47 protein-coding genes (1 of these 47 running past the window's edge) are annotated in these 53476 nt (G+C 68.0%); 29 read left to right on the top strand and 18 right to left on the bottom strand.

Going from position 1 to position 53476, the window contains the following annotated elements:
* The first annotated feature begins 144 nt into the window (after positions 1 to 144).
* From IE191_RS07620 to IE191_RS07610, 3 genes are all read left to right on the top strand, one after another.
* Entirely contained in the window at positions 145 to 1218 is a 1074-nt protein-coding gene (locus tag IE191_RS07620) for a class 1 fructose-bisphosphatase (protein WP_191323766.1), read from the top strand.
* 16 nt (positions 1219 to 1234) lie between these two features.
* Positions 1235 to 2179, top strand: a complete 945-nt coding sequence (locus IE191_RS07615; protein WP_191323765.1) for a LysR family transcriptional regulator — start codon at positions 1235 to 1237, stop codon at positions 2177 to 2179.
* 136 nt (positions 2180 to 2315) lie between these two features.
* Positions 2316 to 3536, top strand: coding sequence for an MFS transporter (locus IE191_RS07610; RefSeq protein WP_308432887.1), 1221 nt, complete (start codon positions 2316 to 2318; stop codon positions 3534 to 3536).
* Between the two features lie 98 nt (positions 3537 to 3634).
* On the opposite strand, the gene purU is transcribed toward IE191_RS07610, so the two are convergent.
* Positions 3635 to 4522, bottom strand: a complete 888-nt coding sequence (gene purU, locus IE191_RS07605) for a formyltetrahydrofolate deformylase (RefSeq protein ID WP_229815175.1) — start codon at positions 4520 to 4522, stop codon at positions 3635 to 3637.
* A gap of 155 nt (positions 4523 to 4677) precedes the next feature.
* Here purU and IE191_RS07600 point away from each other — a divergent pair, with 155 nt between their 5' ends.
* From IE191_RS07600 to IE191_RS07580, 5 genes are all read left to right on the top strand, one after another.
* Positions 4678 to 5964 carry a sarcosine oxidase subunit beta family protein gene (locus tag IE191_RS07600; protein WP_191323764.1) on the top strand — a complete coding sequence of 429 codons (1287 nt, stop codon included), beginning with the start codon at positions 4678 to 4680 and terminating at the stop codon, positions 5962 to 5964.
* 15 nt (positions 5965 to 5979) lie between these two features.
* Positions 5980 to 6243, top strand: coding sequence for a sarcosine oxidase subunit delta (locus IE191_RS07595; RefSeq protein WP_191323763.1), 264 nt, complete (start codon positions 5980 to 5982; stop codon positions 6241 to 6243).
* Positions 6240 to 9131, top strand: a complete 2892-nt coding sequence (locus IE191_RS07590) for a 2Fe-2S iron-sulfur cluster-binding protein (RefSeq protein WP_191323762.1) — start codon at positions 6240 to 6242, stop codon at positions 9129 to 9131. The genes IE191_RS07595 and IE191_RS07590 overlap by 4 nt, the downstream gene beginning before the upstream one ends.
* Complete coding sequence (locus IE191_RS07585) at positions 9124 to 9606, top strand: sarcosine oxidase subunit gamma family protein (RefSeq protein ID WP_191323761.1); 483 nt, start codon at positions 9124 to 9126, stop codon at positions 9604 to 9606. Before IE191_RS07590 ends, IE191_RS07585 begins: the two co-directional genes overlap by 8 nt.
* 315 nt (positions 9607 to 9921) lie before the next feature.
* Entirely contained in the window at positions 9922 to 11256 is a 1335-nt protein-coding gene (locus tag IE191_RS07580) for a spinster family MFS transporter (protein ID WP_229815174.1), read from the top strand.
* A 21-nt stretch (positions 11257 to 11277) separates the two neighbouring features.
* On the opposite strand, the gene IE191_RS07575 is transcribed toward IE191_RS07580, so the two are convergent.
* A complete protein-coding gene (locus tag IE191_RS07575; protein WP_191323759.1) occupies positions 11278 to 12840 on the bottom strand; it encodes an AMP-binding protein in 1563 nt (520 codons plus the stop codon).
* A gap of 243 nt (positions 12841 to 13083) precedes the next feature.
* Between IE191_RS07575 and IE191_RS07570 the strand changes: the two genes are divergently transcribed.
* The 9 genes from IE191_RS07570 to IE191_RS07530 all read left to right on the top strand — a co-directional run bounded on the left by IE191_RS07570 (position 13084) and on the right by IE191_RS07530 (position 25158).
* Complete coding sequence (locus tag IE191_RS07570; protein WP_191323758.1) at positions 13084 to 15357, top strand: TonB-dependent receptor; 2274 nt, start codon at positions 13084 to 13086, stop codon at positions 15355 to 15357.
* A 17-nt stretch (positions 15358 to 15374) separates the two neighbouring features.
* Entirely contained in the window at positions 15375 to 16613 is a 1239-nt protein-coding gene (locus tag IE191_RS07565; protein WP_191323757.1) for a cytochrome P450, read from the top strand.
* 41 nt (positions 16614 to 16654) lie between these two features.
* Positions 16655 to 17530 carry a helix-turn-helix domain-containing protein gene (locus IE191_RS07560; protein WP_191323808.1) on the top strand — a complete coding sequence of 292 codons (876 nt, stop codon included), beginning with the start codon at positions 16655 to 16657 and terminating at the stop codon, positions 17528 to 17530.
* Between the two features lie 5 nt (positions 17531 to 17535).
* A complete protein-coding gene (locus tag IE191_RS07555) occupies positions 17536 to 19002 on the top strand; it encodes an aldehyde dehydrogenase family protein (protein ID WP_229815173.1) in 1467 nt (488 codons plus the stop codon).
* 24 nt (positions 19003 to 19026) lie between these two features.
* Positions 19027 to 20127, top strand: a complete 1101-nt coding sequence (locus tag IE191_RS07550; protein ID WP_191323756.1) for an NAD(P)-dependent alcohol dehydrogenase — start codon at positions 19027 to 19029, stop codon at positions 20125 to 20127.
* A 67-nt stretch (positions 20128 to 20194) separates the two neighbouring features.
* Positions 20195 to 21190 carry a magnesium chelatase ATPase subunit I gene (gene bchI / locus IE191_RS07545; protein ID WP_191323755.1) on the top strand — a complete coding sequence of 332 codons (996 nt, stop codon included), beginning with the start codon at positions 20195 to 20197 and terminating at the stop codon, positions 21188 to 21190.
* A 13-nt stretch (positions 21191 to 21203) separates the two neighbouring features.
* Entirely contained in the window at positions 21204 to 22874 is a 1671-nt protein-coding gene (locus tag IE191_RS07540; RefSeq protein WP_191323754.1) for a magnesium chelatase subunit D, read from the top strand.
* On the top strand, positions 22871 to 23764 hold the full coding sequence (gene bchO / locus IE191_RS07535; protein ID WP_191323753.1) for an alpha/beta fold hydrolase BchO: 894 nt from the start codon (positions 22871 to 22873) through the stop codon (positions 23762 to 23764). Before IE191_RS07540 ends, bchO begins: the two co-directional genes overlap by 4 nt.
* 599 nt (positions 23765 to 24363) lie before the next feature.
* Complete coding sequence (locus IE191_RS07530; RefSeq protein ID WP_191323752.1) at positions 24364 to 25158, top strand: hypothetical protein; 795 nt, start codon at positions 24364 to 24366, stop codon at positions 25156 to 25158.
* 191 nt (positions 25159 to 25349) lie between these two features.
* On the opposite strand, the gene IE191_RS07525 is transcribed toward IE191_RS07530, so the two are convergent.
* From IE191_RS07525 to crtD, 3 genes are all read right to left on the bottom strand, one after another.
* Positions 25350 to 25493, bottom strand: coding sequence for a hypothetical protein (locus IE191_RS07525; protein ID WP_191323751.1), 144 nt, complete (start codon positions 25491 to 25493; stop codon positions 25350 to 25352).
* A gap of 113 nt (positions 25494 to 25606) precedes the next feature.
* Positions 25607 to 26431: a carotenoid 1,2-hydratase family protein gene (locus tag IE191_RS07520; RefSeq protein WP_505834044.1), complete on the bottom strand. Its 825-nt coding sequence runs from the start codon at positions 26429 to 26431 to the stop codon at positions 25607 to 25609.
* A 14-nt stretch (positions 26432 to 26445) separates the two neighbouring features.
* Entirely contained in the window at positions 26446 to 28008 is a 1563-nt protein-coding gene (crtD, locus tag IE191_RS07515; protein WP_191323749.1) for a 1-hydroxycarotenoid 3,4-desaturase CrtD, read from the bottom strand.
* An 86-nt stretch (positions 28009 to 28094) separates the two neighbouring features.
* Between crtD and IE191_RS07510 the strand changes: the two genes are divergently transcribed.
* From IE191_RS07510 to IE191_RS07455, 12 genes are all read left to right on the top strand, one after another.
* Positions 28095 to 29231 (top strand): methyltransferase, encoded by a 1137-nt coding sequence (locus IE191_RS07510; protein WP_191323748.1) that lies wholly within the window; start codon positions 28095 to 28097, stop codon positions 29229 to 29231.
* 125 nt (positions 29232 to 29356) lie between these two features.
* Positions 29357 to 30325: a chlorophyll synthesis pathway protein BchC gene (bchC, locus tag IE191_RS07505; RefSeq protein ID WP_191323747.1), complete on the top strand. Its 969-nt coding sequence runs from the start codon at positions 29357 to 29359 to the stop codon at positions 30323 to 30325.
* Entirely contained in the window at positions 30322 to 31338 is a 1017-nt protein-coding gene (locus IE191_RS07500) for a chlorophyllide a reductase iron protein subunit X (RefSeq protein ID WP_191323746.1), read from the top strand. Before bchC ends, IE191_RS07500 begins: the two co-directional genes overlap by 4 nt.
* Positions 31325 to 32878, top strand: coding sequence for a chlorophyllide a reductase subunit Y (bchY, locus tag IE191_RS07495; RefSeq protein ID WP_191323745.1), 1554 nt, complete (start codon positions 31325 to 31327; stop codon positions 32876 to 32878). Before IE191_RS07500 ends, bchY begins: the two co-directional genes overlap by 14 nt.
* Positions 32875 to 34335 (top strand): chlorophyllide a reductase subunit Z, encoded by a 1461-nt coding sequence (gene bchZ / locus IE191_RS07490; RefSeq protein ID WP_191323744.1) that lies wholly within the window; start codon positions 32875 to 32877, stop codon positions 34333 to 34335. Before bchY ends, bchZ begins: the two co-directional genes overlap by 4 nt.
* On the top strand, positions 34332 to 34481 hold the full coding sequence (locus tag IE191_RS07485; RefSeq protein WP_191323743.1) for a hypothetical protein: 150 nt from the start codon (positions 34332 to 34334) through the stop codon (positions 34479 to 34481). The genes bchZ and IE191_RS07485 overlap by 4 nt, the downstream gene beginning before the upstream one ends.
* Positions 34474 to 34629 (top strand): light-harvesting antenna LH1, beta subunit, encoded by a 156-nt coding sequence (pufB, locus tag IE191_RS07480; RefSeq protein ID WP_191323742.1) that lies wholly within the window; start codon positions 34474 to 34476, stop codon positions 34627 to 34629. Before IE191_RS07485 ends, pufB begins: the two co-directional genes overlap by 8 nt.
* Before the next feature lie 80 nt (positions 34630 to 34709).
* Entirely contained in the window at positions 34710 to 34895 is a 186-nt protein-coding gene (gene pufA, locus IE191_RS07475; protein WP_191323741.1) for a light-harvesting antenna LH1, alpha subunit, read from the top strand.
* 101 nt (positions 34896 to 34996) lie between these two features.
* A complete protein-coding gene (pufL, locus tag IE191_RS07470; RefSeq protein WP_191323740.1) occupies positions 34997 to 35836 on the top strand; it encodes a photosynthetic reaction center subunit L in 840 nt (279 codons plus the stop codon).
* Positions 35837 to 35850: 14 nt separating this feature from the next.
* Positions 35851 to 36825: a photosynthetic reaction center subunit M gene (pufM, locus tag IE191_RS07465; protein WP_191323806.1), complete on the top strand. Its 975-nt coding sequence runs from the start codon at positions 35851 to 35853 to the stop codon at positions 36823 to 36825.
* Positions 36822 to 37925 carry a photosynthetic reaction center cytochrome PufC gene (gene pufC, locus IE191_RS07460; RefSeq protein WP_191323739.1) on the top strand — a complete coding sequence of 368 codons (1104 nt, stop codon included), beginning with the start codon at positions 36822 to 36824 and terminating at the stop codon, positions 37923 to 37925. The genes pufM and pufC overlap by 4 nt, the downstream gene beginning before the upstream one ends.
* 270 nt (positions 37926 to 38195) lie before the next feature.
* Positions 38196 to 38726, top strand: a complete 531-nt coding sequence (locus IE191_RS07455; RefSeq protein WP_191323738.1) for a c-type cytochrome — start codon at positions 38196 to 38198, stop codon at positions 38724 to 38726.
* 309 nt (positions 38727 to 39035) lie between these two features.
* Here the strand turns inward: IE191_RS07455 and hemA are convergent, their stop codons facing one another.
* The 13 genes in view from hemA to IE191_RS07390 are tightly spaced (at most 34 nt apart) and all read right to left on the bottom strand, a layout consistent with a single transcriptional unit that may run on beyond the window.
* On the bottom strand, positions 39036 to 40256 hold the full coding sequence (hemA, locus tag IE191_RS07450) for a 5-aminolevulinate synthase (protein WP_191323737.1): 1221 nt from the start codon (positions 40254 to 40256) through the stop codon (positions 39036 to 39038).
* A 34-nt stretch (positions 40257 to 40290) separates the two neighbouring features.
* The gene (gene puhE, locus IE191_RS07445) at positions 40291 to 41070 is read right to left on the bottom strand and encodes a putative photosynthetic complex assembly protein PuhE (protein WP_191323736.1); all 780 of its coding nucleotides are present in this window, start codon (positions 41068 to 41070) and stop codon (positions 40291 to 40293) included.
* The gene (gene acsF, locus IE191_RS07440; protein ID WP_191323735.1) at positions 41064 to 42119 is read right to left on the bottom strand and encodes a magnesium-protoporphyrin IX monomethyl ester (oxidative) cyclase; all 1056 of its coding nucleotides are present in this window, start codon (positions 42117 to 42119) and stop codon (positions 41064 to 41066) included. The genes puhE and acsF overlap by 7 nt, the downstream gene beginning before the upstream one ends.
* A complete protein-coding gene (locus tag IE191_RS07435; RefSeq protein WP_191323734.1) occupies positions 42116 to 42406 on the bottom strand; it encodes an O2-dependent cyclase accessory protein in 291 nt (96 codons plus the stop codon). Before IE191_RS07435 ends, acsF begins: the two co-directional genes overlap by 4 nt.
* Entirely contained in the window at positions 42403 to 42900 is a 498-nt protein-coding gene (gene puhC, locus IE191_RS07430; RefSeq protein ID WP_191323733.1) for a photosynthetic complex assembly protein PuhC, read from the bottom strand. Before puhC ends, IE191_RS07435 begins: the two co-directional genes overlap by 4 nt.
* Entirely contained in the window at positions 42897 to 43532 is a 636-nt protein-coding gene (gene puhB, locus IE191_RS07425; protein WP_191323732.1) for a photosynthetic complex putative assembly protein PuhB, read from the bottom strand. Before puhB ends, puhC begins: the two co-directional genes overlap by 4 nt.
* Positions 43529 to 44302, bottom strand: a complete 774-nt coding sequence (gene puhA, locus IE191_RS07420) for a photosynthetic reaction center subunit H (protein ID WP_191323731.1) — start codon at positions 44300 to 44302, stop codon at positions 43529 to 43531. The genes puhB and puhA overlap by 4 nt, the downstream gene beginning before the upstream one ends.
* A gap of 22 nt (positions 44303 to 44324) precedes the next feature.
* The gene (locus tag IE191_RS07415) at positions 44325 to 45764 is read right to left on the bottom strand and encodes a BCD family MFS transporter (protein ID WP_229815172.1); all 1440 of its coding nucleotides are present in this window, start codon (positions 45762 to 45764) and stop codon (positions 44325 to 44327) included.
* An 11-nt stretch (positions 45765 to 45775) separates the two neighbouring features.
* On the bottom strand, positions 45776 to 46492 hold the full coding sequence (gene bchM, locus IE191_RS07410; RefSeq protein WP_191323729.1) for a magnesium protoporphyrin IX methyltransferase: 717 nt from the start codon (positions 46490 to 46492) through the stop codon (positions 45776 to 45778).
* Positions 46492 to 47394, bottom strand: coding sequence for a ferredoxin:protochlorophyllide reductase (ATP-dependent) iron-sulfur ATP-binding protein (bchL, locus tag IE191_RS07405; protein WP_191323728.1), 903 nt, complete (start codon positions 47392 to 47394; stop codon positions 46492 to 46494). The genes bchM and bchL overlap by 1 nt, the downstream gene beginning before the upstream one ends.
* Before the next feature lie 10 nt (positions 47395 to 47404).
* Complete coding sequence (locus tag IE191_RS07400; protein WP_191323727.1) at positions 47405 to 51001, bottom strand: cobaltochelatase subunit CobN; 3597 nt, start codon at positions 50999 to 51001, stop codon at positions 47405 to 47407.
* The gene (gene bchB / locus IE191_RS07395) at positions 50991 to 52526 is read right to left on the bottom strand and encodes a ferredoxin:protochlorophyllide reductase (ATP-dependent) subunit B (protein ID WP_191323726.1); all 1536 of its coding nucleotides are present in this window, start codon (positions 52524 to 52526) and stop codon (positions 50991 to 50993) included. The genes IE191_RS07400 and bchB overlap by 11 nt, the downstream gene beginning before the upstream one ends.
* A gap of 4 nt (positions 52527 to 52530) precedes the next feature.
* Positions 52531 to 53476 carry the 3' portion of a ferredoxin:protochlorophyllide reductase (ATP-dependent) subunit N gene (locus IE191_RS07390; protein ID WP_191323725.1) on the bottom strand. 341 nt of this gene lie beyond the right edge of the window, so 946 of the gene's 1287 nt are visible here — the last part of the coding sequence; its start codon lies beyond the right edge, outside the window — the gene reads right to left on this strand; it ends in the stop codon at positions 52531 to 52533.

Genomic DNA, 53476 nt, shown 5'->3' with positions numbered 1-53476 from the left:
CCGCACGGAAAATGCGCCCGGCGCATTTTCCAACAACGCCTCCGAGCGCAAAAATCCCCTTTGGCCTTCGCATTTGCACAAAGCTTGGCTTAGAGAGGGCCGGACGCCCGGCCAGGCCGGGCCATGGCAGGAGAGATTCGCGCGATGACCACCCAGACCCCCGTGCTCGAAAGCGCGTCTGCACCCGCAAGCCCGGCACCCAATCCGCCCTCGGCGCAGCCGGTGACGCTCACCCGCTTTCTGATCGAGCAGCAGCGGCGGCCGGATTCGCCCTGCCCGCCGCAATTGCGCCTCCTGCTCGAAACCGTGGCGCGCGCGTGCAAGGCGATCAACTTCGCCATTTCCAAGGGCGCGCTGGGCGATGTGCTGGGCTCGCTGGGCAGCGAAAACGTGCAGGGCGAAGTCCAGAAGAAGCTGGACGTGATCGCCAACGACCTGCTGCTCGATGCCAACGAATGGGGCGGGCAACTGGCGGCCATGGCATCCGAGGAAATGGAGACGCTGCACCCCATTCCGGGCCGTTTCCCCAAGGGCGAGTACCTGCTGGTGTTCGATCCGATCGACGGATCGAGCAATATCGACGTGAACCTGTCGGTCGGCACGATCTTTTCGGTGCTGCGCGCACCCGAAGCCTGCGCCGGGCGCGACGTGACCGAGGCCGATTTCCTCCAGCCCGGCACCGAGCAGGTGGCCGCCGGCTATGCCATCTATGGCCCGCAGACGCTGCTGGTGCTGACCGTGGGCACCGGCGTCTATGAATTCACGCTGGACCGCGAAATCGGATCGTGGCGCCTGACCGACGGGCCGATCCAGATGCCGCACGGCAACCGTGAATTCGCCGTCAACATGGCGCGCCGGCGCCAGTGGTCGCCGCATGTGGCGCGCTATATCGAAGAGCGCATCCAGGGCACCGAAGGGCCGCTCGGCCTCGATTACAACATGCGCTGGCCTGCCTCGATGGTGGCCGACGTGCACCGCATCATCAAGCGCGGCGGGGTGTTCCTCTATCCGGCCGATCATCGCCCCGGCGGCAGCGCGCGGCTGCGCCTGCTCTATGAAGCCAATCCGATGAGCTTCCTGGTGGAACAGGCCGGGGGCGCGGCCAGCAATGGCCATGCGCGCATTCTCGATCTGGTGCCCGGCGGCCTGCACGAGCGCGTGGGCGTGATCCTGGGCGATCCGGCAGAAGTCGCCGCCGCCAGCCAGCCGCAAGGCTGATCGCAGGGCGCGGCGCATGGACATGTTCGCCGCGCTCCAGGCTTTCGTGGCGGTGGTGGACGAGGGCGGCTTTGCCCCGGCGGCGCGGCGCGCGGGCCAGGCGCCGTCTTCGTTCACCCGCCATGTCGACGCGCTGGAAGCGGCGCTCGGCACGCGGTTGCTGGCCCGTTCCACCCGCCAGGTCAGCCTGACCGAGGCGGGGGAAGCCTATTACCCGCAAGCGCGCGCGATCCTTGACCAGTTGGCCGAGGCCAACCGCGCCCTGCGCGAAGGGCCGGGCGCGGCGCGCGGACTGTTGCGCCTGAGCCTGCCGGTCACCTTCGCGCGGCTGCATGTCACGCCCTGGCTGCCCGCGTTCCTGGCCGCGCATCCGGACATCACGCTGGATGTGGTGGTGACCGACACGATGCTCGATCTGGCGGCGCAGCGCATCGACGTGGCGGTGCGGCTGGGCGCGCTCGATTCCTCCAGCCTGCTGGCGCGGCGCCTGGCGCCGCAGCGCCGCGTGGTCTGCGCCAGCCCGGCCTATCTGGCCGCGCGCGGCACGCCGCAGGTGCCGCAGGATCTGGCCAGCCACGCCTGCCTGACGTTTGCCTTTGCCGATGGCGAGCGGCGCTGGCGCCTGAGCCGCGATGGGCAGCACGAATGGGTGCGCGTGGCCGGGCCGCTGCGCACCAATCATGCCGACACGATCCGCGAGATGGCCCTGGCCGGGGCCGGCCTCGCCCTGCTGCCCACCTGGCTGGTGGGCGAAGACGTGGCGCAAGGGCGGCTGTGCCCGGTGCTGGACGGGTGGCAGGCCGACGTGGCCCGGCCCGGCGCATCCCCGCCGGGCGATGCCGGCATCCACGCGCTCTATCTGCCCGATCGGCGCGGCATGGGCAAAGTGCGCCTGCTGGTCGATTTCCTGGCAGAGCGGTTCGGGTCTCCGCCCTATTGGGACCGGGGCCTCAACGGCTGACTTTTGCGCAAATTGCAAAACTGCCTGCCAATCAGGGCAGATTATCATTTGCCGCTGCACGGTCCATAGGGCGGGCAACCAAGCCCGGCAGCAACCGTTTCCCTGCGGTAGCTGCTCCAGAGCAAAGAGCCCTGCCATGTCGGAAACCCTTTTGGCCGGCGCCGCCGCGCGCCCGGCAGCCGCTTCCTCTTCGCCCGCCCATTCTTCCCCCACCAAGCCCGAGCTGGGCACCGGTCTGATCCTGGCCATGGCCGCCACCACTGGCCTTGGCGTCGCCAATATCTATTACAACCAGCCGATGCTCGGCCTGATCGAGGCGAGCATGCCCGGCGGGCTGACCGCGCTGGTGCCCACCGTCACCCAGCTCGGCTATGCCCTGGGCCTGTTCCTGCTGGTGCCGCTGGGTGACCGGGTGGAGCGGCGGCGGCTGATCGTGGCGCAGTTCCTGTTGCTGTCGGTGGCGCTGGTGCTGGCGGCGGTGGCGCCTTCGCCGGCCCTGCTGCTGGGCGCTTCGCTGATCCTGGGCGCGCTGGCGACGGTAGCGCAGCAGATCGTGCCCTTTGCCGCGCACCTGGCCCCGCCCGAGCGCAGCGGCGCGGTGATCGGCAAAGTCATGGCCGGGCTGCTCTGCGGCATTCTGCTCAGCCGCACCCTGGCCGGGTTCGTGGCCCAGCAGGTCGGCTGGCGCGCGATGTTCTGGCTGGGCGTGCCGCTGGCGCTGCTCGCCGCCGCGATCCTGCGCGCCATGCTGCCGACGTCGGCCACCGCGCAGGGGCCGCGCTATCCGCAACTGCTCGCCTCGCTGTGGCACTTGTGGCGCCGCCACCGCGCCCTGCGCCTGGCAACGATCACGCAGGGCCTGCTGTTTGCCGCGTTCAGCGCCTTCTGGAGCATCCTGGCGCTGCGCCTGGCGCAAGTGGGCGAGGGGCCGAGCGTGGCCGGCCTGTTCGGCGTGATCGGTGCAGTGGGCATTCTCGCCGCGCCGATGGCCGGGCACCTGGCCGACCGGCGCGGCCCCCACGCCACGATCGTGGCCGGGGTGGCGCTGATGGTGGTGGCCTGGGCGATCGCGATGACCTGGTCGGGCGTGGTCGGGCTGGCGCTGGCCTGCGTGGTGCTGGACCTGGCGGTGCAGAGCGCGCTGATCTCGCACCAGCATATCGTCTATGCCCTGGACCACGGCGCGCGGGCGCGGCTCAACACGCTGTTCATGGGCGGCATGTTCCTGCTCGGCGCGGCCGGGTCTGCCCTGGCGGCGCTGGCCTGGCATGGCGCCGGCTGGAGCGGGGTAAGCAGCCTCGGCCTGGCGCTGGGCCTGGGCGCCGGGGTGGCCAACTGGCTCGCGCGGCGCGGGTAAAAGTTATATCTGGCAATAGGATAGCATATTTCCCCGGGGAAACCTCGCGGTTCTCCGGGGATTTTCATGCAAAATGCTGCACTGCACAATAACCTGGGTCAACCAAACACGATGGTCTTGTTGCCGTTGACCATCACCCGTCGCTCGATGTGCCACGACACCGCGCGGGCGAGCACCTGGCACTCCACGTCGCGGCCCAGCGCGACGAGCGTTTCGGGCGCGTGGACGTGGGTGACGCGGCGCACGTCCTGCTCGATGATCGGGCCTTCGTCGAGATCGGTGGTGACGTAGTGCGCGGTGGCGCCGATGATCTTCACCCCGCGATCGTGCGCCTGGTGATAGGGCTTGGCCCCCTTGAAGCTGGGCAGGAAGCTGTGGTGGATGTTGATGCAGCGGCCGGCCACCTTTTCGCACAGCATGGGCGAGAGGATCTGCATGTAGCGCGCCAGGACCACGAGATCGGGATCGGTCTCGTCGATCAGCGCGGCAAAGCGGGCTTCCTGCACCGCTTTGCCTTCAGGCTTCATCGGCAGGTGGTGATAGGGCAATCCGCTCCATTCCACGAAGCTGCGCATGTCGTCATGGTTGGACACCACGCCGACAATGTCCACCGGCAGCAGCCCGGCGCGCCAGCGGTGCAGCAGATCGAACAGGCAGTGCCCGAACTTGGAGACGGCGAGCAGCAGGCGCGGGCGGCGCGCCATGTCGTGCAGCGACCAGTCCATCGCAAAGCGATCGGCAATCGGGGCAAAGCGCTGGCGCAGGATTTCGACATCGGGCAGCGGCGCGCCATCGCCGGCAAAGGCGGTGCGCATGGCAAACAGGCCCGAAGTGCCATCGTTGAAATGGTTGGACTCGGTGATCGTCGCGCCTTGCTCCGCCAGGAAGCTGGCGACGGCGGCAACGATGCCGCGCTGGTCCGCGCAGCGCAGCAGGAGCACCTGGCCTGCCATGGCCCCGGCCCCCGGTTCGACAATTCCGGTCATGCTTCGTGTTTCCCCTGGTGCGCCGGCCACGGGAGCCTGCGCTTTCGCCGTGCAAAGACCGGTTGCGGCGCGATTTTGGCAAATCACATTTTCGGCCATGGGGATGACATTTTTAGACGCGACGTCCTCGCCCCGTCGCACTTACCCATGACGCTGTGACAAGCACCACATCAACTCGCTGGACCAGGGGCCGCTATTCCGCGCTGGCATTGCTGCGCGGGGCGCTGGGCGGGCATCGCCATTGGGGCCGGGCCTGGCGCGCGGCAGAGCCCAGGGCCGCCTATGACATCGTGATCATCGGCGGTGGCGCGCATGGCCTGGCGACCGCCTATTACCTGGCGAGCCAGCACGGCATCCGCAACGTGGCCGTGGTGGAAAAGGGCTGGATCGGCGGCGGCAACACCGGCCGCAACACCACGATCGTGCGCTCGAACTATCGCCAGGCGCCGTTGCAGCGGCTGCTCGAACATTCGCTCAAGCTGTGGGAAGGGCTGTCGGACGAGCTCAACTACAACGTGATGTTCTCGCCGCGCGGCGCGCTGTTCCTGGGCCATTCGGATGCGGACATGACGCGGCTGGCCGAGCGCGGGGACAGTTTGCGCGCGATGGGCATCGATGCCGAGCTGATGGACGTGGACGCGGTGCGCCGCCTGGTGCCGCTGCTCGATTTCTCGCGGGCCGCGCGCTGGCCGATCCAGGGCGGGCTGATCCAGCAGCGCGGCGGCACGGCGCGGCACGATGCGGTGGCCTGGGGCTATGCCCGCGCTGCGGACAATCTTGGCGTGGACATCATCGAGAATTGCGAAGTGACCGGCTTCACCCGCCAGGGCGATACGGTCACCGGCATCGAGACGACGCGCGGGCCCATCGCGGCGGGGAAAGTGGCGATCTGCGTGGCCGGGAACAGCGGCCACGTTGCGGGCCTGGCTGGCCTGCGCCTGCCGATCGAGAGCCACACGCTGCAAGCCTATGTAACCGAGCCGGTCAAGCCGATGATCGACACCGTGATCATGTCGCAATCGCTGCATTGCTATATCTCGCAATCCGACAAGGGCGGGATCGTGGCGGGCGGCGATCCCGATGGCTTTCCCAGCTATGCCCAGCGCGGCCAGCCGGTGCGGCTGGAAGACGCCATTGCCCAGGCGATCGCGCTGGTGCCCGCGCTCAGCCGCCTGCGCATGGTGCGCTGCTGGTCGGGCGTGACGGATATGAGCTTTGACGGATCGCCGATCATCGGCGACCTGCCGCTGCGCAACCTGCATCTCAACGGCGGCTGGTGCTATGGCGGGTTCAAGGCGACGCCGGGATCGGGGCATCTCTATGCCCACCACCTCGCCACCGGGCAGCCGCACCCGATCGCCGCGCCGTTTGACCTGGCGCGGTTCGCTGCCGGGCGCACGATCGACGAAGCGGGCGTGGGCCCGATGCCGCAACATCGATAAGGGGAGGCACGGGCGATGATGCTGATCGAATGCCCCCATTGCGGGCCACGCGCGCAGGAAGAGTTCACCTATGAGCGCACCCGCGACAGCGTGGTGCAGCTTGACGACGCGCCCGAGGTGGCGATGGCCACGCTCTATGCCCGCACCAATCCGCGCGGGGAGGAAAACGAGATCTGGCGCCACACCCTGGGCTGCCGGGGCTGGCTGGAACTGCGCCGCGACCGCATGAGCCATGCCATCGTGGCGGTGCGCGCGCTGGGCCGGGCGGTGCTGCCATGAGCGGGGAAACCGCGCGCTTCACGTTCGACGGCAAGAGCTATACCGCGCAGGCGGGGCAGACCCTGGCCGCTGCGCTACTGGCCAATGGCGTGGCCGTGGTCGCGCGCAGCTTCAAGTATCACCGCCCGCGCGGGATCATGGCGGCGGGGGTGGAAGAACCCTCCGCGCTGGTGACCGTGGGCGAGGGGGGCCGCGCCGAACCCAATACCCGCGCCACCGACGTGTTCGTCTATGATGGCCTGGTCGCGCGCAGCCAGAACGCCTGGCCCAGCCTGGCGTTCGACGTGGGGGCGGTGAACGGCCTGGCCGCGCGGCTGATCCCGGCGGGCTTTTACTACAAGACCTTTTTCGGGCCGCCGCGGCGCTGGATGGTCTATGAACGGTTCATCCGCAAGGCGGCCGGGCTTGGCCCCGCGCCACAAGAGGCAGACCCCGATGCCTTTGACCACCGCGCCGCGTTTTGCGACGTGCTGGTGGTGGGGGCCGGGCCGGCCGGGCTCGCCGCCGCGCTGGCGGCGACGCAGGCGGGGCAGCGGGTGGTGCTGGTGGAGCAGGACAGCCTGCCCGGCGGCGCATTGCTGCGCGAGGATGCGCGGATCGACGGACAGGACGGGGCGGACTGGGCGCAGGGCACGGTGGCGGCGATCCGTGCTGGCGGCGGCCGCGTGCTGTTGCGCGCCACCGCGACCGGATACTGGGACGGCAACCTGGTCAGCGTGGTGGAGCGCCTGGCCGAGCCGGGCCAGGTGCCGGCACCCGGCACGCCGGTGCAGCGCCTGTGGAAAGTGCGCTGTGGCAAGGTTTTGCTGGCAACTGGGGCGATCGAGCGGCCGCTGGCGTTTGGTGGCAATGACCGGCCCGGCGTGATGCTGGCGCAGGCGGTGCGCCACTATGTGCGGCGCCATGGCGTGGTGCCCGGGCGCCGCGCGGTGGTGGCGACGAGCAACGACGATGGCTATCGCACGGCCTTTGCCCTTGCCGATGCCGGGGCGCAGGTGCTGGCCGTGCTCGATAGCCGCACCGTGCTGGCCGGACCCCTGGTGGAGCGGGCGAGGGCGCGCTTTGCCGTGCTCGCCGATGCGCGGCCGATCGACACCCGCGTGGCGGGCAGGCGGCTTTCGCGCGTGATCGCGCAAGTGGGCGGCGCCGAAACCACTTTTGCCGCCGATCTGCTGGCGATGTCGGGCGGGTTCACGCCGGTGGTGCACCTGCACAAGCAGGCGGGCGGTGACCTGGCGTGGGACGCGGCCGCGCAGGCCTTCCTGCCCGGCACGGCGCGGCAGGCGCAGGCAAGCATCGGTGCGGCAGCGGGCGGCCATGCGCTCGATGCCATCCTGGCGCAGGGCTGGGCGGCGGGCGGCGGCGGGGCGCGCGCCTTTGCGGTGGACGATCCGCTGGGCCTGGGCACCCCGGCCATGGCGGCGGCCATTCCTCAGGCAGTGCGCGGCAAGGCCTTCGTCGATTTCCAGAACGACGTGTCCTTGGGCGATGTCGACCTGGCCTGGCGCGAAGGCTATCGCTCGGTCGAGCATCTCAAGCGCTATACCACGCTGGGCATGGGCACGGACCAGGGCAAGACCGGCAACATGGCCGCGCTGGCCCGGCTGGCGCAGGCGCAAGGGGTGGAGATTCCGCAAGCCGGGCTGACCACGTTCCGCCCGCCCTATACGCCGACCACGCTGGGCGCCTTTGCCGGGGCAGCGGTGGGCGATCATGCCGGGCCGGTGCGCCGCCTGCGCCTGCACGCGGCGCACGAGGCGCTGGGCGCGGTGTGGCAGCCGGTGGGCTATTGGTTCCGCCCGCGCGGCTATCCGCGCAATGGCGAGAGCCTGGGCGCGGCATCGCTGCGCGAGGCGCGGATGGTGCGGGAAAGCGTTGGCATGGTGGATGTTTCCACGCTGGCAACGTTCGAGATCGCCGGGCCGGATGCCGCCGCATTGCTGGAAATGGCCTGCGCCACCACGATCGGGCGGCTGGCCCTGGGGCGCGGCCGCTATACCGTGATGCTGCGCGAAGACGGCATGGTGATGGACGATGGCACCGCCTGGCGGCTGGAAGAGCAGCGCTATCTGCTGACCAGCTCGACCGGCGGGGCGGATCGCATGGCGCAGCATCTGTCCTGGCTGCGCAATGTCGTGGCGCCCGATCTGAAAGCCAGCGTGGTCAACGTGCAGGAGCATCTGGGCGCCGTGGCTCTGGCCGGGCCGCGCGCGGCGGCGGTGCTGGCCGAGCTGATCGGCGCGGCGGTGCCGGCGCACATGCGCTGCGCCCGCGCCATGCTGGCGGGGATCGAAGTGCTGGTGCTGGCCGCCAGCTATAGCGGGGAGCGCGCTTTCGAAATCTATGCCCCCGGCCATGACATGGCCGTGGTCTGGCAGGCCCTGCACGAAGCCGTGGTGGCTGCCGGCGGTGGCGCCTATGGCCTTGATGCCATGGACCATCTGCGCGTGGAAAAGGGCCATGTGGTGATCGGCGCCGAAGTGGATGGCCGGGTGACCCCTGCCGACATCGGCCTGGGCGGCATGCTGCGCAAGCAGGGTGGTTTCGTCGGCTGGCAGGGGCTGCAACGCCCGGCGCTGGCCGATCCGGCGGGGCGGCGCCACCTGGTGGGCGTGGCGGCGGTGGACGGCCAGGCCCTGCCCGAAGGCGCGATGCTGGTGGCCCGCGAAGGGGACGTGCCGCTGGGCCATGTTACCACGGCCTCGCCGCGCGTGGCGCCGGACCCGGAGGGCCTGACCGGTGGCATCGGCCTGGCGCTGCTGACCGACGGGGCGAGCCGGCAGGGCGAGGAACTGCTCGCCTGGTCTGCCACGCGCGGGCAGACCGTGCGGGTGCGGGTGTGCGAGCCGGTGTTCTATGACCGCGAAGGAGCCCGTTACCGTGATTGAGCTGACCGATCACGATGCCGGTGATGTGCTGGCGCTGGAACTGTGGGATGCGGCCGGGGCCGCGCCGGTGGCGCAGGCGCTGGGCTTTGCCCTGCCGCCCGTCGGAGCCAGCGCGGGCGACGATCGCTGCCGCGCGATGCGGTTCGAGCCCAATGTCTGGCTGGTGGAAGGCAGCGGCGTGGACCGCGCGGCCCTGGCCGGGGCCGTGGGCGCGCATGGCGCGGTGACGCCGATCGGTGGCGGGCTGGTGCGGGTGATCCTGCGCGGGGCGGGCTGGCGTACGCTGTTGATGCACGACGGGGTGTTCGACGCTGAAAACCCCGCCTTTGCGCCGGGCTGCACGGCGGCCACGGTGATCGCCCATGTGGCCGTGCGGCTCAACGTGGTGAGCGAGAAGCGCTGCGACGCGCTGGTGCCGGCGAGCCTGGCGGAAGGATTGATCGGGCGGTGGCGGCAGGTGGCTGCGGGGCTGTGATTCGGTTGCGCCTGGCTGCCGGGGGCTTCGACAAGCTCAGCCCGAACGGGTTTGGGTGTTGATTCTTACAGTCCGTTCGCCCTGAGCTTGTCGAAGGGCGGGTGGCGCGATGCTGTCGGGCAAGGGGCTGTGAGAAGCTCGGCCCGATCGGGGGATTTGAAGGCTGGGCGTTTTTGCCCCTCCTCTTTAGAGGAGGGGTTGGGGGTGGTGCGGAGCCTTGCACCAGATTTCCACCACCCCCCGACCCCCTCCTCTGAAGAGGAGGGGGAGTACGTAACTGCACTGGACAAAACGGGCCGCCGGGGAGAAATGAGCATGCGCGAAGGTGAAGCAGTCCTGGCCCCGCCGCCGCTGATCGGCACGGGCGTGCGGCAATGGTATGTGCTGGTGCTGCTGTCGCTGGTCTATGCGATGAACATCGCCGATCGCTATGTCATCACCACGGTGATGGAATCGATCCGGCTGGACCTGAAGCTGACGGATTCCGGCGTTGCCCTGCTGACCGGCGTGGCGCTGGCGCTGTTCTATGTCACGATCGGCATTCCGGTTTCGGCGCTGGCCGATCGGTTCAGCCGGCGCAACATCATTTCGGGCGCGCTGCTGCTGTGGTCCGGGCTGACCATCCTGACCGGCCTGTCGTCCACCTTTGGCCAGATGCTGCTGGCGCGGATCGGCGTGGGCATTGGCGAGAGCGGGGGAACGCCGCCGTCCACCTCGATGCTGGCGGATTATTTTCGCCCGGCGCAGCGGCCGGCGGCACTGACGGTCTATGCCCTGGGATCGTGCCTGGGCGCCTGGATCGGGGCGGACGTCGCCGGGCGGGTGGCCGATCTCTATGGCTGGCGCCATGCCTTCCTGGCGCTGGGCGTGCCGGGCGTGGTGCTGGCGGCGCTCATCTTCCTGACGGTGCGCGAGCCGCGCCGGGGCATGATGGACGCACCGCGCGCCGCGCCTGCCGCGCCCGAGGCGCCGCGCCTGCCGCTGTGGCGCGCGCTGGCCTTCCTGCTGCGCCAGCGCGCCACGATGCACCTGATGATGGGCGGCGCGGTGACGGCGCTGTGGGGCTGGGGCCTGATGTGGTGGACGCCGACCTATCTTCAGCGCGCCTATGGGCTGAGCGCGGGGCAGGCCGGGGAAATCCTGGGGCCGATGCACCTGATCGCGGGCAGCCTGGCGACAGTGGCCACTGCCGTGCTGATGACCAGCCGGTTCATGGCCGATCCGCGCAGGGTGCTGATCCTGATGGCAGGGGTGGTGGCGGTGATCACCGTGCCTTCGTTCTTCATCTATTGGACGCACGATCTGGCCGTGGCCAAGCTGTGCCTGTGGCTGTTCGTGCCGGCGATGTATTTCTACATCGGCCCGTCGTTCGGCCTGTTGCAGAACGTGGTGCCGGCGCAGATGCGCGCCACCGCCTGCGCGCTGACCCTGCTGATGGCCAATATCGCCAACCTGGTGATCGCGCCGCAGTTCGTGGGCCTGGTCAGCGACCATGTGGCCGCTGGCCATGGCGCCGATGCCGCCTCGTTGCGCGTGGCGCTGCTGATCCTGGCGCCGACCGGGCTGTGGGCGGCCTGGCATTACTGGGCGGCGACGCGCAATATCCTGGCCGAACAGGAGCGCGCCATCTCTGGCGAGATCATCGCCTGATTCCCGCGCTGCGGGGTTGCTTCAACCGACTGGCGCCGCCTCGCGCAGTTCGGCGATCAGGCTGGCCTTGAGCAGCTTGCCCGTGGGCTCGCGCGGCAGGGCGGAACGGAACAGCACGCGCTTGGGCGTCTTGATCGGGCCGAGGGCGGCGCGGGTTTCGGCGATGAGGCGGGCGGCGAGCGCCTCGTCTGCCGCCACGCCGGGCGCGGGCTGGATCACCGCCACGGCCACTTCGCCCAGATCGGCATCGGGCGCGCCGACCACCGCGACGTCGGCCACGGCGGGGTGGGTGATGAGGTGGTTCTCGATTTCCTGGGGGTAGATGTTGACCCCGCCCGAGATGATCATGAAGTGCTTGCGATCAGTGAGATAGAGAAAGCCTTCGGCATCGAGATAGCCGATGTCGCCCAGCGTGGCCCAGCCCTGGGGTGAGAGGGCGGCGGCGGTCTTGGCCGGATCGTTGTGATAGGCAAAGGCCGGTCCATTGGCGAAATGGACGTTGCCGGGCGTGCCGGTGGGCAGTTCCTCGCCGTTGTCATCGAGGATGTGGACATCGCCCAGCACGGCGCGGCCGACCGAGCCGGGATGGGCCAGCCATTCGTGGGCGCTAAGCGCGGTGATGCCGCACATTTCCGTGCCGGAATAGTATTCGTGGACGATCGGCCCCCACCAGTCGATCATCGCCTGCTTGACCGCCACCGGGCAGGGCGCGCCGGCGTGGATCGCGGCGCGCATGGACGACAGGTCGTGCGCCGCGCGCTGGTCGGGATCGAGCTTGAGCAGGCGCACGAAATGGGTGGGCACCCAGGTACCGTGAGTGACGCGCCAGCGCGCGACGAGGGCAAGCGCGCTCTGGGCATCGAACTTGTCCATCACCACCACCGTGCCGCCCAGACGCTGGATGGTCATCGCCCAGCGCAGCGGGGCCGCGTGATAGAGCGGTGAGGTGGAAAGGTAGACCGTGTCACCGTCCATGCCATAGAGCGCCTGGCCCATGCGCAGCAGCGGCGTGGGATCGCCCAGCGCGCCGGTGGGCAGCGCGGGCTTGACGCCCTTGGGCCGCCCGGTGGTGCCCGAGGAATAGAGCATGTCGGTGCCCGGGCTTTCATCGGCGATCGGCGCATCGGGCATGGCCGCGACCAGCGGCGCCCAGCCGGGCAGGCCGGCTTCGCCGGCGCCGGCGAGCATCACCGTGGCCCCGGTGTGGCCCTGCGCGGCCAGCGCCTGCGCGATTCGGCTGGCGAGCGGGGCGAGGCGATCGGATACCACGAGCACCCGCGCGCCGCTGTCGGCAACGATATAGGCCGCGTCCGCCGGGCTCAGCCGGGTGGAAATGCTGGTGCAGTACAGCCCGGCCCGCTCGGCCGCCCAGCCGATGGTGAAGACCTCTGCGGTGTTGTCGAGCATCAGGGCCATGCCCTCGCCGCGCGCCAGGCCAAGGCGCCGCAGCGCCTGGGCTCCGCGATTGGCGGCGCTTTCCAGCGCGGCATAGTTCAGCACGGGAGCCTGCCCGGCGGTGGCATCGGCGAACACGCAGGCGGCCTTTTCCGGCGTGGCCTGGGCATGGGCGCGGGGGTGGAACACGGGCGCTTCCTCTCCATCGTTGGCGCCGGGGTTCGCTGCCCCCGGCCATGCGCCCGACAAGCCGCGCGGCGCACGATCAGGCAAGCGCAGAGCAGGAAATGCACAAAACGGCGACAACCACGACTAAAGCCAGCCCCGCCGCGCCCGGCTAGAAAAGCAGCGTGAGAGCGGTGCATCCCAAGCGCCGACGCACGCCAACAACAAGAAAGGCCCGGCTGCACAAGCAGCGGGAGGAGAGGAATCATGAAGGCATCTGTCCGCGCGCCGTTTCACGGATTGGCCAGCCTGGCGGCGCTGGCCACGGCCACGATGGTGGCAAACCCGGCTCTGGCCGACGATGCCCCTGCGGCCCAGGATCCGGCCGCGGCACCGACATCGGCACCGGCCGTGGGTGAAATCGTGGTGACCGCGCAGCGCCGCGCGCAATCGGTGATGGATGTGCCGCTGGCGATCTCGGCGGTTTCGGCCCAGGGTCTGGCGGCCAAGGGCGTGACCAATTCGGCCAACCTGGCGCAGGCGGTGCCCAACCTTCAGGTCAGCACCAATTTCGGCGCGGCGCAGCCCAATTTCTCGATGCGCGGCATTTCCGTCGCCAACGAGTACAATTCCAACCAGGTTTCGCCGGTGGGCGTCTATATGGACGACGTCTATCTGGCCGCGCGCGCCAGCCATGGCATGGGCCTGTTCGACCTGGACCGCGTGGAAGTGCTGCGCGGGCCGCAGGGCACGCTGTTTGGCCGCAACACCACCGGCGGGGCGATCAACTTCATCACCCGCGCGCCTTCGCTTTCGGGTAGCAACGGCTATGCCGAAGTGGGCTATGGCAACTTCAACACCTTCACCGCGCAGGCGGCGGCGGAAACCACGCTGGCCGATGACCAGGTGGGGCTGCGCGCGGCGGTCAACTATGTGAAGGGCGACGGGCAGATCCACAACGTCTATCCCGGCGGGCGCGATGCGATGAGCCAGGACACGCTGCAAGGCCGCGTGGCGCTGCGCATCAAGCCGACCGGCTCGGGCCTCGACATCAAGATCCGCGCCTATGCCGGGCGGGACAATCCCACCGGGGCGGGCACGATCGGCCTGCAATCGGCGCGGGCGGGGCTGGGCTTCTTTGACATCAACGAAAAGAACCTGGGCCAATTTCGCACCCGCGCCTGGGGCGTGGCGGCCAATGTTTCCTATGAACTTTCGCCGGCGGTGACGCTGACCTCGATCACGTCGTACGACGGCGGCAGCCTGGACATGGGGCAGAACGCCGACGGCGCCCCGGCAGACATTCTCTACATCAACTGGAAATCGAACTTCCGTCAGTTTGCCGAGGAAGCGCGCGTCAACTATTCCTCTGACAAGCTCAAGCTGGTGGCGGGCGTGTTCTATGGCTGGGACCGCACGATCACCGACAACGATTTCAACATCGGCAGCGCGCTGGGCGCGGGCGTGAACGGCGGGTTTTTCCAGCACTTCCGCCAGAGCCGCTTTTCCATCGCCGGGTTCACGCAAGGGGATTACAGCCTGACGCGCAACCTGACGCTGACCCTGGGCGGGCGCTATACCTCTGACAAGGCGCGCTATCGCGATGGCTATGCCTATCTCTTTGCCGGCGGGTTCGGCGCGGGCGAGACGCCGCTGGCCACCACCGTGCCGTGTGTCACGGCAGCGGGCACTTGCGCCTATGATCCCACCGCGCGCTATAACCTGGATGGCAACAACAACGCTTTCACCGGGCGCGCTGCGCTGAGCTACAAGTGGGATAGCGGCATGCTGGCCTATGTCAGCTACAACCGCGGCTATCGCTCGGGCGCGTTCAACGGCGGTTCCTACACCTCTTCGGCCGGGATCAACTTCGTCAAGCCGGAAACGGTCAATGCCTATGAAGTGGGGCTGAAGGGCCGGGCGCTGGACCGCACGCTCTCTTTCTCCACCGCTGCGTTCTATTACGATTATTCCAACCAGCAGTTGCAGGACACGCGGCCCGGCCCGGTTTCGATCCTGGTCAATGCGCCGAAATCGGAAATCTATGGCGCGGAAGGGGAATTCACCTGGACGCCGAGCAACCGCTTTTCGATCAACGGCTCGATCGGCCTGCTGCATGCCAAGTACAAGGAACTGACGCTCCAGGGCACGAACCTGGCCGGCAACGACCTGCCGTTCGCGCCCCATGTCACGGCGCAGATCGGCGCGGACGTGGTGCTGCTCGACAGCGGCGTGGATCGCGTGACGCTGTCGCCCAACGTGGCGTATGCCGGGCACCAGTATTTCACGCCGTTCAACCTGACCAACGCGGCCGGCACGGCGCAGAACAATGCCGAGTTGCAGCAGGACGCCAATGCCAAGGTGAACGGGCAGATCACCTGGCAGCACGCCAACCTGCAACTGCGCGCGTGGATCAAGAATGCCTTCAATGCCCGCACTTATGCCTATGGGCTGGATCTGCGCGGGGCGGGCTTCCCCTACAACTTCCTGGTGCAATCGGCACCGCGCACGTTTGGCGCGAGTGCCAAGGTCACGTTCTGATGCAGGATACTCCGGTCATGGCCACGTCAACCGCAACCCGGCCCGATTTCAAGAATCCCGATCTCTACGTGCAAGGCGTGCCGCACGACCTGTTTGCCCAGGTGCGCGCGACGGAGCCGGTCTATTGGAACCCGGAAAGCGACGGGCCGGGCTTCTGGGCGGTGCTGCGCTATGCCGACATTGTCGAGGTGTCGCGCCAGCCGCTGCTGTTCTCGTCTGCCCATGCCAATGGCGGGCACCGGATTTTCAACGAGAACGAAGTGGGCCTGACCGGGGCGGGGGAAAGCGCGATCGGCATTCCGTTCATCTCGGTCGATCCGCCGGTGCACACCCAGTATCGCAAGATCATGATGCCGGCGGTGGCGCCGGGCCGGCTCGCCGGGATCGAGGAGCGCATCACGCAGCGCTGCCGGGCGCTGCTCGATGCCATCCCGGCGGGAGAGCCGGTTGACCTGGTCCAGGCGCTGTCGGCGCCGCTGCCGCTGATGACGCTGTGCGAGCTGTTCGACCTGCCGCCCGAGATCAGCTGGCACGATCTCTATGACTGGACCAATGCCTTTGTCGGCGAGGACGACCCGGAATTCCGCCAGAGCCCGGAGCAGATGGCGCAGGTGCTGGGCAGCTTCTTTGCCCTGATGCAGAGCCTGTTCGAGACGCGGCGCGACCAGCCCGGCGCGGACCTGGCAACGCTGTTGGCCAATGCGCAGATCGATGGCCGCCCGCCGCAGTTCCGCGATTTCGTGGGCAACATGATCCTGGCGCTGGTGGGCGCGAACGAGACCACGCGCAATTCGCTGAGCCACAGCGTGGTCAATTTCGCCCGCGCGCCCGAACAGTGGCAGATGGTGCGCGACGATCCCGCGATCCTGACCGCCGCCGTGCGCGAGATGGTGCGCCACGCCAGCCCGGTGATGCACATGCGCCGCACCGCCACCGCCGACACCGAACTGGGCGGCCAGCGCATTGCCAAGGGCGACAAGGTGGTGCTGTGGTACACCGCCGCCAATCGCGATCCGGCGGCTTTTGCCGATCCCGATGCCTTTGACATCACGCGGGGAAACATCCAGCATCTGGGGTTCGGGAGCGGCCAGCACGTGTGCATCGGTTCGCGCCTGGCGGAAATGCAGTTGCGGGTGGCGTTTCGCCTGCTGGCGGAACGGGTCAAGGGGTTCGAGCTGGTCTCCACCCCGCGCCGGTTCCGGTCCAACTTCATCAACGGGCTCAAGAACCTGGATGTGAAGCTGGTGGCAGGATGAACCAGGCCACACCGCGCGGTGGGAGAAACGGGATGCAGGAAATGCCGCGGTTCAACCCGGCCGGGACCAGCGAGGCGATCATCGCCGATGCGCTGGGGCGCGGGCCGGACATGCAACTGGGTTCGCGTGCGGATGGCTGGCAACTGTGCCGCTGGCGGCAGTTCGTGGGATCGTACACCGTGCCCGCGTTGCCCGAGCCGCTCTATACCATGCATATCGCCGGGCAGCAGCACAACCGCACCTGGCTGAACGGCGGGTGGAGCGAGCACGCCTCGATGCCCGGCTGCGCCACGATCGTGCCTTCGGGGCAGCAGACCGGCTGGCTGGTGGATGGCGAGCTGGACGTGGTGACGCTGAGCGTCTCGTCGCAGCAATTGCAGCAGGCGCCGGCGGCCGACCAGTTCCGCACCATGCGCTTTGCCTTTTCCGATCCCCTGGGTGCGGCGCTGACGCGGCAGGTGCTTTCCGAACTCTATGCCCCGCAAAGCCCGGAGCGCGAGGTCTATATCGGTGCGCTGGTCAATGCGCTGAAGGCGCATATCCTGCGCGGGGCCAATTCGGTGACGGCGCAGGACATCCCGATTTCCTCGTTCTCGTCCTATCGCATCCATCACGTGATGAATGCGATCCTGCAAAAGCCCGAAGCGCAGCATTCGCTGGAGGAAATGTCGGCCGTGGCGGGGCTGACGCCGTCGCACTTCTGCCGGGTGTTCCGCAAGGCCACCGGCCTTACGCCGCACCAATATGTGATGAAGACCCGCCTGGATAAGGCGCAGCAGATGCTGCACCAGAGCGACCTGTCCATCGCGGCGATTTCCGAAAGCCTGGGCTTTACCAGCCAGAGCCATTTCACCCGCGCCTTTCGCCAGTTCACCGGCGAGGCGCCCAGCGATTTTCGCAAACGCACCAGGAATTGAACGCGATGACCATGCAGCCCGGCTTTGCCGACCTTGCCCTGCCGGACTTGCGCCTGCGGGTGGGGGATGATGCCTTGCCCGAAAACGGCGCGGTGGATGTGGAAGACCCGTGCACCGGCGCGGTCTTTGCCCAGGTGCCGGTGGCGGGCGAAGCGGCGGTGGACGCGGCCGTGGCCGCCGCGCGCGCCGCGCTGGTGGCGCCGGCCTGGCGCGATCTTGCCCCGCTGGCCCGTGAGCGCCTGCTGCATCGCCTGGCCGACGCGATGGAGGCCGATCTGCCGCGCCTGGCCGCGCTGGAATCGCTCGACACCGGCAAGCCGGTGACGATGACTGAGACGGTCGACATCCCTTCCGCCATTGCCTGGCTGCGCGTCTATGCCGGATGGCCTTCCAAGCTGGCCGGCCGGGCCGGCACGCTGAGCGTCACGCCGGGCAACTGGCACGTGTACACCCGGCGCGAGCCGGTGGGCGTGGTGGCGGCGATCACGCCGTGGAATTTCCCGCTGGTGCTGGCGATGTGGAAGATCGCCCCGGCGCTGGCGGCGGGGTGCACGCTGATCCTGAAGCCGGCAGCGGAAACCCCGCTTTCGGCGTTGCGCCTGGCCGAACTGGCGCGCAGCGTGGGCTTTCCGCCCGGCGTGTTTACCGTGCTGACCGGCGATGGCGCCACCGGCGCGGCGCTGTCGCGCCATCCCGATGTGGCCAAGGTGGCGTTCACCGGATCGACCGCCACGGGCGGCGCGATCCTGGCCGCCAGCGTGCCCGATTTCAAGCGCGTGACGCTGGAACTGGGCGGCAAGTCTCCCTCGATCGTCTGCGCCGATGCCGATCTGGCCCAGGCGATCCCGCAAGTGGCGATGGGCTGTTTCTTCAACAGCGGGCAGATCTGCTATGCCGGGTCGCGCGCCTATGTGCATCGCTCGGTCCATGAGCAGGTGCTGAGCGGCCTGGCCGACGTGGGCGCCGCGCTGCGCCTGGGGATGAGCGGCGACCGGGCCAGCCAGCTCGGGCCGCTGGTGAGCGCCCGGCAGCATGCGCGCGTGGCGGGGTTCGTGGCGCGGGCGCGAAACGCGGGCATTGTCGCCGTGGAGCGCGCCGTCGCTCTGCCCGAGCAGGGCCATTTCCTGGCGCCGACCGTGCTGCGCGACGTGCCGCCCGATGCCGAAGTGGCGCGCGAGGAAGTGTTCGGCCCGGTTCTGGCGGTGACCGCGTTCGACGAGTTGGACGAGGCGATCGCGCTGGCCAACGACAGCGCCTATGGCCTGGCGGCGCACGTGTGGACGCGCGATCATGCCACCGCGCACCATGCCGCCGCGCGGCTGGAGGCCGGCACGGTCTTTGCCAATTGCATCCTGGTGGCCGATCCGGCCTTTCCCTTTGGCGGGATGAAAGCCTCTGGCCTGGGCCGGGAAAACGGCAGCGAAGTGCTGGACGCCTATCTCGAACCCAAATCCGTGATCATGGCGCTGTAACGCGCGCAAGAAGGACAAGACCGCATGAAGATCACCGCTGCCCTGGCCGTGGCGCCGCACAGCGATTTCAGCGTGGAAACGGTGGACCTGGGCGCGCCCCAGCCCCACGAAGTGCTGGTGCGCATTGCCGGCGTGGGGCTGTGCCACACCGACCTGGTGTTTCGCGACCAGTTCGCGCCGCTGCCCTTGCCCGCCGTGCTGGGCCACGAAGGCGCCGGGGTGGTGGAAGCGGTGGGCAGCGCGGTGACCGATCTGGCGCCGGGCGACACGGTGGTGCTGGGCTTTTCCAGTTGTGGGCACTGCCCGCGCTGCGACGAGCACCTGCCCAGCTATTGCCGCGAATTCGTGCCGCGCAACTACGCCGGAACGCGCCTGGATGGAACCAGCCCGATCAGCCGCGACGGCGCGCCGGTGACGGCGGTGTTCTTCGGCCAGTCTTCGTTCGCCAGCCATGCCATTGCCGATCGGCGCAACGTGGTGAAAGTGGATGCCGGGGACGACCTGGCGATCATGGGACCGCTGGGCTGCGGGCTTCAGACCGGGGCTGGGGCGATCCTGCGTTCGCTCGATTGCCCGGCGGGCAGCACGCTAGCGGTGTTCGGCGGCGGGCCGGTGGGGCTGGCGGCGGTGATGGCCGCGCGCCATCGCGGGTGCAGCCGCATCGTGCTGGTGGAACCGATCGCGGCGCGGCGCGAACTGGGCCTGAGCCTGGGCGCGACCGACGCGATCGATCCGGCCGATGGCGATGTGGCCGCCGCGATCCGTGCCTTGCTGCCCGATGGCGTGGACTTTGCCCTGGAAAGCAGCGGCCGCGTGGGCGTGATGGAAACCGCGCTGGCCAGCCTGGCCAGCCGGGGCGCGCTGGGCCTGGTTGGCGTGCCGCCGCGCGCCGATGATGCGCTGTCGATCAACATTGCCGGGATGATCACCTTTGGCCACCGCATCATGGGCATCATCGAGGGGGACAGCGACCTTCAGGGCTTCATCCCCGAACTCGTCGCGCTCTATCGCGCCGGGCAGTTTCCGTTCGACCGGCTGGTCAAGACCTATCCCTTGGCAGACATCAACGCGGCAGTGGCGGCGCAGCATCGCGGCGAATGCGTGAAGGCGGTGCTGATCCCCTGAGGACAAGCGCCAGGATGATGCGATTTCTCTTGTCCTGACACCCATTCCTGTCCAGAGTGTTGGACATATGGCGCGCTTTCCCTTCTCCGCGATCGTCGGCCAGGACGAGATGAAGCTCGCGCTGCTGATCGCGGCGGTCGATCCGCTGATCGGCGGGGTCATGGTGTTCGGGGATCGCGGCACGGGCAAGTCCACCGCCGCCCGCGCGCTGGCTGCGCTCTTACCGCCGATCGCGGTGGTGGAAGGGTGCCGGTTCGGCTGCGAACAGCCGGGCCAGTGCCCCGGCCCGTGCACCGGCAGCAAAGCGGTCAGGCAGCCGGTGCCGTTCGTCGATCTGCCGCTGGGCGCCACGGAAGACCGCCTGCTCGGCGCGCTCGACCTGGAGCGCGCGCTGCGCACCGGGGAGCGGGTCTATGAACCGGGCCTGCTCGCCCGCGCGCATCGCGGCTTTCTCTATATCGACGAAATCAACCTGCTGGAGGATCACCTGGTCGATCTGCTGCTGGACGTGGCGGCATCGGGCCAGAACGTGGTGGAGCGCGAAGGGCTTTCGGTGCGGCATGCGGCGCGCTTCGTGCTGATCGGCAGCGGCAATCCCGAAGAGGGCGAGTTGCGCCCGCAATTGCTCGATCGCTTTGGCCTGTCGGTGGACGTGCGCACACCGCGCGAGATTGCCGATAGGGTGGAAATCATGCGCCGCTGCGCCGCGCACGATGCCGATCCGGCCAGCTTTGCCGCCGCCTGGGCGGACGAGGACGGCAAAGTGCTGCAACAGATCGCGCGCGGGCAGCGCAAGCTGGCGAAGATCGAGGTGCCTGAGGCGGTGATGGTCGATGCCGCGCGGCTGTGCAGCGCGGTGGGCGTGGATGGCTTGCGCGGGGAATTGACGCTGATGCGCGCGGGCCGCGCCTATGCCGCGCTGAAAGGCGCCAAAGCGGTGCGGCGCGAGCATCTGGTGCGCGTGGCGCCGCTGGCGCTGCGCCATCGCCTGCGCCGCGATGTGCTGGATGAAAGCGGATCGGGCGCGCGGATCGAGCGGGCGCTGGACGAGCTGTTTGCATGAACCGGATTCTGCCATGAGCGGGGGGCTGGCAGATGCGCTGATCGCGGCGCGCCTGCTGGCCCGATTGCCGGGGCCATTGGGCGGGATCTGCCTGCGCGGCAGTGGCCCGGCGGTGGACCGCGTGCTCGACGCGCTGGCCATGCTGCTGCCGCCCGGCACCCCGCTGCGCCGCCTGCCCGGCCATATCGACGAGGAGCGGCTGTGCGGCGGCACCGATATCGCCGCGAGCCTGGCCGGCGGCATGCTGGTGCGGCAACGCGGCTTGCTGGAGGAAGCGCGCGGCGGCGTGCTGGTGGTGCCGATGGCGCAGCGCCTGCGCCGTGACGTGGCCGGGCGCGTGGCGCAAGCGATGGATGGCGGGCACGCCTTTGCGCTGGTGCTGCTCGACGATGGCGCGCCCGGTGACGAACGCCCGCCGCCCGTGCTGATGGAGCGTGTGGCGTTCGACCTGTCCTTGGCCAATGTTGCGCTGGCAGATCTGGCGCTGCCTTTGCCCGAACGCGCGACGGAGCGAGCGCCGCTGCCGATGCTGGACGCAGCGGAGCGCGAGGCACTGGCCGGGGCGACGCAGGCGCTGGGCATTGCCTCGCTGCGCCCGCTGCTGCAGGCCGAGGCGGCGGCGCAGGCGCTCGCTGCGCTCGACGGAGCCGAAGCGGTGCGGCGCAGCGACGTGGAGCAGGCGGCGCGGCTGGTGCTGGCGCCGCGCGCCACGCAGGTTCCCGCCGAGCCGCCCTCTTCGTCGCCTCCGCCGCCCGAAGGCGGGGAGAGCGCGCCGGGCGAGGCCGAGCAGGATGGCGCGCACAGCGATGCGCCCGAAACGCTGCTGGTGGAGGCGGTGCGCGCGGCGATTCCGCCCGACGTGCTCGATCGCATTGCTGCCGGAACACTGGGGCGGGCCAAGAGCGGCGCGGGCGGCGGGGCGGGGCAGCGCGTGCGCTCGGCCCGGCGGGGGCGGCCGCTGGCGGCGCGGCCCGGCCTTCCCGGTGGCGGGGTGCGGCTGGCGCTGGTCGACAGCCTGCGCGCGGCGATCCCGTGGCAGCCGCTGCGCCAGCGCGATCCCGCGCCCGAGGGGGCCGGGCCGATCCGCTTTCGCCGCGACGACTTGCGCGTGCGTCGCTTCGAGGAGCGGCGCAGCAGCGTGACGGTGTTCTGCGTCGATGCCTCCGGCTCCACCGCGGTGTCGCGCCTGGCCGAGGCCAAGGGCGCGGCGGAACTGATCCTGGCGCAGACCTATGTGAAGCGGGCAGACGTGGCCGTGGTGGCGTTTCGTGGCGAAGGGGCGGACGTGCTGCTGCCGCCGACGCGCTCGCTTACCCGCGCCAAGCGGGCGCTGGCCGCCTTGCCCGGCGGTGGCGGCACGCCTTTGGCCAGCGGACTGGCGCTGGCGCGGCAACTGGGTGAAGCGGTGGCGGCGCGGGGCAGCACGCCGGTGCTGGTGTTTCTGACCGATGGCAGCGCCAATATCGCGCTGGACGGCACACGCGGTCGCGCCCGCGCGCAGGAGGATGCGCTGCTCGCCGCGCGGGCGATTGCCGGGGCGGGCCACGATGCGGTGGTGATCGACATTTCGCCGCGCCCCCGGCCAGAGGCGGCGCGCCTGGCCGAGGCGATGCGCGCGCGCTACCTGCCCTTGCCCTGTGCCGATGCCCACGCGCTGCACGCCGCCGTGGCGCAAGTGGCATGAGCACGGCGCCGCGCTGGGAAGTGGAAGGCCGCCATTGGCCGCACCGCGCGGCCAGCCGCTTTGTCGAAACGCCGGGCCTTGCCTGGCATGTGCAGGTGATGGGCCGGGGGCCGGTGGTGCTGCTGCTGCACGGCACGGGCGCGGCGACGCACAGTTGGCGCGATGTGATGCCCCTGCTGGCGCGGGATTTTACCGTGGTGGCGCCCGATCTGCCCGGCCATGGCTTTACGCGCGGGCGGCCGGCGGGGGGCCTGACGCTGCCCGCCATGGCCCGCGCGCTGGCCGATCTGCTGCGCGCGCTGGGGATGGTGCCCGCCTTGGTGGTGGGCCATTCGGCTGGGGCGGCGATTGCTCTGCAACTGGTGCAGGATGGCGGCGCGGATCATGGTGGAGCGGGGGTGCCGGTGATCGGCTTTAACCCCGCGCTGATGCCGTTTCCGGGACTGGCGGCGCAACTCTTTCCCTCGCTGGCGCGGCTGCTGTTCGTCAACCCGCTGGTGCCGCGCATGCTGGCCCGCATCGCGCGCCTGCCGGGGGAACCGGAACGCTTCCTCAAGCGCGCCACGGGATCGACCATCGATGCGCCGGGCCTGGCCTGCTACCGCGCGCTGCTGGGCTGCCCGGCGCATTGCGCCGGGGCGATGGAAATGATGGCCAGTTGGGACCTGGACGCGCTGCGCCGCCGGTTGCCGACCATGGCCATGCCGGTTCACCTCGTCCACGCGCGCGCAGACGCCGCCGTGCCGCTCCACACCGTGGAAGCCGCCGCCCGCCTTCTGCCCCACGCCCACCTCACCGTGCTGCCCCACCTGGGGCACCTCGCCCACGAAGAACGCCCCGACCTGGCGGCCGCCGTCATCGCCGGGCAGATGCAGGAGAGCGCCGCATGAACGGCTGGATCGAAATCGTCTTCACCGCCGCCGTGGCGATCGGTTTTGGCGTGTATCAGTTGTGGTCGGTGAACCGGGAGATACGGCGGGACCGGGAGAAGCGGGAGCGGGAGTAGGAGGCGTATTCTTCCTTTTCCTTCCTTTGTGTCTTCGTGGCTTCGTGGCTTCGTGTGAAAATAATCGGGCACAGCGTGAATATGCCGTGACGTGTCGATGATCGGAATTTCACACAAAGACACAAAGACACGAAGAAGCAAAGCACCGGGTGGTGTTTGGTGAATTCTTCCATTCATCCGGTTGCATGCGGAGGTTTTTTGGCACCCGGAGACACGGGGTCGCCGGAAACGGGGATTGCGAGGTTTGCGCTCACATCAGCGGCCTGAACCAAGGAAAAAATGGGAATTTCGCGCAGAGGCGCCGAGGCGCAGAGGAAAACCAATCTCTGCGCCTCCGCGCCTCTGCGCGAAATCAATATTGTAGCGCGACGCCATGCGGGGATTGAGTACAGCGTTCCCGGAATTCTCGAAATTATGCTGGAATTAGTGCCAAGATTTCTCTAATAGTTACTGCTTATGTGGCTTCGCGTGAGGAATTTCACTGTGAGCAAATATATTTGCATATTCTGTGGATCATCGGAGAAGCTCTCAAGAGAGCATATATGGGCTGACTGGCTCAGAAATTACCTGCCTCGCACTGAAGCGCGAGCAACACATTACGTGGCAGGTTCAAATACTGGCGGCAATATAATGCGTGGTAAACTCAATAGGCCGGGAGACCTGCACGCACAGCGCCTTCAGGTGGTGTGCAAGCAATGCAACAACGTATGGATGGGGAATCTTCAAGAATTGGCGAAACCTCATATCATCGCACTGCTTAGCGATTGGGTGACTTTGTCGGTGGAAGCTTCAGCCGTACTGGCTGCCTGGGCAACCATGTTCACAATGGTGAACGAGTTTGCCGATCCAGACACAGCAAAAATTTCGCAACAGCAAAGAAATTACTTTATGCAAAATCGCGCTACACCCCCAGGATGGACTGTCTGGATAGGAAGGGTGGATTTACAAGCGAAACATCCTGCTATCGCAAATCATCATGGCGCTACCATCGTATTTCAGGATAAACTTGGAATAAATAGAAAGGTTAACTTCCAGTCTACAGGATTTTCTGTGGGGAATATACTTTTTCAAACACTGATGCTAGATGATCTTGGGATCAATATAGAGGCGCGCACAATCGCTGATCAATTCGGCCTGAGGATTTTACATCCTTTTCATGGGGACGTCCAAGGCGACGAGCCTCCGAAAATTCTCGACCGATCAGCGTTCTTCAGGCTCTCCAATGGCTTTGCAAGCACCTTCGGTCTGCCGGCGTTCGCTACCGGGCCAACGGTGTGAGCGCCCATTCAACTCCTTCTGGCGCCCCAGGGGCGCTATATAGGGCGTATAGTATCATCGGGGCGTGGAGTTCCGGGGCCAGTATCCCTAATTACAGATCGCGATGCGTAGCTTCACAAGCTGGCTGCCTCTCTATCGCTGCATGGTGTCCGTTCTGGCGCACGCCTTCGTAAGTCACCGGATGGGTGCGCTCAAGCGGCCTTGGGCAAAGGCGCGACGTTGATCTCGTTCTCGTGCGCCCGTGGCTGGGCAAGGTCATGGGCGCCCTGCATGCGCAACAGCGTGTCGATAATCCGTTCGGGTTCGATCACACCCTTGGAGTTGCCCTGCTCCACCAGTTTGCGCAGCGCCTTGTGCCGGATGCTTTCGATCTCCGCGTGTCAAGAGATGGGCGACGCGCACGAGCGTGCCAACCATCACGCGACAAGGCCCCGCGCCGACACCCCACTCACCCCACGCGCGGAATCCGGTAGGGCAGCATGAACTGCACCACGGGCGAGGCGAAGCGGGTGAGGTCCAGGCTTTCCTGCACGGAGACGACCGGTTCGCCATAGAGCGTGGAGCGCAGGGTGGAGCGGGCGTAGAAGGGGGCGTCTTCCCAGGTGCGGGTGACGGTGGCGTGGCCGCGGTCGGCGCGGGTCTTGCGTTCCATTTGCCACAGGGTGTTGGGCAGGGGCGCGACGGGGGGCAGGGTTTCTTCCTCGTGCACCGTGCCGTCGGGGGCGAAGCGCAGGGCGCTGGCGAAGGGTTGGCCGCTCTGGCGGATGCCTTCGTAGGTGACGAAGGCGCCTTTGCGGCTGTGCGCGCGGGACCAGTGCCAGACGCGGAAGCCTTCCTCCAGGGACTCGCTGCCGAAGTTGGAATCGAGGTAGGCGCTGCCCTGCCATGACAGGGCGGGGGCCTGCATCGCCACTTCGATCCGCGCGCGCGGGGCAAGGCAGTGCCAGTGGTGCCGCCCCTGCGGATCGAGCGCGAAGGCGCGGGGGTTGAGCGTTTCGGGGATGACGCGCACGCGGCCCGCCACGCGGCGTTGCCAGGGCACGCCCACGCGCTTGTCCAGTTCCTCGATCACGATTTCCAGGGCATTGCCGGTCCAGTGCACGCTGCTGGGGCCGATCAGCAGGGTATCGGCATTGCGCTGCACCGCGCCGCGCGCGCGCTCGGTCATCGTCCAGCGCGCGCCGGGTCCATAGAGCGCGACGTTGAGCGCGCAGTGATCGAGCGGATCGCCCCGGCCGCTTTTCTTGTAATAGGGGGAGAATACGCTGCCGATGAAGGCGATGATGGTCAGCCCGTGGCGCCCGCACTGGCTGATCGCGTCGACATACCACCAGCCATAGCCACCGGGTGGAACCGCCGCGTCGAAGCGAGGTCTTGCATCACCGCCTGGCTGGCCAGCCGCCCCGACAAGGCGGCCATCGGCACCCCGGCTCCGGGGTGGGTGCTTCCACCCGCGCAATAGAGCCCAGGGATCCGCGTCCGCGTGCCCTGGCGCAGGAAGGACGCCGCCCAGCCGTGCGAGGCCCGTCCATAGATCGCTCCGCCGGTCGAGGGCAAAAAGGTCTCGAACTCGTTCGGCGTCAGCAACGCGCGGGGCCAGTCCGTTTCCAGCTCCAGCCCGCAGCGGCGCAGGGCCTGGCTCATGGCCAAAGTGCATTGGTCCCTCTCCTTTTCGGTATAGGCGTGGCTGTCGCCATTGGCCGGGGCGTTGACGATGATCTGCAAGCGTTCGCGCGCGCCGGGCGGCGGCGGGGTGGCACTGCCGTCGCGGTCTTGCGCGCAGACATAGACGCTGGGATCGCCGGGCGGGCGGCCTGCCGCGATATCCGCGAACTCGCGCGGGTAATCGGGGGAGAACAGCACGTTGTGGCGTTGCAGCGGGAAGCCGCCGGTGCGCGCATGGGCAAGCCAGACGAGCGCGGAGAGCGAGCGGTTGCGCGCGCCGTGGCTGGTGACGCCCATGGCCGCGAGCGGGCCGAGGCGCCCGGCAGCGAGCGCTTCGGGATCGGCATTGGCAATCACCGCGTCGGCCGCGACCCGCTCGCCATTGGCCATGACCACGCCCGAGACGCGGCCCTGCGCGGTTTCCAGCAGGGCCGCCCCGGTGCCGAAGCGGAACTGCGCGCCGTGTGCCCGCGCCAGGTCCATTAGCGCCCGCGCCAGCGCCGCCATCCCGCCTTCGATCAGCCAGACGCCCTGCGCCTCGACATGGGCGATCAGCATCAGCGTGGCCGGCGTGGCGAACGGGGACGAGCCGCAATAGGTGGCATAGCGGGCGAAAAGCTGGCGCAGGCGCGGATCGGCAAAGTGCTGGCCCAGCACGCGCCACAGGCTTTCGTAAGGGCGGATCGCCAGAAGATCGCTCACCCGCCACAGGCCGATGCGCCACATCAGCGAGGGTGGCCAGGCCAGCTTGGACCCGCGCAGCATCGGCGCATCGAGAATGCCGTGGATGCGCGCGGCCTCGGCGCGGAAGCTGCGGAAGCCAGCGGCGGCGGCGGCGCCGGCGAAATCGCCGATCGCTTCCTCGCTGCGCGCGGGATCGGCATGGAGATCGAGCTGGCCGCGATTGTCCCAGGCATGGCGGGCGAGCACACCGGCGCGGCGGATGGCAACGTGGTCGGTCAATTCCCGGCCGCATTCGCGAAAGATGTCCTCGAACACGTCGCGCAGGGTGAACACGGTGGGGCCGGCATCGATGGCCACGCCATCGACCGCGATCTGCCGCGCCTTGCCGCCAGGGTGCGCTGCCTTTTCCACCACGGTGACGGCAAGGCCCCGCGCGGCGAGCAGCGCGGCGGCCGCCAGGCCACCGATTCCGGCGCCGATGATCGCCACCCGTGCTGTCATGCGCGTGCCCTTCGTGGAGCGAGGAATCCTCCCCGAATGGAATTGATCTTTACGCGGCTTATGTCAAATTAAATGGACATATGGATATGTCCATCAATCATGAGCGCGGTTTCGGCACGTCGCAGGTTCCGGCCTGGCGCCGGCGCTGGGTGGCGTGGCGCAATGGCGTGATGGCGAGTGCGGGGTTCCAGGCCTGGGCGGCGCGGCTGCCGCTGGTTTCGTGGATCGCGCGGCGCCGCGCCGGGGAGGCGTTCGATCTGGTCGCCGGGTTCTGTTATTCGCAGGTCTTGCTGGCGGCGGTGCAGGTGGGGTTGCTCGATCGCCTGCGCGAGGGGCCGTGCGATGCGGCCGGCCTGGCGCTGCTCAGTGGGCTGTCGGAAGCGGCCTCGCTGCGCCTGCTGCGCGCGGCAGCAGCGCTCGATCTGGCCGAAGCGGTGGCGCCGGGCTGGTGGATGCTGGGGCAGCGCGGGGCCGCGTTGCAGGCCAATCTCGGCGCGCTGGCCATGGTGCGGCACCACACCCTGCTCTATGCCGATCTGGCCGATCCGGTGGCGCTGTTGTGCCGCGACCGGGCCGAGCCTACCGCGCTTTCGGCGTTCTGGCACTATGCCGCCGATGCCCCGGCGCCGGAAGCGAGCGCCTATTCCGCGCTGATGGCTTCGTCCCAGGCGATGGTCGCGCAGCAGGCGCTGGGGGCCTATCGCTTTGCCCGGCATCGCCGCCTGCTGGACGTGGGCGGTGGGCATGGCGCGTTCGTGAGCGCGGTGCGGGCGGCCTGTCCGGCGCTGGACCTGGGCGTGTTCGATCTGCCACCGGTGATCGCTGGTGCGGCGGCGCGACTCGGTGGTGCAGGGGGGGATGCGATGGCCTTGCATCCCGGCGACTTTTTCCACGATGCGCTGCCGCAAGGCTATGATTGCATCACGCTGGTGCGGGTGCTGCACGATCATGATGATGCGGCCTGCCTGTCGCTGTTGCAGGCGGTGCGCCGCGCCTTGCCGCCAGGCGGGCGACTCGTGATTGCCGAGCCGATGGCAGGCACGCCCGGCGCACGGGCGATGGGTGATGCCTATTTCGGGTTCTACCTCTGGGCGATGAACGCCGGCCGCCCGCGCACGGCGGCCGAGTATGGCGCCATGCTGAAAACTGCCGGATTTGCGGGGTGGCGGCGCAAGGCGACTGCCTATCCGGTCGTGGCCAGTGTGGTTGTTACGCATACCTGACACTATACTATGTCAAGTATGATTGACGTTTGGCACAGTTGGCGTATGGTGCTCCTTGCCGGAACCCACCCGCTTTCGGGTGCAGGCGACGGGGTCTGACCGACCCCAGGGAGAAGGACCGGGGCATGGATGCACTGGCCGTCATACTGGAGGCACCACGGTGCATCGCGCTGGACAAGCTGACGCTGGCCGGATCGGTGAGCGAGGCGGCTGCGGCCGCGCCACTGCTCGGCCCGTCCGACGTGCTGGTCGACGTGCGCTGGAGCGGGATCAGCACCGGCACCGAAAAGCTGCTGTGGACCGGCGAGATGCCGGTGTTCCCCGGCATGGGCTATCCGCTGGTGCCCGGCTATGAATCGCTGGGTCGGATCGTGGATGCCGGAGCCGAGGCGTGGGGCCGCATCGGCGACTGGGTCTTCGTGCCGGGCGCGGCCTGCTATCCCGAGGCGCGCGCGCTGTTCGGCGGCACGGCGCAGCGGGTGATCCTGCCTTCGGCGCGGGCCTTTCCGGTGAGCGAGTCGCTGGGCGCCGATGGCGTGCTGTTCGCCCTGGCGGCGACCGCGCGCCATGCCCTGGCCGGTGGCGCCGCGCCCGACCTGATCATCGGCCATGGCACGCTGGGGCGCCTGCTCGCCCGGCTGACCATCGCGATGGGCGCGCCTGCCCCCACGGTGTGGGAGCGCAACCCGCTGCGGCGCCAGGGCGAGCATGGCTATCCGGTGATCGCGCCCAAGGACGATGATCGCCACGATTACGGCGCGATCTATGACGCCAGTGGCAATGCCGATTGCCTGGACCTGTTGATCCCGCGCCTGCGCCATGGCGGGGAAGTGGTGATGGCGGGCTTCTATGCCAATCGGCCCAGCTTTGCCTTTGCCCCGGCCTTCATGCGCGAGGCGCGCTTTCGCATCGCCGCCGAATGGAAGCCGCAAGACCTGATCGCCACGCGCGCGCTGGTGGAAGGCGGGGCGCTGAGCCTGGCCGGCCTGATCAGCGACCGGCGCCCGGCCCAGCAGGCGCGCGACGCCTATCCCGAGACGTTCCTCTCGGCCGAATGCCTCAAGATGGTTCTGGACTGGAGCGACTGCGCATGACCTTGTTGAACACGGCCCATTCCGATCATGCCGCAACGGACCAGATCCGGGCCCTGCGCGAGGAAGCGGCGATTGCGCCCGACGCGCCCCACACCGGCGAAGTGACCAAGCAGACCCAGGTGATCGCGATCTATGGCAAGGGCGGATCGGGCAAGAGCTTTGCCTTGTCAAACCTGAGCTACATGATGGCCCAGCAGGGCAAGCGCGTGCTGCTGATCGGATGCGATCCCAAGTCCGACACCACCAGTCTGCTGTTTGGCGGGCGCAGTTGCCCCACGATCATCGAAACCTCTGCCGCCAAGAAGCTGGCCGGCGAGGAAGTGCGGATCGAGGATGTCTGCTTTCAGCGCGACGGGGTTTTCGCGATGGAACTGGGCGGGCCGGAAGTGGGCCGGGGCTGTGGCGGGCGCGGCATCATCCACGGGTTCGAGCTGCTGGAAAAGCTGGGCTTCCACGACTGGGGCTTTGACTATGTGCTGCTCGATTTCCTGGGCGACGTGGTCTGCGGCGGGTTCGGCCTGCCGATTGCGCGCGACATGTGCCAGAAGGTGATCGTCGTCGGCTCCAACGACCTGCAATCGCTCTACGTTGCCAACAACGTGTGCAAGGCGGTGGAATACTTCCGCAAGATGGGCGGCAACGTGGGCGTTGCCGGCATGATCGTGAACAAGGACGATGGCACCGGCGAAGCGGGCGCCTTTGCCGCCGCGGTGGACATCCCGGTGCTCTGCGCGATCCCGGCGGACGAGGACATTCGCCGCAAATCGGCCAATTACCAGATCATCGGACGGCCCGATGGCCCCTGGGGCAGCCTGTTTGCCGATCTGGCGCGCAATGTGGCCGAGGCGCCGGCTCGGCAGCCGCGCCCGCTGGACCAGGACGGGCTTCTCGGCCTGTTCTCGCCAGAGGACGTGGGCGGCGGCGTGACTCTGACGCCCGCGACGCAGGCCGACATGCGCGGCGCGGCCTTTGTCCAGAAGCCGTCGCTGGAGGTGGTCTATGACGCCGTCTGACGTGGCGGCGCCGGCCCGCCAGCCGGATCGGATCGCGCTGGATGCTCCGGCAGCCGATAGGCCTCCGGCAGCGGGCGGCGGCTGCCACGCCGATGCCGGCGTGCTGCGCGCGGCAACCGATAAGGCGCAGGGCAGCGAACTGCTGCAACGCTATGCCGCCGATTACCCGGTGGGGCCGCACGACCAGCCGCAGAGCATGTGCCCGGCATTCGGCTCGCTGCGCGTGGGGCTGCGCATGCGGCGCACCGCCACGGTGCTCTCGGGCTCGGCCTGCTGCGTCTATGGCCTCACGTTCACGTCGCACTTCTATGGCGCGCGGCGGACGGTGGGCTATGTGCCGTTCAATTCCGAAACCCTGGTCACCGGCAAGCTGTTCGAGGACATCAAGGACGCGGTGGAGGGGCTGGCCGATCCGGCGCTCTATGACGCGATCGTGGTGACCAACTTGTGCGTGCCCACGGCCAGCGGCGTGCCGCTGCGCCTGCTGAAAAAGCAGATCAACGGCGTGCGGATCATCGGCATCGACGTGCCCGGCTTTGGCATTCCCACCCACGCCGAAGCCAAGGACGTGCTGGCCGGCGCGATGCTGGCCTATGCCCGCGGCGAGGCCGAGCAGGGCCCCGTGGCCGCCCCGCGCGCCCGGCCCGATCGCCCGACCGTGACGCTGCTGGGCGAGATGTTCCCGGCCGATCCGGTGGGCATCGGCATGATGCTGGAGCCGCTGGGCCTGGCCGCCGGGCCGGTTGTGCCGACGCGCGAATGGCGCGAGCTCTATGCCGCGCTCGATTGCGCGGTGGTGGGCGCGATCCACCCGTTCTACACCGCGTCGATGCGCGAATTCGAGGCTGCCGGGCGCGGCATCGTCGGTTCCGCGCCAGTGGGCGCCGAGGGCACGGCCGCCTGGCTCGATGCGATCGGCGCGGCCTGCGGCGTGGCGCAGGATCGCATCGATGCTGCCAAGAACCGCTTTCTGCCCGCCATCCGTGGCGCGCTGGCGGCAAACCCGATCAAGGGGCGGATCACCGTGACCGGCTATGAAGGCTCGGAACTGCTGGTGGCACGCCTGTTGATTGAAAGCGGGGCGGACGTGCCCTATGTCGGCACGGCCTGTCCGGCCACGGCAGCGGGTGCGGCCGATCGCGCCTGGCTGGAAGCGCGCGGGGTGCGCGTGCAGTTCCGCGCCAGTCTGGAGCAGGACATTGCCGCCGTCGAGGAATTCGGGCCGGACCTGGCGATCGGCACCACGCCGGTGGTGCAGCATGCCAAGCAGAAGGCGATCCCGGCGCTCTATTTCACCAACCTGATTTCGGCCCGGCCGCTGATGGGCGTGGCCGGGGCGGGCAGCCTGGCGCAGGTGGTCAATGCCGCCATGGCCAACAAGCCGCGCTTTGATCGCATGCGCGCGTTCTTCGATGGCGTGGGCAGCGGGCCAGCCGCGGGCGTGTGGGAAGACACCCCGCAGGACCGGCCGCAGTTCAAGAAGAAGTATGCCGCCCTGAACGAGGCCGCGCGCAAGGCGGCCGAGGCGGTGGGATCATGACTCTGGTGCTCGATCACGATCGCGCCGGCGGCTATTGGGGGGCGGTCTACGTCTTTACCGCCGTCAAGGGCTTGCAGGTGATCATCGACGGGCCGGTGGGGTGCGAAAACCTGCCGGTGACATCGGTGTTGCACTATACTGACGGGTTGCCGCCGCACGAATTGCCCATCGTGGTCACCGGGCTGGGCGAGGAGGAACTGGGCAAGACCGGCACCGAAGGCGCGATGAAGCGGGCGTGGAAGACGCTCGATCCCGATCTGCCGGCCGTGGTCGTCACCGGCTCGATTGCCGAGATGATCGGTGGCGGGGTGACGCCGGAAGGCACCAATATCAAGCGCTTCCTGCCGCGCACGATCGACGAGGACCAGTGGCAGAGCGCCGACCGCGCGCTGGGCTGGCTGTGGCGCGAATTCGGGCCGAAGGTGGTGCCGGCGGTGCGCCCGGTGCGCGAGGGGGAAAAGCCCCGCGTCAACATCATCGGCCCATCCTATGGCATGTTCAACATGGCGAGCGACCTGCACGAGGTGCGCCGCCTGATCGAAGGCATGGGCGCGGAAGTCAACGTGGTGTTCCCGCTCGGGTGCCACCTCGCTGATATCCGCAAGCTGGCCGATGCCCATGCCAACGTGTGCCTTTATCGCGAGTTTGGCCGGGGCCTGTGCGAGACGCTGGAGCGGCCCTATTTCCAGGCGCCGATCGGGCTGGAAAGCACCACGCTGTTCCTGCGCGCGCTGGGCGCCGCGCTGGAGCTGGACCCGGAACCGTTCATCGCGCGGGAAAAGCACACCACGATCAAGCCGCTGTGGGACTTGTGGCGCTCGGTCACGCAGGATTTCTTTGCCACCGCCAGCTTTGGCATCGTGGCCAACGAGACCTATGCGCGCGGCATCCGTCGCTTCCTGGAAGACGACATGGGCCTGCCCTGCAACTTTGCCTTCGCGCGCAGTGCCGGGGTCAAGCCGCGCAACGAGGACGTGCGCGCCGCGATCCACGCCAATCCGCCGCTGGTGCTGTTCGGCAGCTATAACGAGCGCATGTACAATGCGGAGCGCGGCGGGCGCGGGATCTATATCCCGGCCAGCTTCCCCGGCGCGGCGATCCGCCGCCACACCGGCACGCCGTTCATGGGCTATGCCGGGGCGACCTATCTGGTGCAGGAAGTGTGCAACGCGCTGTTCGATGCGCTGTTTCACATCCTGCCGCTGGCCACCGAGATGGACAAGGTGGAGCCGACACCTGCCCGCGAAACGGGTGCGCCGGCCTGGCGCGAATTGCCGTGGGACGAGGATGCCAAGGCGCGGCTCGATGCCGTGGTGGCTGCCCAGCCGGTGCTGATCCGCATTTCGGCGGCCAAGCGGCTGCGCGATGCGGCCGAGCGCGCCGCGCGCGCGAAAGGCCAGGGCCGCGTCTGCGCCGATTGCCTGGCCGATGCCCTGCTGGCGGAGCAGGTCGCATGACCCGCGCCGCCCTTTCCTTCCCGCAGGCTGCCAAGGCGCGGCCCGGCTCTGCCATTCTTGCGGCGCACGGCGCGTCCGCGAGGATACCCGAAGAGGTCTTCTCGCCTCTCGCACACCACCAAAGAAAGGAGATTGGCTATGAGTGATCGTGACGATCGCTTTGGGCTGAGAACGTATCTCACGCCCGAGGAAGCGAAGGAATTCCACAAGCTGTTCGTGAGCAGCTTCCTGGGCTTCACCGGTGTGGCCGTGGTTGCCCATGTCCTCGTCTGGATGTGGAAGCCCTGGCTCTGAACCCGTCGCTTCCCGCACCGCGCCCGGCCTGTCCGGCCTGACGCAGCGGGGACACACCCTCTGGCACAAGGATCAAACCCATGTGGAGACTCTGGCTCATTTTCGATCCGCGCAGGACACTGGTTGCCCTGTTCGCCTTCCTGCTGGTGCTGGCGCTGATCATTCACTTCATCCTGCTCAGCACCGACACCTACAACTGGCTCGATGGCCCCAATTCGGCGCAAGGCATGGCCCATGCCGCCGCAGCGGCCAAACCGGCAAGCTGACGAGAGCCTGTGCGAGAGGCGGCGGCTGTCCCGACCGCCGCCTCATGGGCATCGGCATCTGATCACACGAGCCCGCCGTTGAAGGCGGGGAGGGGGGAGCGATGGCACTCCTGAGTTTCGAACGAAAATATCGCGTGCGCGGCGGCACCCTGATCGGTGGCGACCTGTTCGATTTCTGGGTGGGCCCGTTCTACGTCGGCTTTTTCGGCGTGGTGACGGCAATCTTCGCCTCCCTGGGTACGGCGCTGATCTTCTACGCCGCCAGCCAGGGCCCGACGTGGAACCCCTGGCTGATCTCGATCGCCCCGCCCGACCTGAAATATGGCCTGGCGCTGGCACCGCTCAAGGAAGGCGGCTTCTGGCAGATCATCACGGTCTGCGCGCTGGTCTCCTTCGTGTCGTGGGCGCTGCGGGAGGTGGAAATCTGCCGCAAGCTGGGCATGGGCTATCATGTGCCGGTGGCGTTCGGCATGGCGATCTTTGCCTATTTCACCCTGGTGGTGATCCGCCCGGTCCTGCTGGGCGCGTGGCACTGGGGCTTTCCCTATGGCATTTTCAGCCACCTCGACTGGGTGTCGAACACCGGGTACCAGTACCTGCACTTCCACTACAACCCGGCGCACATGCTGGCGGTGTCGTTCTTCTTCACCACCACGCTCGCGCTGGCGCTGCATGGCGCGCTGGTGCTTTCGGCGGTGAACCCGGCGCCGATTGGTCCCGCCCAACCCGGCGAAGTGAAATCGCCCGAATACGAAGACACCTTCTTCCGCGACCTGATCGGCTATTCCATCGGCACGCTGGGCATTCACCGCCTGGGCCTGCTGCTGGCGCTCAACGCCGGGTTCTGGAGCGCGGTGTGCATCGTCATCAGCGGCCCGCTGTGGACCCGCGGGTGGCCGGAATGGTGGACCTGGTGGCTCAACCTGCCGATCTGGTCGTGAAGGAGCACCGTGCGATGGCGACCTATCAGAACATCTTCACCCAAGTGCAGTTGCGCGGCGAACCGGAAATGGGCGTGGCCCTGCCGCCAGGCGGCGAGGAACGCATCGGCCCCGGCGGGTTCCTGCATCTGGCAGGCCTGATCGGCCAGGCCCAGATCGGTCCGATTTACCTCGGCTGGACGGGCATTTTCGCGCTGATCTTCGGCTTTACCGCGTTCGAGATCATCGGGCTCAACATGCTGGCCTCGGTCAACTGGAACCCGATCCAGTTCGTGCGCCTGCTGCCCTGGCTGTCGCTGGAGCCGCCGGGGCCGGAATATGGCTTTTCGCCGTTCGTGCCGCTGGCCAAGGGTGGCTGGTGGATCATCGCCGGCTTCTGCCTGACAACGTCGGTGGTGCTGTGGTGGATCCGCACCTATACCCGCGCCCGCGCGCTGGGCATGGGCACGCATGTTGCCTGGGCATTCCTCAGCGCGATCTGGCTGTTCCTGGTGCTGGGCTTCATCCGCCCGTTCTTCATGGGGAGCTGGGCCGAAAGCGTGCCGTTCGGCATCTTTCCGCACTTGGATTGGACGGCCGCGTTCTCGATCCGCTATGGCAATCTGTTCTACAATCCGTTCCACTGCTTCTCGATCGCGTTCCTTTATGGATCGACGCTGCTGTTTGCGATGCACGGGGCGACGATCCTGGCGGTCGGCCGCTATGGCGGCGAGCGCGAGATCGAGCAGATCACCGATCGCGGCACGGCTTCGGAACGCGCGGCGCTGTTCTGGCGCTGGACCATGGGCTTCAACGCCACGATGGAATCGATCCATCGCTGGGCTTGGTGGTTTGCCGTGCTGACCACGCTGACCGGCGGGATCGGCATCCTGCTGACTGGCACGGTGGTGGACAACTGGTATCTGTGGGCGCAGCAGCATGGCTATGCGCCGCACTATCCCGCAACCGGGGTGATCGACCCTGCGACACTGGGGAGCGCCGGGAAATGAGACGGATAACCGCATTTGCGCTGGCAGCGCTTGCCGCGCTGTCGCTGGGGGGGTGCGAACTGGCCCACAAGGTTTCCAACCAGTACGGCACTCGCGGCACCGGCATGGACCAGGTCACGGTCAAGAAAGTGGCCATGGCCAAGGACGAGGTGCCGCCGCCGCCCTATGATCCGCCGTCCGCCGATGGTCCGCGCGCCAAGGAGCAGTTCCAGAACGTGCAAGTGCTGGGCGATGAATCCGCCGAGCAGCTCAGCTATACCATGGCGGCGATGACGGCCTGGGTGGCGCCCAAGGAAGGCTGCAACTATTGCCACAATCCCAACAACATGGCCTCTGACGAACTCTATACCAAGATCGTCGCGCGGCGCATGTTGCAGATGACGCGCAACATCAACCACAACTGGCAGGACCATGTCGGCAAGACCGGGGTGACGTGCTGGACCTGCCACCGTGGGCAGGCCGTGCCGGCCAACCACTGGACGATGCCGCCGGCTGGCCCGAACGGGATCATCGGCAATCGCCATGGGCAGGACAACCCGATCGCGGCGACCGGCTTTTCCTCGTTGCCGGATTCCTCGCTGGCGCTTTACCTGACGGGTGACCCCAAGAAGGACCAGAACATCCGCGTGCAGGCCACCGCTGCGCATCCTTCGCCGGCCGACAAGACCAGCGTGATGCAGACGGAAAATTCCTATGCCGTGATGGTCCACGTGTCCAAGGCGCTGGGAGTGAACTGCACCTTCTGCCACAACACGCAGTCGTTTGGTTCCTGGCCGATCAGCACGCCCAAGCGCGCCAAGGCCTGGTACGGCATCCGCATGGTGCGCGAGGCCAATGGCCAGTACATCTCGTCTTTGGCCGGCGTGTTCCCGGCCTATCGCAAGGGGCCGATGGGCGATCCGTTCAAGGTGAGCTGCGCGACCTGCCACCAGGGCAAGAACAAGCCGATGGGCGGCTATCCCATGGCCAAGGACTACCACGCGCTGTGGGGTGCGCCGGGGCTCTATACCGTGCCCAGCTCGTTCCCTGCGCCGCTCCAGGCACCGCAGCCGACCCAGCCTGTCGCCTCCGCCGGCGGCGCGGCCAATCCGGCGGGGTGATGGCCATGGCCGGCTTGCTTCATCCGCCGTGAACGGCGGGCGGTCAGACCCCGATGGCCGCAGCGGGAACGGTTTTAATGCCAGACCGTTGCGGCGCCAGGGATGTCACAGGAAAGTGCGACAAGACAGGCGTTTGACGAGTCTGCTGCCGCATCAGCAAAGGTAGGTTGACCGCCCTAACGGCCGTATTGCGTGGCACTATGGGACACGTTCTAGTTTGCCGCCGTCCTGCGTGGCGCGCACCCTCAAGAAATATAACGGAGGATGCAGATGATATCCAAGATCCACTGTCTTGCACTGGGCTCCGCCACTCTTCTGCTTGCCGCGTGCGGCGGGGGGAGCAGCGCCGACAAGTCTGCTTCGCAGCAGACGCCTGCCGCCAGCGAAACCACGGCCGCTGCGGCCGCTTCGATGACGCCGGCTGCCGCCAGCACCACCGCCGCCCCGCCGGCGGATTCCACCGACACGCTCGACAAGACCACGCTGGCATCGTTCACCGCTGACCCCGTGCACGGCAAGCAGATCTTCGCGCAATGCCAGGCCTGCCACTCGGCCGAGCCGGGCAAGAACATGATCGGCCCATCGCTGGCCGGTGTCATCGGCCGCAAGGCCGGCTCGATCGCCGGGTTCGCCTATTCCAACGCCAACAAGAACAGCGGCATCACCTGGACGCCGGAAAAGCTGTTCCAGTACCTGGAAAAGCCGCAGCGCGTGGTGCCGGGCACCAAGATGACGTTCCCCGGCCTGCCCAAGGGCCAGGACCGCGCCGACGTGATCGCCTACCTCAAGAACCCGACCTGACGGGTCTCGACCGCGCCTTCGCGGGCCAGTCTGCAAGAAGGGACGGAAAGCGCCGCGATGGGCTTTCCGTCCCTTCTTGTGTGTGGGGATGGTGGCGAAGTATTGATATCTCTGCCTATTCCGTCACCCCGGACTTGATCCGGGGTCCAGCTTGAAGCCTTTTCTGCGGGGGCTGGCATGAGGTGGTCGGTCGGGACAGGCGGAGGGCTGGACCCTGAAACAAGTTCAGGGTGACGATCATTTTTTGCGCACAAGCGAAGAGGCCACGAACCATGGGGTTCGTGGCCTCTTCGCTTGCAATCGGTCCCGTCACGCGGCGGCGGAGCGGCGCGCCAGTTCGCATTGCGACCAGATGTCGCTGAGCGCCTCGATCAGGCGATCGATGTCGCCATCGCTGTGTACCGGCGATGGGGTGATGCGCAGGCGCTCGGTGCCGCGCGGCACGGTGGGATAGTTGATCGGCTGGACGTAGATGCCGTGGTTGTCCATCAGCCAGTCGCTGATCCGCTTGCACTTCTTGGGATCGCCGACCATCACCGGAATGATGTGGCTGGGATTGGGCAAGTGCGGAATGCCCAGGCCATCGAGGCGGCGACGCACCGTGGCGACGCGCTCCTTGTGCCGCGCGCGCTCGATCTCGCTGGCTTTCAGGTGCCGGATGCTGGCCGTGGCACCGGCAGCGAGCGCCGGGGGCAGGGCTGTGGTGAAGATGAAGCCGCTGGCAAAGGTGCGGACGAAATCGCACAGGCTTTCCGACGCGGCGATATAGCCGCCCATCACGCCGAACGCCTTGCCCAGCGTGCCTTCGATCACGGTGATGCGGTCCATCAGGCCTTCGCGTTCGGCCACGCCGCCGCCGCGCGGGCCATAGAGGCCCACGGCATGGACTTCGTCGATATAGCTCATCGCGCCATGCGCCTCGCACACGTCGAGGATGTCGGCGATCGGGGCGATGTCTCCGTCCATCGAATAGACGCTTTCAAATGCCACCAGCTTGGGCACGTCTGGCCCGTATTGGCTGAGCAGTTCGTCGAGGTGCCCGGCATCGTTGTGGCGCCAGATATGGCACTGGCTGCGCGAATGGCGGATGCCCTCGATCATCGAGGCGTGGTTGAGCGCATCGGAAAAGACCACGCAGCCGGGGATCCTGGCCGCCAGCGTGCCCAGACCCGCCCAGTTGGACACATAGCCGCTGGTGAACAGCAGCGCGGCTTCCTTGCCATGGAGATCGGCCAGCTCGCGTTCGAGCATCACGTGGTGATGGTTGGTGCCCGAGATATTGCGCGTGCCGCCCGCGCCCGCGCCGCATTCGTCCAGCACGCGGCGCATGGCATCGAGCACGGCCGGGTGCTGCCCCATGCCCAGGTAATCGTTGGAGCACCACACGGTGATCGGCTGGGTGGTTTCGTCGACATAGCGCGTGGCATGCGGGAACGTGCCGCAGTGCCGCTCGATCTCGGTAAAGATGCGATAGCGGCCTTCCTCGCGGACCGAGTCCAGTTCCCCCTTGAAATAGGTTTCAAAATCCATCGTCCTCGGCCCTCTCGTGGTTGTTTTTTCCAGTTCAGTTGGCAGGGTGGCGCGCGGGCAGCGCCCAGCCCCACAAGGCCCCGTCGCGCATGGGCAGGGCCAGGAACAGGTGTTCGAGCGCGCCCAGCGCGGCGAGCGCGAAGAGCAGGCTGGCGCCGGCGGCTTCGGCGCTGCCAGCCGGTGCGGCGAGCGCGAGCGTGGCGAGCCAGCCGGCCAGCGCCAGGCATGCGGCAATCGCGGCGTAAAGCTCCACGCCCAGTCGCGGCTTGCCGAAATAGCTTTTCAGGTAGGCCAGATGCTGGGGCAGGATGTCCGTGCTCATGTTGGGCACGCCCAGGAAAATCGCGACCTTGGTGCTCAGCCGCATGGCCAGCAGCAGCGCGAAGGCCATGGCGCCAACCCGGTTGGGCGCGTCCCGGCTCATCCACAGGAGCCCGGCGGCGCTGAGCGCCAGGGCCACTTCATGCCAGGCGAGTGCGGCCACGGCATGGGCAAAGCGCGGCCAGCCACGCGCGCCGGGCGGGCAGGCTTCGCGCCGGGGGCCGGTGACCACGCCGGTGAGAAAGCTGATTTCGTGCCAGGCCCAGACCAGGATGGCCCCGGCGAGCGAGGCATAGACGCCGGCCAGCGTGGCCCAGCGCATCGAGACAGCAATGATCACGATGCCACCGATCGCGGCACAGCCCGCCAGCAGCAGGCTGTGGGCAAAGGTGTGGCGCGCGCGATTATCCAGCCACGCGACCAGCCCGGTTGCAAAGAACCAGATCAGGATCGTTGCCAGGACAGGCAGGACGTGGCCGGTCCAGCTTACCATGCCGGTTGCAGCCGGATCGTGGCGGGCAGGGCATTGCGGCGCGGGCGCAGCAGATACATGCGCGCGAAATTGGCCGCCGCGCCCAGTGCGCCGCTGGCGCGCATCCAGGCGCCGGCCAGCCCGCCCCGCGCCTTGCCGGCGGCCAGCCGGTTGCTGTGCACCAGCAGGCGGGCCATGGCGCGGCGAAAGCGCGGATCGTCGGTATCGAGTTCCACCGGGAAGACCTGGCGCGCGATCTGCGAGCAGATGGTGAAGACGCGATAATCGTAATCGGTGGGATCGAGGCCGAGCGCCCGGTGGAACACCGGCCGGGCATGATCGCGCACATACATCGTGGCATAGACCGCCAGCAGGAAGAAGCGCACCCACAGCGTGTTGGCACCGCGCAACAGCTTGGGATCGGCGCGCAGCAGCAGCGCAAAGGCCTCGCCATGGCGGAATTCGTCGTTGCACCAGCTTTCGAACCACAAGAAGATCGGGTGAAAGCGCAATTCAGGCTTGGCGGCCAACTGGCGATAGATGGTGATATAGCGCGCGTAGCCGATCTTTTCGGACAGGTAGACCGAATAGAAAATGAACTTCGGCTTGAAATAGTGGTATTTCTTGGCCTTTGTCAGAAAGCTGAGATCGATGCCGATGCCTTCGTCCTTCAAGGCTTCGTTGATGAAGCCGGCGTGGCGGCTTTCATCGCGCGCGAGCAGCTTGAACAGCATCTTCATGTCAGGGTTCGACGTGCGCCGCGCCATTTCGGCATAGAGGATGCAGCCGGAGAATTCCGAGGTCAGCGAACTGACCAGGAAATCGATGAATTCGGCGCGCAGCTCCGGCTCCAGCGCGGCGATGATGCCGGCGAAATCCTGCTCGCGCTTGAAATGGCGCTTGTTGGGATCGCTCGCCATCTCGGCAATCAGCGCATCCCATTCCTGGCGCACGCTCGACACGTCGATGGCATCGAGCGCGGCAAAATCGGTGGTGTAGAAACGCGGGCTGAGCACCGTTTCGTGGCTCACCATAGCGTGGACATCGGGCTTGGCAGTATGCGTGGTCATCGCAGGCTCCCGGACGTGAAGCTGACTTCGTAAAGCTCGGTAAGGCCGAGGTAGGCCACCGCGCGGGTCCAGGCGCGCAGCAGCGGGCCGGCGCGGACCACGGTGGCGGTGCGTTCAAACACCGCGCTTTCGCCAAACGGCACCCGCACCGGATCGCCATGGACGCGCACGCGGTCGCCCGGCTCAACGGCGAGATCGCCATCGAGTTCGACATGGGCGTGGAAGTGCGCGGCGCTCTGCTCGATGGCGATGCGGCATGGCACGGTGAAGGCGCGGGGGCGGATCATGCGCGGCTGCCCGTTGCGGCTGCGGGCTGGAGGAAGCGGGCAAAGGCAGCGCGGTTGGTGGCGCCGAACGAGCCGAGCTCGATCGCGCGGCCCGTGGCCGGATCGCGCAGGGTCAGCGCGCCATTGGCCCATTGCGTCAGTTCAAACGGCCGGGCCGGGCCGATGCCGTTCATGCGCCGCTCCCGCGCCATGCCGCGCATCACCCCGCGCACGAAGCCGCCGCCGTCGTTTTCGCCGATGAGCACGGCGAGCGTTGCCCCGCGATCACTGTCCTGCACCACGACGGCGCCATCGGCGCGATCGGCAAAGACGAGATGTCGCACGGCAAGGGGCGTGACGCCTTCTCTGGCGCGCTCCACCGCCGGCACCGCCTCACGCGGGAGCACGCCGACGCGGACCAGGCCGGTCAGCGCCACGGTGATCGCCACCAGCGCGCCGGCCAGCACCAGCGCCGGGCGCGGGACGGTGTTTTCGTGGGAATGGGCGTGGCTCATGCCGTGGCTCCCTCCAGCGCCGGGGTGGGTCGCGACGGCGCCTGGCGCACTGGTTCCTGCGCTGGGCGGGCGATGGTGACCGGTGCCAGAGCGGCGCAGGCCTGGGCCAGGTCCTGCGCCAAGCGCGCGGCATCGGGCAGGGCGCGCAGCATCGGCTGCGGGCGCGACAGGCGCCAGGGGCGGGCATGGGGCCAGAGCATGGCATAGCCCAGGCGATGTTCGCCTTTGAGCGCGACGGCAATGTCACCCGTGCTGCCGCTGGCCTGGCGCAAGTCTGCCGAGGTGATCAGCGCCAGCGGCAGGTTGATGCAGGTGTTGAGTGCCACGCCGATGCGCAGCACCAGGCGGCGGTTGGTGAGCGTGTAGACCGTGGTGCGCGCCACCAGCACCGCAAACAGGGCGAGCAGCCCTTGCAGCAGCGCGCCCGCGATCACGATGGCCCCGGCGCCGACCAGGTTGCCGGTGGCGAGGGCCAGCAGGGCAAGCGCAGCGAAGTAGGCCATGAGGCCGCGCGCGAACAAGGCGCTGCGCTTGAACGCGCGCCAGTCCGGCGCGGCCTGCCACAGGATCGCTTCGCCCGCCGGCAGATCGCCGGGCAACCCGCGTACCGGCTCGAAATCATGCTCGGTCACAGCAGCGGCTCCAGCCGATCGGCATTGGCATAGAGATAGCCGGTGCCGAAGTAGGCGACGACGCGCTCTTCCTCGTAGCGGGTGATTTCACCGGGGTTTTCGGGGAACGGGGCAGTGGCGAAATCGGCGGCGTTGATCGCGCTGATGATCACGGCATGGCGGCGCACCACGGCCATGGCCATGGGCGCCAGCACGATGCGCGCGCCGGTATCCACAGCGAGGTAGCGGATCATGTGTTCGGCGCGATCGACCCAGAGATCGACCACGGTGCCGGCGCGCGCGCCATCGGCGCCATAGACGGCAAGGCCGCGCGGATCGATGCTGGCGCTGGCCACGGAGATCTGCGGCACGCTGCCGATCGGCACGATGCGCGGATTGCCGTGGGCATCGCGATCGGGAAAGCGGGCGCGCTGGGCATAGGCACCCGGCCCGACCCCGGCGGCAAAGACATCGCCCACGGGCGAATAGGGCGCCCCGCCGAAATGCTCGCGCCGCTCCGCCTTGATCTCCACCGGCTCCCGGTTTTCGCTGGCCGGCAGCGGCACGGTGACCGTGCCCATGCCGAAGGGCAGGAAAAAGGTCTTGGCGCTGGCGGTGGACAGCGGGCCGCCATCGCTGTCGACGCGCCCGGTCAGCGCGTCTTCCAGCGGATAGCCTTCGCGCCGGTCTTCGCGGCGAAGCCAGAAGATCAGGCAGATGAAAAAGAGCACGAACGCGATCAGCGCCAGTTGCGCGGCATCGATGGTGCCGACGATATTGCCGTGTCTCATGGGAGTTCTCCTTCCCGGCTGCTCATGTCGGAAACTCGGTCAGGCCGAAGCGACGTGCCCCGGCAGTGGAAGATGCCGCGCGCGATCCCGCCAGGCGGCCGACCAGCGGCCCCATCAGGACCAGCGTGACCAGCAGCAGGGCAATCTCGATCGCGTAGATCACGCCATAGCCCGTGGCGTGATGGGCGAGCGTCAGGCCCAGGCCATCGGACACGGCAAAGGTGGAAACCAGATCGCGCAGCACGCCGCCAAAGGCGATGGCGAGGCCCGCCGCCGTGGTCTGCACCGCGCCCCAGGCGCCGAGCGCGAGGCCGGCCATGTCGGCACTCGCGGCGTCGCTGCCCGCTTGCCCCATCGCGGCGGTGAGCGTGCCGACCGAAAACAGCCCGGCCCCTGCGCCGATGACCAGCGCGCCCAGGCCCAATGCCAGCGGGCTTTGCAGCGGCGCGGCAAAGATCACCAGGAGGAAGGCGGCAATGCCCAGCACTACGCCATAGCCGGCAATGCGCAGGGCATCGATACCGCCGCCCAGCCAGCGCGCCGACAGCGCAAAGCCGGCGAGCGCGCCGAGCGCCCAGGCGCCCGACAGGCTGGTGGTGGCCCCCACCGACAAGTGCAGCACTTGCCCGCCATAGGGTTCGAGCAGCGGATCCTGCATGGCAAAGGCCGCCGCGCCCAGGCCGACCGTGGCGAGCAGGCGCATGGTCAGCGGCTGCGCGGCATAGCGTTGCCACACCACCGCAAACGCCGGGCGCGGCGTCTGCGGCGAAGCGATCGCTTCGCTGCGCGCTTCCTGCTTCCACAAAGCGACGACGTTGAGCACGAAAGTGAGCACCGCGCAGGCCTGGATCACCTGGACCAAACGAGTGGGCGTGAAATGGTTGAGCAGCCCACCCAAAATGGTGGAGCAGACCATCATCCCGGCGAGCAGCGCGAGATAGAGCAGCGCCACGGCGCGGGCGCGGCGATCTTCGGGCAGGAGATCGCCCACCAGCGCCAGCCCGGCCGTCTGCGTGGTGTGCATGCCGGTGCCCGCGAGCAGGAAAGCCAGCGCACTGGCGGAAAGGCCCACCGGGAAGAGATGTGGATCGCGCATCAGCAGCAGGGCAAAGGGCATGATGGCCAGGCCGCCGAACTGCATCAGCGTGCCAAACCAGATGAACGGCACCCGGCGCCAGCCCAGCACCGAGCGATGCACATCGGACCGGTGGCCGATCAGCGCGCGAAACGGTGCGGCGAGCAGGGGAATCGCGATCATCAGCGAAACCAGCCAGGCATGGATGCCCAGTTCCACGATCAGCACGCGGTTGAGCGTGCCGTTGAGCAGCACGGTCATCATCCCCACGCTGACCTGGAACAGCGACAGGCGCAGCAGGCGCGGCAGCGTGACATCGGCGCTGGCCGCATCGGCAAAGGGCAGCCAGGTCAGCGCCACCCGGCTCCACCGTTGGGCAAGAGGCATGCGCGCGGCCATCAGCGGCGCACCAGTTCCAAGCCTTGGGAAATGTAGAACCCGCTGGTGATCCGCCCGCTGCGGCCAAGCTGCCAGCCCTGGAGCGAGACGAGGCGGGCGCGCAGCGCGGCTTCGGGAATGGGCTGGATCGCGGGGGAGCGATTGGCGCGCGGGAAAGCCTGGCCCACGGCATGCATCGCGCCGAGCAGGCGGGTGTGCGGAGCGAACGTGAAGACCAGCGAGCGATTGCAGCGCGCCGCCAGCCGCTCCACCGCCCAGGCCATGTCTTCCAGCGGATAGTGGATCAGCGAATCCATCGCGACGATGTGATCAAAGCGCGCCTGTCCATCATGGGTGGCGGGGGGATCGAGCATGTCGCCCACGTGCCAGTCGATCCGGCCATGGCCAAGGAATGCGGGCGCGCGTTGCTGCGCGATATCGACCAGGCCGCCCGCCACGTCGATCGCGCTGACCGCCGCGCCGCGCCAGGCGGCTTCCACGCTGAGGCTGCCGGTGCCGCAGCCGGCATCGAGCACGGTGCAGCGGCGCAGGTCCTGCGGCAGCCAGCCGAGCAATTGCGCGCGCATCGCGTTGCGCCCGGCGCGCACGGTGGCGCGGATGCCGCTGACCTTGGCGGTGGAGGTCAGGTCGATCCACGCCTTGCGCGCGCTGCCGTCAAAATACTGCGCCAGCCGTTCGCGTTGCACTTCATAGGGAGAAAGCGGGTGCGTGCTCATCATTCGTACCCCAGGAAATCGAAGATATCGCGGTCTTTCATCGGCATCGCCGCAACCGGATCGACCCCGTCCCACAGCATCTGCGCCAGGCGCAGGTATTCGTTCTGCGCGGCGAGCACTTCGGGCGAAGGTTCCATCTCGAACAGCGTACATTTCTTCAGGCGGCTGCGGCGGATGGCGTCGAGATCGCGGAAATGGGCAAGGCGGCGCATGCCGATGGCCTGGCTGAAGCGGTCGATCTCGTCCGTGGCGGCGGAGCGATTGGCGATCACCCCGGCCAGGCGCACGTTGTAGTTCTTGGCCTTGGCGCCGATCGCCGCAACGATGCGGTTCATCGCGAAGATCGAGTCGAAATCGTTGGCCGCCACCACCAGCGCGCGCTCGGCATGCTGGAGCGGCGCGGCAAAGCCGCCGCAGACCACGTCGCCCAGCACATCGAAGATGACCACGTCGGTATCGTCGAGCAGGTGGTGCTGTTTCAGCAATTTGACCGTCTGCCCCACGACATAGCCGCCGCAGCCGGTGCCGGCGGGCGGGCCACCGGCCTCCACACACATCACCCCGTTGTAGCCTTCGAACATGTAGTCTTCGGGGCGCAGTTCCTCGGCGTGAAATTCCACCTGTTCGAGCACGTCGATCACCGTGGGCATCAGCTTCTTGGTGAGGGTGAAAGTGGAATCATGCTTGGGGTCGCAGCCGATCTGGAGCACGCGGTGCCCGAGCTTGGAGAAGGCGGCAGAGAGGTTGGACGAAGTGGTCGACTTCCCGATGCCGCCCTTGCCATAGACGGCAAAGACCTTGGCCGTGCCGATCCGGTCTTGCGGATCGAGCCGCACTTGCACCGAGCCTTCGCCATCGAGAAGGCCGGCGGGAAAGCGTGTGCGGGTGTCGAGCAGAGTCATGCCGGTTTCCTCATTGCGCCGCGAACACGCCTTCGAGGCGGTCCTCCAGCTCGTCGCTGGCGAAGCGCAGGGCTTCGAGCGTCTGTTCATCGGGTTCCCACAAGTGGCGTTCGCAGGCTTCGAGCAGGCGATTGGCGACGCGGGCACAACTGTTGGGGTTGAGCTGCGAAAGGCGTGCGCGCATCTGCGGATCGAGCACGAAAGTTTCGCTGATGCGCTGATAGACCCAGGGCGCGACCTGGCCGGTGGTGGCCGACCAGCCGACGGTGTTGGTCACATGCTGTTCGATGCTGCGCACGCCTTCAAAGCCATGGCGCAGCATGCCCTCGAACCACTTGGGATTGAGCGTGCGGGTGCGGGTTTCCAGGTCGATCTGTTCGGCGAGGGTACGCACCTTGGCCGCGCCTTGCGTGGCATCGAGGATATAGACCCTGGCTTCCTTCCCCTTGGCCCGGGCCACCGAGCGGCTGACCCCACCCAAGCCATCGACATATTGATCGAGATCGGTGATGCCGACTTCGACGCTTTCCAGGTTCTGGTAGACGAAATCGACATCGCGCAGCGCGCTTTGCAGCAATTCGCGCCGCGCCACGGGCGGACCCTTGACGCCATAGGCATAGCCCTTGTGCGTTTCAAAGGCGTTGGCCAGTTCCTCGGGCGCGGTCCACACGCCGCCTTCGATCATCTGGTTGACGTTGGCGCCATAGGCGCCTTCGGCGTTGGAAAAGACGCGCAGCGCCGCCGTTTCAAAATCGCATTCGTGCTGCGCCTGGTGGGCCAGGGTGTGCTTGCGCACGAAATTGGCGCTCAGCGGTTCGTCGGCACGGGCAGCGAGCAGCGCGGCCTCTGCCAGCATGCGCGTCTGCATCGGCAGCAGGTCGCGGAAAATGCCCGAAAGCGTGACGACCACGTCCACGCGCGGACGGCCCAGTTGGGCCAGCGGCACCAGCTCGGCGCCCACCACGCGGCCATAGCTGTCGATGCGTGGGCGCGCGCCGATCAGGCTCATTGCCTGGGCGATTTGCAGCCCTTCGCTTTTCATGTTGTCGGTGCCCCACAGCACCATGGCCAGGCTTTCGGGGAAGGGCTCGCCGCTTTCGAGGTGGCGGGCGATCAGCCGCTCGGCCTGTTCCTGCCCCTGGATGCAGGCAAAGCGGCTGGGCATGGCAAAGGGATCGAAGCCGTGGATGTTGCGCCCGGTGGGCAGCACCTCGCGATTGGCGAGAATGTCTCCGCCCGGCGCAGGCTTGATGTACCCGCCATCGAGTGCGTGAATCACGGCGCCGATCTCGTCGCTGGCATCGAGTGCGGCCTCGATCGCGGCGCGCTCGGCATCAGGATCGGCGTCCAGCATGGCGTCGATCAATTCGCTGCGGTGCGTGCCCTGTGGCGCCTGGCCCAGCACATGCAGCCCTTCCGGGATCAGCGTGCGTTCCAGTTCATAGAGCGCGGGGGCGAGATCGCCGATCGCGATGCAATCGAGATCGAGTGCCGCGCATTGCTCGCGGATCAGGGCTTCGAGCGCGTCCCGCTCCTCCCCGGCGGCAGACCAGCGCCAGCGCTCCACGCTGGATTTCAGCTCGGCAAAGCCGCGATAGAGCCCGGCGCGGGCGAGCGCGGGGGTGAGATAGCTGACCAGCGTGGCGCCCGAGCGGCGCTTGGCCAGAATGCCTTCGGACGGATTGTTGGAGGCATAGAGGTAGAAATTCGGCAGATCGCCGAGCAGGCGTTCGGGCCAGCAGGCGCCGCACAGGCCGGCCTGCTTGCCGGGCATGAATTCCAGCGCGCCGTGGGTGCCGAAATGCAGCACGGCGTGGGCGGCGAAATCGTGGCGGATATAGCTGTAGAACGCGGCGAAGGCGTGGGTGGGGGCAAAGCCGCCCTCGAACAGCAGCCGCATCGGATCGCCTTCATAGCCAAAGCCCGGCTGCACCCCGACGAAGACCTTGCCGAAATGCGCGCCGAGCACATGGATATGCGCGCCATCGGATTGCAGGCGGCCGGGCGCGGCGCCCCATTGCGCCTCGATCTGGGCCAAATGGGGCTCGCGCCGGACGTGATCGTCGGCATGGATGCGCGCGGCGACATTGGCATCGCTGCCGAAGCGGGCGGCGTTGCCGTGGAGTATTGCGTCCTGCAAGGCCGCGACGCTTTCGGGCACGATCACGTCATAGCCTTCGGCCGCGAGGCGGGCGAGCGTGGCGTGGAGGGATTCAAACACGGCCAGGTGCGCGGCCGAACCGGTGGCGCCGGAATTGGGCGGAAAGTTGAAGATGGTGATGGCAATGCGCCGCTCCGCCCGCGCGGCGCGGCGCAGGGCGATCAGCTTGGCGACTTTGCCGGCGAGCGCGGCTGCCCGTTCCGGATCGCCGCGCATGGCCTGGATCGGGCCGGTGATCAGTGCTTCTTCGGGGGTGGACGGCGCCGCGCTGCGGCCGCCGAACACGCTGGGGCAGATCGCGCCGTCGAGTTCTGGCAGGGCGACCATCATCGTCGCTTCGAGCGGCACCAGCCCGGTGCGGCGCGCGCGCCACTCCTCGATCGTCTGGAATTCCACGGCGTGGGCGGCGATGTAGGGCACATCGAACCCGGCGAGTGTTTCCACCGCTGCGCCGGAATCGTTGTAGGCCGGGCCACCGACCAGCGAAAAGCCGCTGGCGTTGACGATGGCGTCCACCGCCACCACCCCATCGCGGCGGAAGTAGCGCTCCATCGCGGTGCGCGCATCCAGCCCGCTGAAAAAGGCCGGGATCACGCGCAGCCCGGCCGCTTCCATCGCGGCGATCAAGCCGTCGTAATGCCCGGCATCGTTGCCCAGCAGGTAGGAGCGCAGCAGCAGCAGCCCGACCGTGCCGCGCGGGCCCTTGGCCGGCGGCAGCAGCGCCAGGCTTTCCGACATGCGCTGCGTGGTGCGCGGGTGATAGACGCCGAGTTCGGGATAGACGCGGGGCGGCGCGGCAGGCGTGTTGCCCCGGCGCGGCTCGCGCGGGCCGGCGGCATAGCGGTCGATCAGGCTGCACACCATGGCGACCACGTTGTCGTCCGATCCGGCGAGCCAGTATTGCAGGGTGAGGAAATAGGCGCGCACATCCTGCGCGGTGCCGGGGATAAAGCGCAGGATCTTGGGCAGGCGGCGCAGCATGCGCATCTGCCCGGCGCCGGAATTGGCACTGCCGCCGGGCTTGGGCCGGGTCGAGCCGCGCAGCCGCTTGAGCAGGGCGAGCGGCCCCTTGGCCGGGGCATCCATGCGATAGGCGCCCATGCGCGTGAGGCGGGTCAGCTCGCCCGCCGACATCAGGCAGACCATGGCGTCGCAGGCTTCGCGCCGCTCCACCAGCGTGGGCAGGATGGCGCGGATGTGATCGTCGAGGAACAGCATCGTGGCGATGACGATGTCGGCCTTCATCACGGCGGTCTTCGCCCGGTCGAGCGCGCCGGCCTCGCGGTCCCAATCGCCGGCGGCGTGAAGCGTCAGGCTGATCCCGGCGGGGGCGAGATGCGCGCCGGCGCGTTCCACCGCGCCGCGCAGGTGGTTATCCAGCGTGACGATCGCCACTCTGACGGGCGCGCCGGGCACCGGGGCGGGGGAGGGCGCACTAGCGGGCATAGTGGGCCTTCGCATCATAGAGCGTGGCGATGTCGATCTGCGCGCGGCCTTCCAGCACGGCAAAGCGTTCGGTGTTGGAACGCGCCTTGCCGCGCACGAAGAACGGCACCTTGCGCAGTTCGCGTTCGGCGTCGCTGGTCCAGGGGATGGTGTCGTGGCTGGCGGGCACCGCTTCCGGCGCGCTGACCGGCGCAGCATGGGCGGCAAGGTGCGACGGGCCGGCCGCGTCGGAAAACTCGAAATCGTCGCGGAACATGGTCAGCAGGTGTTCTTCCAGCCCCATGACCAGCGGATGCACCCAGGTGTCGAAAATCACGTTGGCGCCTTCGAAGCCCATCTGCGGGCTGTGGCGCGCGGGGAAATCCTGGACGTGGACCGGAGCGGAAATCACCGCGCACGGCAGGCCCAGGCGCTTGGCGATGTGGCGCTCCATCTGCGTGCCCAGCACAAGTTCGGGCGCCGCGGCGCGGATCGCGTCCTCGACCACAAGGTGATCGTCGGTGATCAATGGATCGAGGCCATGGTGCGCGGCGGCGGCGCGCATCTCGCGGGCGAATTCGCGGTTGTAGCAGCCCAGGCCGCAGACGGTGAAACCCAGCTCTTCGGCCGCGATCCGCGCGGCGGCAATGGCATGGGTGGCATCGCCGAAGATGAAGACGCGCTTGCCGGTGAGATAGGTCGAATCGACCGAGCGGCTCCACCACGGCAGGCGCGAGGTGGGCGTGGCGAGAGCCGGTGCCGGATCGACCCCGGCCACGGCGGCGACGGCGGCAATGAAGTCGCGCGTGGCGCCCACCCCGATCGGCACCACGTCGATCGCCGGCTGGCCGAATGTGCGGCCCAGCCAGCGCGCCGCCTCGGCGCCGATTTCGGGATAGAGCACGACGTTAAAATCGGCCCGGCCCAAGGCGCGCAGATCGGCCGGCGTGGCACCCAGCGGCGCCACGCAGTTGACGCCGACGCCCATGGATTCCAGCAGCTTGACCACTTCGACCACGTCATCCCGGTGGCGGAAGCCCAGCGCGCAGGGGCCGAGCAGGTTGGCCAGCGGGCGGCGCCCTTCGCGCGGGGCGGGGCGCACCGCGGGATCGGCGAGGTGGCGCACCATGCGATAGAAAGTTTCGGCCGCGCCCCAGTTTTCCTTGCGCTGATAGCTGGGCAGTTCCAGCGGGATCACCGGGCAGGGTAGGCTGAGCGCTTCGGCCAGGCCCGCCGGATCGTCCTGGATCAGTTCGGCAGTGCACGAGGCGCCGACGAGCAGGGCCTGCGGGGCAAAGCGCTCCGCCGCCTCGCGGATCGCGTCCTGAAGCAGGGCGGCAGTATCCTTGCCGAGGTCGCGCGCCTGGAACGTGGTATAGGTGACCGGCGGGCGCTGGTTGCGCCGCTCGATCATCGTGAACAGCAGATCGGCATAGGTATCGCCCTGCGGGGCGTGCAGCACATAGTGGACGCCTTCCATTGCCGTGGCCACCCGCATGGCCCCCACATGGGGCGGGCCTTCATAGGTCCAGACGGCAAGCTGCATGGCGCTACACCCTCAACACGTCGCGCCGCCGCAGCGGCCGGGCAAAGAGGTCGGCAAGGTCGCCGGCCTGGTCGAAACCGTGGATGGGCGAGAACACCAGTTCGATCGCCCACTTGGTGGCAAGGCCTTCGGCCTCCAGCGGATTGGCAAGGCCCAGGCCGCAGACGGTAAGGTCGGGCCGGTCGGCGCGCACGCGATCGAGCTGGCGCTCGACATGCTGGCCTTCGCTGAGCCGCGTGGCGATCGGCAGCAGCGGCAGTTCGCGCGCCATCAGGTCGCGGTGGAGGTAGGGCGTGCCCACTTCGACCGGCACCATGCCGAGTTCGGTGGAGAGAAACCGCGCGAGCGGCACTTCAAGCTGCGAATCCGGCAGGAAGGTGATGCGCTTGCCGGAAAGCTGCGCCTGGCTGTGCGCGATCGCGCGCTTGGCGCGTTCGCGGCCCGGCGCAACCACGCGGTTGAAATGCATGGGTGAAACGCCGAAGGCATCGGCCGCGGCGCGCAGCCAGTCGGTCGTGCCTTCGGCGCCGAAGGGGAACAGGGCATCCAGCCGCCGCGCTCCCCGGTCCTGCAAGGCGCGCACCGTCTCGCCCAGGAACGGCTGCGCCAGAAGAAAGCGGGTCTGCGGCCCGATTGCGGGCAGATCGGCCAGGCGCCGGGCCGGCAGCCAGCCCGGCTCGGGCAGGCCGAGTTCGGCAAACAGGCGGCGGAACTGGTCCTCCACCACATCGGGCAAAGTGCCAACGACCAGCAGGCCGGGGGCGGCGCCCGATGCGGTGGCGGGCATCTGCGGCACCAGCGCGGCGAGGCAGGCGTCTTCGCCTTCGGTAAAGGTGGTTTCGATGCCGCTGCCCGAATAATGCAGCACCCGCCGGCCTTGGCCCAGGCTGCGGTCCAGCCGCTGCGCCGCCTTGCCCAGATCGAGCTTGATCACTTCGGACGGGCAGGAG

This window comes from Novosphingobium pokkalii (genome assembly GCF_014652855.1).
Taxonomy (GTDB): Bacteria; Pseudomonadota; Alphaproteobacteria; order Sphingomonadales; family Sphingomonadaceae; genus Novosphingobium; species Novosphingobium pokkalii.
This window is presented reverse-complemented; position numbering and strand designations above follow the sequence as displayed.

What these genes read in the sequence shown, in the direction of transcription:
- IE191_RS07620 (WP_191323766.1), top strand. Translation starts at nt 145, where the DNA reads ATGACCACCCAGACCCCCGTGCTCGAAAGCGCGTCTGCACCCGCAAGC.
- IE191_RS07615 (WP_191323765.1), top strand. Translation starts at nt 1,235, where the DNA reads ATGGACATGTTCGCCGCGCTCCAGGCTTTCGTGGCGGTGGTGGACGAG.
- IE191_RS07610 (WP_308432887.1), top strand. Translation starts at nt 2,316, where the DNA reads ATGTCGGAAACCCTTTTGGCCGGCGCCGCCGCGCGCCCGGCAGCCGCT.
- purU (WP_229815175.1), bottom strand. Translation starts at nt 4,522, where the DNA reads ATGACCGGAATTGTCGAACCGGGGGCCGGGGCCATGGCAGGCCAGGTG.
- IE191_RS07595 (WP_191323763.1), top strand. Translation starts at nt 5,980, where the DNA reads ATGATGCTGATCGAATGCCCCCATTGCGGGCCACGCGCGCAGGAAGAG.
- IE191_RS07590 (WP_191323762.1), top strand. Translation starts at nt 6,240, where the DNA reads ATGAGCGGGGAAACCGCGCGCTTCACGTTCGACGGCAAGAGCTATACC.
- IE191_RS07580 (WP_229815174.1), top strand. Translation starts at nt 9,922, where the DNA reads ATGCGCGAAGGTGAAGCAGTCCTGGCCCCGCCGCCGCTGATCGGCACG.
- IE191_RS07570 (WP_191323758.1), top strand. Translation starts at nt 13,084, where the DNA reads ATGAAGGCATCTGTCCGCGCGCCGTTTCACGGATTGGCCAGCCTGGCG.
- IE191_RS07565 (WP_191323757.1), top strand. Translation starts at nt 15,375, where the DNA reads ATGGCCACGTCAACCGCAACCCGGCCCGATTTCAAGAATCCCGATCTC.
- IE191_RS07560 (WP_191323808.1), top strand. Translation starts at nt 16,655, where the DNA reads ATGCCGCGGTTCAACCCGGCCGGGACCAGCGAGGCGATCATCGCCGAT.
- IE191_RS07555 (WP_229815173.1), top strand. Translation starts at nt 17,536, where the DNA reads ATGACCATGCAGCCCGGCTTTGCCGACCTTGCCCTGCCGGACTTGCGC.
- IE191_RS07550 (WP_191323756.1), top strand. Translation starts at nt 19,027, where the DNA reads ATGAAGATCACCGCTGCCCTGGCCGTGGCGCCGCACAGCGATTTCAGC.
- bchI (WP_191323755.1), top strand. Translation starts at nt 20,195, where the DNA reads ATGGCGCGCTTTCCCTTCTCCGCGATCGTCGGCCAGGACGAGATGAAG.
- IE191_RS07540 (WP_191323754.1), top strand. Translation starts at nt 21,204, where the DNA reads ATGAGCGGGGGGCTGGCAGATGCGCTGATCGCGGCGCGCCTGCTGGCC.
- bchO (WP_191323753.1), top strand. Translation starts at nt 22,871, where the DNA reads ATGAGCACGGCGCCGCGCTGGGAAGTGGAAGGCCGCCATTGGCCGCAC.
- crtD (WP_191323749.1), bottom strand. Translation starts at nt 28,008, where the DNA reads ATGACAGCACGGGTGGCGATCATCGGCGCCGGAATCGGTGGCCTGGCG.
- IE191_RS07510 (WP_191323748.1), top strand. Translation starts at nt 28,095, where the DNA reads ATGTCCATCAATCATGAGCGCGGTTTCGGCACGTCGCAGGTTCCGGCC.
- bchC (WP_191323747.1), top strand. Translation starts at nt 29,357, where the DNA reads ATGGATGCACTGGCCGTCATACTGGAGGCACCACGGTGCATCGCGCTG.
- IE191_RS07500 (WP_191323746.1), top strand. Translation starts at nt 30,322, where the DNA reads ATGACCTTGTTGAACACGGCCCATTCCGATCATGCCGCAACGGACCAG.
- bchY (WP_191323745.1), top strand. Translation starts at nt 31,325, where the DNA reads ATGACGCCGTCTGACGTGGCGGCGCCGGCCCGCCAGCCGGATCGGATC.
- bchZ (WP_191323744.1), top strand. Translation starts at nt 32,875, where the DNA reads ATGACTCTGGTGCTCGATCACGATCGCGCCGGCGGCTATTGGGGGGCG.
- IE191_RS07485 (WP_191323743.1), top strand. Translation starts at nt 34,332, where the DNA reads ATGACCCGCGCCGCCCTTTCCTTCCCGCAGGCTGCCAAGGCGCGGCCC.
- pufB (WP_191323742.1), top strand. Translation starts at nt 34,474, where the DNA reads ATGAGTGATCGTGACGATCGCTTTGGGCTGAGAACGTATCTCACGCCC.
- pufA (WP_191323741.1), top strand. Translation starts at nt 34,710, where the DNA reads ATGTGGAGACTCTGGCTCATTTTCGATCCGCGCAGGACACTGGTTGCC.
- pufL (WP_191323740.1), top strand. Translation starts at nt 34,997, where the DNA reads ATGGCACTCCTGAGTTTCGAACGAAAATATCGCGTGCGCGGCGGCACC.
- pufM (WP_191323806.1), top strand. Translation starts at nt 35,851, where the DNA reads ATGGCGACCTATCAGAACATCTTCACCCAAGTGCAGTTGCGCGGCGAA.
- pufC (WP_191323739.1), top strand. Translation starts at nt 36,822, where the DNA reads ATGAGACGGATAACCGCATTTGCGCTGGCAGCGCTTGCCGCGCTGTCG.
- IE191_RS07455 (WP_191323738.1), top strand. Translation starts at nt 38,196, where the DNA reads ATGATATCCAAGATCCACTGTCTTGCACTGGGCTCCGCCACTCTTCTG.
- hemA (WP_191323737.1), bottom strand. Translation starts at nt 40,256, where the DNA reads ATGGATTTTGAAACCTATTTCAAGGGGGAACTGGACTCGGTCCGCGAG.
- puhE (WP_191323736.1), bottom strand. Translation starts at nt 41,070, where the DNA reads ATGGTAAGCTGGACCGGCCACGTCCTGCCTGTCCTGGCAACGATCCTG.
- acsF (WP_191323735.1), bottom strand. Translation starts at nt 42,119, where the DNA reads ATGACCACGCATACTGCCAAGCCCGATGTCCACGCTATGGTGAGCCAC.
- IE191_RS07435 (WP_191323734.1), bottom strand. Translation starts at nt 42,406, where the DNA reads ATGATCCGCCCCCGCGCCTTCACCGTGCCATGCCGCATCGCCATCGAG.
- puhC (WP_191323733.1), bottom strand. Translation starts at nt 42,900, where the DNA reads ATGAGCCACGCCCATTCCCACGAAAACACCGTCCCGCGCCCGGCGCTG.
- puhA (WP_191323731.1), bottom strand. Translation starts at nt 44,302, where the DNA reads ATGAGACACGGCAATATCGTCGGCACCATCGATGCCGCGCAACTGGCG.
- IE191_RS07415 (WP_229815172.1), bottom strand. Translation starts at nt 45,764, where the DNA reads ATGCCTCTTGCCCAACGGTGGAGCCGGGTGGCGCTGACCTGGCTGCCC.
- bchM (WP_191323729.1), bottom strand. Translation starts at nt 46,492, where the DNA reads ATGAGCACGCACCCGCTTTCTCCCTATGAAGTGCAACGCGAACGGCTG.
- bchL (WP_191323728.1), bottom strand. Translation starts at nt 47,394, where the DNA reads ATGACTCTGCTCGACACCCGCACACGCTTTCCCGCCGGCCTTCTCGAT.
- IE191_RS07400 (WP_191323727.1), bottom strand. Translation starts at nt 51,001, where the DNA reads ATGCCCGCTAGTGCGCCCTCCCCCGCCCCGGTGCCCGGCGCGCCCGTC.
- bchB (WP_191323726.1), bottom strand. Translation starts at nt 52,526, where the DNA reads ATGCAGCTTGCCGTCTGGACCTATGAAGGCCCGCCCCATGTGGGGGCC.